Source organism: Streptomyces sp. NPDC093600, from assembly GCF_044764755.1.
GTDB lineage: Bacteria > Actinomycetota > Actinomycetes > Streptomycetales > Streptomycetaceae > Streptomyces.
The window spans coordinates 456,543-512,501 of the sequence record NZ_JBIWIU010000003.1; the positions used below are offsets into that span (position 1 = coordinate 456,543).

51 protein-coding genes (2 of these 51 running past the window's edge) are annotated in these 55,959 nt (G+C 72.4%); 30 read left to right on the forward strand and 21 right to left on the reverse strand.

All coding sequences use genetic code 11. The annotated features are described in order from the left end of the window. The 3 genes from ACIRB4_RS12010 to ACIRB4_RS12020 form a co-directional block, all read left to right on the forward strand. Window positions 1–569: the 3' portion of an ABC transporter ATP-binding protein gene (locus ACIRB4_RS12010; protein WP_403290464.1), read on the forward strand. Its footprint begins 334 nt before the window's first position; only the last 569 of its 903 coding nucleotides appear in the window; its start codon lies off the left edge, out of view; its stop codon occupies window positions 567–569. A 77-nt stretch (window positions 570–646) separates the two neighbouring features. Next, window positions 647–1,315 carry an ABC transporter ATP-binding protein gene (locus tag ACIRB4_RS12015; RefSeq protein WP_403290131.1) on the forward strand — a complete coding sequence of 223 codons (669 nt, stop codon included), beginning with the start codon at window positions 647–649 and terminating at the stop codon, window positions 1,313–1,315. Window positions 1,316–1,446: 131 nt separating this feature from the next. Continuing rightward, window positions 1,447–1,641, forward strand: coding sequence for a hypothetical protein (locus tag ACIRB4_RS12020; protein ID WP_403290133.1), 195 nt, complete (start codon window positions 1,447–1,449; stop codon window positions 1,639–1,641). 26 nt (window positions 1,642–1,667) lie between these two features. Here the strand turns inward: ACIRB4_RS12020 and ACIRB4_RS12025 are convergent, their stop codons facing one another. After that, window positions 1,668–2,465: a VOC family protein gene (locus tag ACIRB4_RS12025; protein ID WP_403290134.1), complete on the reverse strand. Its 798-nt coding sequence runs from the start codon at window positions 2,463–2,465 to the stop codon at window positions 1,668–1,670. Between the two features lie 213 nt (window positions 2,466–2,678). Here ACIRB4_RS12025 and ACIRB4_RS12030 point away from each other — a divergent pair, with 213 nt between their 5' ends. After that, window positions 2,679–3,761: a dihydrodipicolinate reductase gene (locus tag ACIRB4_RS12030; protein ID WP_403290136.1), complete on the forward strand. Its 1,083-nt coding sequence runs from the start codon at window positions 2,679–2,681 to the stop codon at window positions 3,759–3,761. Beyond that, window positions 3,758–4,237: a carboxymuconolactone decarboxylase family protein gene (locus ACIRB4_RS12035; protein WP_403290138.1), complete on the forward strand. Its 480-nt coding sequence runs from the start codon at window positions 3,758–3,760 to the stop codon at window positions 4,235–4,237. Before ACIRB4_RS12030 ends, ACIRB4_RS12035 begins: the two co-directional genes overlap by 4 nt. Before the next feature lie 18 nt (window positions 4,238–4,255). Here the strand turns inward: ACIRB4_RS12035 and ACIRB4_RS12040 are convergent, their stop codons facing one another. After that, a complete protein-coding gene (locus ACIRB4_RS12040; RefSeq protein WP_403290140.1) occupies window positions 4,256–5,854 on the reverse strand; it encodes a GMC oxidoreductase in 1,599 nt (532 codons plus the stop codon). Between the two features lie 189 nt (window positions 5,855–6,043). Between ACIRB4_RS12040 and ACIRB4_RS12045 the strand changes: the two genes are divergently transcribed. Further along, a complete protein-coding gene (locus ACIRB4_RS12045) occupies window positions 6,044–6,655 on the forward strand; it encodes a hypothetical protein (RefSeq protein WP_403290142.1) in 612 nt (203 codons plus the stop codon). On the opposite strand, the gene ACIRB4_RS12050 is transcribed toward ACIRB4_RS12045, so the two are convergent. From ACIRB4_RS12050 to ACIRB4_RS12060, 3 genes are all read right to left on the reverse strand, one after another. Beyond that, window positions 6,612–7,541: an oxygenase MpaB family protein gene (locus tag ACIRB4_RS12050; RefSeq protein WP_403290144.1), complete on the reverse strand. Its 930-nt coding sequence runs from the start codon at window positions 7,539–7,541 to the stop codon at window positions 6,612–6,614. The genes ACIRB4_RS12045 and ACIRB4_RS12050 overlap by 44 nt on opposite strands. A gap of 54 nt (window positions 7,542–7,595) precedes the next feature. Further along, the gene (locus tag ACIRB4_RS12055; RefSeq protein WP_403290146.1) at window positions 7,596–8,321 is read right to left on the reverse strand and encodes a VOC family protein; all 726 of its coding nucleotides are present in this window, start codon (window positions 8,319–8,321) and stop codon (window positions 7,596–7,598) included. Window positions 8,322–8,496: 175 nt separating this feature from the next. Next, a complete protein-coding gene (locus ACIRB4_RS12060) occupies window positions 8,497–8,934 on the reverse strand; it encodes a nitroreductase family deazaflavin-dependent oxidoreductase (protein WP_403290148.1) in 438 nt (145 codons plus the stop codon). Between the two features lie 274 nt (window positions 8,935–9,208). Here ACIRB4_RS12060 and ACIRB4_RS12065 point away from each other — a divergent pair, with 274 nt between their 5' ends. Next, the gene (locus ACIRB4_RS12065; protein WP_403290466.1) at window positions 9,209–10,384 is read left to right on the forward strand and encodes an aromatic acid exporter family protein; all 1,176 of its coding nucleotides are present in this window, start codon (window positions 9,209–9,211) and stop codon (window positions 10,382–10,384) included. A gap of 35 nt (window positions 10,385–10,419) precedes the next feature. Here ACIRB4_RS12065 and ACIRB4_RS12070 read toward each other — a convergent pair whose 3' ends face one another. After that, window positions 10,420–10,611 carry a hypothetical protein gene (locus ACIRB4_RS12070; RefSeq protein ID WP_403290150.1) on the reverse strand — a complete coding sequence of 64 codons (192 nt, stop codon included), beginning with the start codon at window positions 10,609–10,611 and terminating at the stop codon, window positions 10,420–10,422. A 220-nt stretch (window positions 10,612–10,831) separates the two neighbouring features. Between ACIRB4_RS12070 and ACIRB4_RS12075 the strand changes: the two genes are divergently transcribed. Together ACIRB4_RS12075 and ACIRB4_RS12080 are read left to right on the forward strand one after the other, a co-directional pair. Beyond that, window positions 10,832–11,110, forward strand: a complete 279-nt coding sequence (locus ACIRB4_RS12075; protein WP_403290151.1) for a hypothetical protein — start codon at window positions 10,832–10,834, stop codon at window positions 11,108–11,110. Window positions 11,111–11,425: 315 nt separating this feature from the next. Then, window positions 11,426–13,210, forward strand: a complete 1,785-nt coding sequence (locus tag ACIRB4_RS12080; RefSeq protein WP_403290152.1) for a S8 family serine peptidase — start codon at window positions 11,426–11,428, stop codon at window positions 13,208–13,210. 64 nt (window positions 13,211–13,274) lie between these two features. Here the strand turns inward: ACIRB4_RS12080 and ACIRB4_RS12085 are convergent, their stop codons facing one another. The 7 genes from ACIRB4_RS12085 to ACIRB4_RS12115 form a co-directional block, all read right to left on the reverse strand. Next, window positions 13,275–14,834, reverse strand: coding sequence for a GMC family oxidoreductase (locus ACIRB4_RS12085; protein ID WP_403290154.1), 1,560 nt, complete (start codon window positions 14,832–14,834; stop codon window positions 13,275–13,277). After that, complete coding sequence (locus ACIRB4_RS12090; protein ID WP_403290156.1) at window positions 14,831–16,384, reverse strand: APC family permease; 1,554 nt, start codon at window positions 16,382–16,384, stop codon at window positions 14,831–14,833. Before ACIRB4_RS12090 ends, ACIRB4_RS12085 begins: the two co-directional genes overlap by 4 nt. A gap of 29 nt (window positions 16,385–16,413) precedes the next feature. Continuing rightward, window positions 16,414–17,880, reverse strand: a complete 1,467-nt coding sequence (locus ACIRB4_RS12095; protein ID WP_403290158.1) for an aldehyde dehydrogenase family protein — start codon at window positions 17,878–17,880, stop codon at window positions 16,414–16,416. A gap of 104 nt (window positions 17,881–17,984) precedes the next feature. Continuing rightward, window positions 17,985–19,124: an aromatic ring-hydroxylating dioxygenase subunit alpha gene (locus ACIRB4_RS12100; RefSeq protein ID WP_403290159.1), complete on the reverse strand. Its 1,140-nt coding sequence runs from the start codon at window positions 19,122–19,124 to the stop codon at window positions 17,985–17,987. A 101-nt stretch (window positions 19,125–19,225) separates the two neighbouring features. Then, window positions 19,226–21,682 (reverse strand): FAD-dependent oxidoreductase, encoded by a 2,457-nt coding sequence (locus ACIRB4_RS12105; protein WP_403290160.1) that lies wholly within the window; start codon window positions 21,680–21,682, stop codon window positions 19,226–19,228. A 71-nt stretch (window positions 21,683–21,753) separates the two neighbouring features. After that, a complete protein-coding gene (locus ACIRB4_RS12110; protein WP_403290161.1) occupies window positions 21,754–22,839 on the reverse strand; it encodes an S-(hydroxymethyl)mycothiol dehydrogenase in 1,086 nt (361 codons plus the stop codon). A 265-nt stretch (window positions 22,840–23,104) separates the two neighbouring features. Continuing rightward, on the reverse strand, window positions 23,105–23,848 hold the full coding sequence (locus ACIRB4_RS12115; RefSeq protein WP_403290469.1) for an IclR family transcriptional regulator: 744 nt from the start codon (window positions 23,846–23,848) through the stop codon (window positions 23,105–23,107). A gap of 231 nt (window positions 23,849–24,079) precedes the next feature. Here ACIRB4_RS12115 and ACIRB4_RS12120 point away from each other — a divergent pair, with 231 nt between their 5' ends. Further along, complete coding sequence (locus ACIRB4_RS12120; RefSeq protein ID WP_403290162.1) at window positions 24,080–24,400, forward strand: bifunctional 3-phenylpropionate/cinnamic acid dioxygenase ferredoxin subunit; 321 nt, start codon at window positions 24,080–24,082, stop codon at window positions 24,398–24,400. Beyond that, entirely contained in the window at window positions 24,397–25,575 is a 1,179-nt protein-coding gene (locus ACIRB4_RS12125) for an NAD(P)/FAD-dependent oxidoreductase (protein ID WP_403290163.1), read from the forward strand. Before ACIRB4_RS12120 ends, ACIRB4_RS12125 begins: the two co-directional genes overlap by 4 nt. 28 nt (window positions 25,576–25,603) lie before the next feature. Here the strand turns inward: ACIRB4_RS12125 and ACIRB4_RS12130 are convergent, their stop codons facing one another. Continuing rightward, window positions 25,604–26,305: a class E sortase gene (locus tag ACIRB4_RS12130; protein ID WP_403290164.1), complete on the reverse strand. Its 702-nt coding sequence runs from the start codon at window positions 26,303–26,305 to the stop codon at window positions 25,604–25,606. Between the two features lie 250 nt (window positions 26,306–26,555). Between ACIRB4_RS12130 and ACIRB4_RS12135 the strand changes: the two genes are divergently transcribed. The 10 genes from ACIRB4_RS12135 (at window position 26,556) to ACIRB4_RS12180 (ending at window position 40,965) form a co-directional block, all read left to right on the forward strand. Beyond that, a complete protein-coding gene (locus tag ACIRB4_RS12135) occupies window positions 26,556–28,001 on the forward strand; it encodes a glyceraldehyde-3-phosphate dehydrogenase (RefSeq protein ID WP_403290165.1) in 1,446 nt (481 codons plus the stop codon). A gap of 329 nt (window positions 28,002–28,330) precedes the next feature. Further along, window positions 28,331–29,272, forward strand: coding sequence for a glycosyltransferase family 2 protein (locus ACIRB4_RS12140; RefSeq protein WP_403290166.1), 942 nt, complete (start codon window positions 28,331–28,333; stop codon window positions 29,270–29,272). Next, a complete protein-coding gene (locus tag ACIRB4_RS12145; RefSeq protein ID WP_403290168.1) occupies window positions 29,269–30,810 on the forward strand; it encodes an NAD(P)/FAD-dependent oxidoreductase in 1,542 nt (513 codons plus the stop codon). The genes ACIRB4_RS12140 and ACIRB4_RS12145 overlap by 4 nt, the downstream gene beginning before the upstream one ends. Beyond that, on the forward strand, window positions 30,803–32,221 hold the full coding sequence (locus ACIRB4_RS12150) for an aspartate aminotransferase family protein (protein WP_403290169.1): 1,419 nt from the start codon (window positions 30,803–30,805) through the stop codon (window positions 32,219–32,221). Before ACIRB4_RS12145 ends, ACIRB4_RS12150 begins: the two co-directional genes overlap by 8 nt. After that, window positions 32,218–32,616 (forward strand): hypothetical protein, encoded by a 399-nt coding sequence (locus tag ACIRB4_RS12155; protein ID WP_403290170.1) that lies wholly within the window; start codon window positions 32,218–32,220, stop codon window positions 32,614–32,616. Before ACIRB4_RS12150 ends, ACIRB4_RS12155 begins: the two co-directional genes overlap by 4 nt. Then, window positions 32,613–34,094 carry a GMC family oxidoreductase N-terminal domain-containing protein gene (locus tag ACIRB4_RS12160; RefSeq protein ID WP_403290171.1) on the forward strand — a complete coding sequence of 494 codons (1,482 nt, stop codon included), beginning with the start codon at window positions 32,613–32,615 and terminating at the stop codon, window positions 34,092–34,094. Before ACIRB4_RS12155 ends, ACIRB4_RS12160 begins: the two co-directional genes overlap by 4 nt. 92 nt (window positions 34,095–34,186) lie before the next feature. After that, a complete protein-coding gene (locus ACIRB4_RS12165; RefSeq protein ID WP_403290472.1) occupies window positions 34,187–35,392 on the forward strand; it encodes an MFS transporter in 1,206 nt (401 codons plus the stop codon). A gap of 14 nt (window positions 35,393–35,406) precedes the next feature. After that, window positions 35,407–37,179, forward strand: coding sequence for a beta-galactosidase (locus tag ACIRB4_RS12170; RefSeq protein ID WP_403290172.1), 1,773 nt, complete (start codon window positions 35,407–35,409; stop codon window positions 37,177–37,179). Beyond that, window positions 37,179–39,752 (forward strand): beta-galactosidase, encoded by a 2,574-nt coding sequence (locus ACIRB4_RS12175; protein WP_403290173.1) that lies wholly within the window; start codon window positions 37,179–37,181, stop codon window positions 39,750–39,752. The genes ACIRB4_RS12170 and ACIRB4_RS12175 overlap by 1 nt, the downstream gene beginning before the upstream one ends. Window positions 39,753–39,900: 148 nt before the next feature. Further along, a complete protein-coding gene (locus ACIRB4_RS12180; protein ID WP_403290174.1) occupies window positions 39,901–40,965 on the forward strand; it encodes a LacI family DNA-binding transcriptional regulator in 1,065 nt (354 codons plus the stop codon). Window positions 40,966–41,011: 46 nt separating this feature from the next. On the opposite strand, the gene ACIRB4_RS12185 is transcribed toward ACIRB4_RS12180, so the two are convergent. After that, window positions 41,012–41,704, reverse strand: coding sequence for an esterase/lipase family protein (locus ACIRB4_RS12185; protein WP_403290175.1), 693 nt, complete (start codon window positions 41,702–41,704; stop codon window positions 41,012–41,014). 748 nt (window positions 41,705–42,452) lie between these two features. After that, complete coding sequence (locus tag ACIRB4_RS12190) at window positions 42,453–43,130, reverse strand: type III effector protein (protein WP_403290176.1); 678 nt, start codon at window positions 43,128–43,130, stop codon at window positions 42,453–42,455. A gap of 184 nt (window positions 43,131–43,314) precedes the next feature. Between ACIRB4_RS12190 and ACIRB4_RS12195 the strand changes: the two genes are divergently transcribed. From ACIRB4_RS12195 to ACIRB4_RS12210, 4 genes are all read left to right on the forward strand, one after another. Continuing rightward, on the forward strand, window positions 43,315–43,749 hold the full coding sequence (locus ACIRB4_RS12195) for an Hsp20/alpha crystallin family protein (protein ID WP_403290177.1): 435 nt from the start codon (window positions 43,315–43,317) through the stop codon (window positions 43,747–43,749). 140 nt (window positions 43,750–43,889) lie between these two features. Next, the gene (locus tag ACIRB4_RS12200) at window positions 43,890–44,324 is read left to right on the forward strand and encodes a DUF2267 domain-containing protein (RefSeq protein ID WP_403290178.1); all 435 of its coding nucleotides are present in this window, start codon (window positions 43,890–43,892) and stop codon (window positions 44,322–44,324) included. Between the two features lie 233 nt (window positions 44,325–44,557). After that, entirely contained in the window at window positions 44,558–46,210 is a 1,653-nt protein-coding gene (locus tag ACIRB4_RS12205) for an SDR family oxidoreductase (protein WP_403290179.1), read from the forward strand. Next, complete coding sequence (locus ACIRB4_RS12210; protein WP_403290180.1) at window positions 46,207–47,580, forward strand: cryptochrome/photolyase family protein; 1,374 nt, start codon at window positions 46,207–46,209, stop codon at window positions 47,578–47,580. Before ACIRB4_RS12205 ends, ACIRB4_RS12210 begins: the two co-directional genes overlap by 4 nt. A gap of 44 nt (window positions 47,581–47,624) precedes the next feature. Here ACIRB4_RS12210 and ACIRB4_RS12215 read toward each other — a convergent pair whose 3' ends face one another. Continuing rightward, entirely contained in the window at window positions 47,625–48,233 is a 609-nt protein-coding gene (locus tag ACIRB4_RS12215) for a TetR family transcriptional regulator (RefSeq protein ID WP_403290181.1), read from the reverse strand. Between ACIRB4_RS12215 and ACIRB4_RS12220 the strand changes: the two genes are divergently transcribed. Beyond that, on the forward strand, window positions 48,232–48,621 hold the full coding sequence (locus ACIRB4_RS12220) for a VOC family protein (RefSeq protein WP_403290182.1): 390 nt from the start codon (window positions 48,232–48,234) through the stop codon (window positions 48,619–48,621). The two genes, ACIRB4_RS12215 and ACIRB4_RS12220, sit on opposite strands and share 2 nt — an antisense overlap. 48 nt (window positions 48,622–48,669) lie before the next feature. Here the strand turns inward: ACIRB4_RS12220 and ACIRB4_RS12225 are convergent, their stop codons facing one another. Together ACIRB4_RS12225 and ACIRB4_RS12230 are read right to left on the reverse strand one after the other, a co-directional pair. Continuing rightward, window positions 48,670–48,957: a DUF3817 domain-containing protein gene (locus ACIRB4_RS12225; protein ID WP_403290183.1), complete on the reverse strand. Its 288-nt coding sequence runs from the start codon at window positions 48,955–48,957 to the stop codon at window positions 48,670–48,672. Then, a complete protein-coding gene (locus ACIRB4_RS12230) occupies window positions 48,954–49,427 on the reverse strand; it encodes a hypothetical protein (RefSeq protein ID WP_403290184.1) in 474 nt (157 codons plus the stop codon). The genes ACIRB4_RS12225 and ACIRB4_RS12230 overlap by 4 nt, the downstream gene beginning before the upstream one ends. A gap of 80 nt (window positions 49,428–49,507) precedes the next feature. On the opposite strand from ACIRB4_RS12230, the gene ACIRB4_RS12235 reads away from it, so the two are divergent. Continuing rightward, window positions 49,508–49,849, forward strand: a complete 342-nt coding sequence (locus ACIRB4_RS12235) for a PadR family transcriptional regulator (protein WP_403290185.1) — start codon at window positions 49,508–49,510, stop codon at window positions 49,847–49,849. Then, a complete protein-coding gene (locus tag ACIRB4_RS12240) occupies window positions 49,846–50,562 on the forward strand; it encodes a permease prefix domain 1-containing protein (protein ID WP_403290186.1) in 717 nt (238 codons plus the stop codon). The genes ACIRB4_RS12235 and ACIRB4_RS12240 overlap by 4 nt, the downstream gene beginning before the upstream one ends. 187 nt (window positions 50,563–50,749) lie before the next feature. On the opposite strand, the gene ACIRB4_RS12245 is transcribed toward ACIRB4_RS12240, so the two are convergent. Continuing rightward, window positions 50,750–51,283, reverse strand: coding sequence for a hypothetical protein (locus ACIRB4_RS12245; RefSeq protein ID WP_403290187.1), 534 nt, complete (start codon window positions 51,281–51,283; stop codon window positions 50,750–50,752). 214 nt (window positions 51,284–51,497) lie between these two features. Further along, window positions 51,498–53,078, reverse strand: coding sequence for a CBM35 domain-containing protein (locus tag ACIRB4_RS12250; protein ID WP_403290188.1), 1,581 nt, complete (start codon window positions 53,076–53,078; stop codon window positions 51,498–51,500). Window positions 53,079–53,775: 697 nt separating this feature from the next. On the opposite strand from ACIRB4_RS12250, the gene ACIRB4_RS12255 reads away from it, so the two are divergent. Next, complete coding sequence (locus ACIRB4_RS12255) at window positions 53,776–55,140, forward strand: hypothetical protein (protein ID WP_403290189.1); 1,365 nt, start codon at window positions 53,776–53,778, stop codon at window positions 55,138–55,140. Between the two features lie 406 nt (window positions 55,141–55,546). Next, window positions 55,547–55,959: the 5' end (the start) of a LacI family DNA-binding transcriptional regulator gene (locus ACIRB4_RS12260; RefSeq protein ID WP_403290191.1), read on the forward strand. 640 nt of this gene lie beyond the right edge of the window; only the first 413 of its 1,053 coding nucleotides appear in the window; it begins with the start codon at window positions 55,547–55,549; the stop codon falls past the right edge of the window.

Genomic DNA, 55,959 nt, shown 5'->3' on the forward strand with positions numbered 1-55,959 from the left:
GCGAACGGCGCGCGGCGGCCGAGGCGGCCGCCGAACGGGCCGCCTTCCCGGCGGACCACCTCGACCGCTACCCCCACGAGCTCTCCGGGGGCCTCGCGCAGCGCGCGGCGACCGCCCTCGCCCTCATCGGCGACGCCCCGCTGCTCCTCGCCGACGAGCCGACCACGGGCCTCGACCGCGACCTGGTCGAGCGGACCGTCGACGAACTGCGCCGCCACGCCGACGACGGCCGGGCCCTGCTGCTGATCACCCACGATCTGGCGGCGGCACGGCGGATCGCCGACCGGGTGGCCGTGATGTACGCCGGCCGCATCGTCGAGACCACCCCGGCCCACCGCTTCTTCGGCGAACCCGGCCCCCGCCACCCGTACGCCCGCGGCCTTCTCGACGCCCTGCCGGAACGCGCCTTCACCCCGATCCCGGGCATGCCGCCCGAACTGACCGACCTGCCGCCGGGCTGCGCCTTCGCCCCGCGTTGCGAGCGCGCGACGGCGGTGTGCGGCACCCTGCCGGAGCCGCTGGCGGGCGTGGCCTGCCACCACCCCGTGGGCGGTGGATCCGATGCGTGACGCCACGGCCCCGCGTCCGGCGGGCGCGTGCGCGGTCCCCGGCCACGTCCCCGCTCCCGTCGCGCCCGGAGGATCCCGTGCTTGAACTCGACGCCGTCACCGCCGGGTACGACCGCCGCGCGCCCGTCTTCACCGGAGCGTCGCTGACGGTGGCGCCCGGCGAGTCCGTCGGCCTGCTCGGCCCCAGCGGCTGCGGCAAGTCCACGCTCGCCCGGGTGGCGGCCCTGCTCCACCGGCCCGAGACGGGGCGGGTCATCCTGGACGGGACGGAGATACGGGGCTGGCGGCACCGCGCGCCGCGCGCGCTGCGCACCTCCGTGGGCGTGGTCTTCCAGCAGCCCCGCATGTCCGCCGACCCCCGCCTGCGTCTCGCGGACCTGATCGCCGAGCCGCTGCGCGCCACCGGCCGGAGGGCCGACGCCGGTGCCCGTCTCGCCGAACTCGCCCCGGCCGTCGGCCTCACCGCCGACCTCCTGGCCCGCCGCCCGCACGAGGTCAGCGACGGCCAGCTGCAACGCGCCTGCCTGGCCCGTGCGTTGGTGCTGCGACCGCGCTGGCTGATCTGCGACGAGATGACGGCCATGCTCGACGCCTCGACCACGGCCGCCCTGGTCGCGGCGGTCGAGGCGTACCGCGCGGAGACCGGCGCCGGGCTGCTCGCCGTGGGCCACGACCGCGTCCTGCTGACGCGCTGGTGCGACCGCACGGTGGAGTGGCGGGACTGCCTGGAGCCGAGGACGGGCTGAGGCCCGCCGCCCGGCCGGCTGCCGAACGTCACCCGTTCGGCAGCCCTGCCGTGCGGCCGGACGCGGCCCGTGCTGCGCCACACTGGCCGCCGAACGCCGCGATCCGGCTGCGGCGCAAGGAGGGTGTGGCGATGGCCGTTTCCATTTCCGTGATGCTGCTTCTGCTGGTCCTTGCGGTGATCTTCCTGCGCGGCGGAGGGCTCAAGCTCTCCCACGCGCTGGTCTGCGTGCTGCTCGGCTTCTTCCTCGCCGGTACGAGCATGGCGCCCACCATCCACAACGGCGTCGCCGCCACCGCCGACGTGGTCAGCAGCCTCAAGCCCTGAGGGCTTGGTGAGCCACCTACCGCGGCTCAGACCATCTCGGGCATCTCGCCCACGGTGGTCTTCAGGTCGATGACGGCGAAGGCCGCGCCCTGCGGGTCGAGGATCGCCGCGAAGCGGCCGAACGGGCTGTCCATCGGGCCGAAGACCTTCTGGCCGCCCAGCTTCTCCGCCTTCTCGACCGCCTGGTCGCAGTTGTCGACGGCGAAGTAGATCTGGATGTACGGCCGGACCTCCTCGGGGAAGTCCTCGGGCGTCATGGTCATCCGGCCGAGGACCGGCTGCTCACCGCCCAGGTCGAAGACCTTGTAGTCGACGTTCTCCTCCCGCATCGTCTTGGCGTTGTAGCCGAAGACTGAGGTCAGGAAGGAGTCCGACCGCTCCGGATCCCGGGTGAAGAGCTCGGCCCAGGCGAAGGAGCCGGGCTCGCCCTCCAGCTCGAAGCCCTCGTGGGTGTCGGGCTGCCAGACGCCGAAGAGGATGCCCGTGGGGTCCTGGGCGAGGCACATCGAGCCGAAGTCCCCGACCTTCATCGGGTCCATGACGACGGTGCCACCGCTGCTGCCGATCTTCTCCGCCGTGGCGGCCACGTCGGGCGAGGAGAAGTACAGACACCAGGCCGACTGCGGGGTGTCCTGGCCGGGCATCGGCGGGACGACGGCCGCGACCGCCTTCCCGTTCCTGTAGGCGGTGGTGTAGTTGCCGAATTCCGCGGAGGACTCGCCGAAGGTCCAGCCCAGGACCTCGCCGTAGAACTTCTTGGCGCCCTCGACGTCGGTGAACATCGCGTCGGTCCAGATCGGCGTGCCTTCAGGTCGTGCGGCCATGATGGTGACTCTCTTCCGATCGATGGTGCTTTCCGTGGTGGTGCTCGATGGAGGTCCCCGAAGGCCACGCTAGCCACGCCGGGCCCGACCCGCTCGGTGACTCACTGTGACCGGACCGGCGCGGCCGGTCCCCGGCGCCCGGAACGGGACCGCCGTCGGATCGCGTACGTCACGGCCCTAGGAACTGACGGTCCGTCAGGCTACGCTCCGCGCATGATTCCCACCGTCGTCTGGGGTACCGGGAACGTCGGACGCGCGGCCATCCGCGCCGTCGACGCCCACCCGGCGCTGGAACTCGACGCCGTTCTCGTCCACACCCCCGCCAAGGCCGGCCGCGACGCGGGCGACCTCGCCGGTCTGGGCCGCACGCTCGGGGTCCCGGCGACCGACGACGTCGAGGCGGTGCTCGCGGGCCGCCCCCGGGCGGTGGTCTACGCCGCGTCCGGCGACCTCCGCCCCGACGATGCCCTCGCCGACGTCGTGGCGGCGATCCGCGCCGGAGCGGTGGTCGTCACTCCCGCGCTGTATCCGCTCTACGACGCGCTGGGCGCCCCGCCCGAGCTGAGGGAGCCGGTCCTCACCGCCGTCGCCGAGGGCGGCGGATCGCTCTTCGTCTCCGGCGTCGACCCGGGCTGGGGCAACGACGTCCTGCCCCTGCTCGTCAGCGGCCTGGGCACCACCGTCGACGCCATCCGCTGCCAGGAGGTCTTCGACTACTCCACGTACGAGCAGGAGGAATCGGTCCGGTACCTGGTCGGCATGGGGCAGCCGATGGAGTACGAGCCGCCGATGCTCGCACCCTCGGTCCCCACCCTGGTGTGGGGCGGGCAGATACGGCTCATGGCGCGCGCCCTGGGCGTGGAGCTCGACGGTATCGGCGAGACCCTGGAACGCCGCCCGCTCGACGCCGGCGTGACCACCAGGACGATGGGCTCCTTCGAGGCGGGCACCCAGGGCGCCGTGCGGTTCGAGGTACGGGGAACGGTCGGAGGCGAGCCCCGCCTGATCATCGAGCACATCACCCGGATCCACCCCTCCTGCGCCCCGGACTGGCCCACGCCGCCGGGCGGCGGCGCCGGAGCGCACCGGGTGGTCATCGAGGGCCGCCCGCGCATCGAGGTCACCGTCGAGGCCACCGACGAGGGCGAGAACCGCTCGGCCGGAGGAAACGCCACCGCGGTCGGCCGGCTGGTGAACGCCGTCGACTGGCTGGTGGCCGCGGAGCCCGGCCTCTACGACGCCCTCGACGTGCCCCTGCGGCCCGCGGTGGGCAGGCTCGGAAGGAGACGACCGTGATCATCGACATCCCCGAGGGACAGGAACCGATCGGGTACGTCTGGGGCGAGATGGTCCCCGGCATCGGCACGGCCGCCGCGAACTTCTCGCTGGCCGTGTACGAGCACACCACCCTCGGGCTGCGCGAGTTCGAGGCCGCGCGGCTGCGGATCGCGCAGATCAACGGCTGTGCCTTCTGCCTCGACTGGCGCACCGAACGGGACGGGCGGAAGGTCGAGGAGGGGTTCGCCGACGCGGTGACCCACTGGCGCACCACCGACGCCTTCGACGAGCGGACGCGGCTGGCGGCCGAGTACGCCGAGCGGTACGCCCTGGACCACCACGGTCTCGACGTGGAGTTCTGGTCGCGGATGACCGGACACTACAGCCAGGCCGAGATCGTGGAGCTGAGCATGAGCATCGGCTCCTGGCTGGCGTTCGGCCGGCTCAACCATGTGCTCGGGCTCGACAGCGTGTGCGCCCTGCCCGGAGGCTGAGCCGGCCCGCGGCCGCCGTCACAGGTCGGTGGCGATGATCTCCTCGATGTTCCGCTCGGCGAGCGCCGTGATCGTGACGAACGGGTTGACGCTGGTGTTGCCGGGGATCAGCGCGCCGTCGATGACGTACAGGCCGGGGTGGCCGTGCAGACGCCCGTAGTTGTCGGTGGCTCTGTTCAGCACCGCGCCACCGAGCGGGTGGTAGGTCAGATGGTCGCCCCAGATCCTGGAGGAGCCGAAGAGGTCGGTGCGGTAGATCGTCCCCTCCCTGGTGTTGATCCTGTCGAAGATGGTCTTCGCCATGTCGATGGACGGCTGCTTCCAGGCGGTCTGCCAGTTGAGCTCGACCTGCCCGGTCGCGGGGTCGCAGGAGAACCGGGCGCGGTGCGGGTTGGCGGTGATGGAGAGGTAGAACGAGGCGTAGGTCTCGATGCCGGTGGGCAGCGGCGCGACCTCGGCGAACGCGCCGCCCGCGGCCCAGTTGTCGATGCCGGCCGTGGGCATGGACGCCTGCAGCTTTCCGGTGGCGTCCCACATGTGGTTGGCCCGGCCGCACATGACGTTGCCGTTGTCGCCCCAGCCCTCGCCGATCTCGCCGTTCAGGCCGGGCAGTGCGCCGGTGGCCCTCAGCCTGGTCAGCAGCTTGCTCGTGCCGACGCTGCCGGCGGCGAAGAAGACTTTGTCCGCCGTGACCGTCTTGGTCGCCTGGGTGGCTCCCGTGGTGTCGAGCTCGTCGATGACGACCGTGTAGCCGCCGCCCGCCGGGGCGACCGACGTGACCTTGTGCAGGGGTGAGACGGTGACCCGGCCGGTGGCCTCGGCCCGGGCGAGGTAGGTCGTGCGCAGCGTCTTCTTGCCGTGGTTGTTGCCGTAGAGGACCTCGCCCTCCAGAGCCGACCGCGGGGCCGTCCCCGCGGCCTCCCGCTTCATGTACTCCCAGTCGTAGACGTTGGGCACGAAGACGAAGGGGAAGCCGGAGCGCTGGGCGTGCTTGCGGCCGACGCGCGCGTACTGGTAGCAGGCCGCGCTCTCCCACCATGCCGGGTCCACCGGGTGGACGCCGAGTCCGGCGTTGGCGCGCGGGTAGTGGACGGCGTACATCTCGTCGGCGTTCACGGACGGCAGGATGGCCGCGAAGTTCTCGCGCCGCGGGGTGACCGCCATGCCGCCGTTGACGAGAGAACCGCCTCCCACGCCACGGCCCTGGTAGACGGTGATGCCGCCGAACTCCTCTGCGTCCAGGATCCCGGTGTAGCGGGGGACGTCCTTGTCGAGCGGGAAGCCGAGGAAGTTGCCGAGGGGCTGCTTGGTCCTGGTCCGGAGCCAGAAGGAGCGGTGGTCCGGCCTGGTGGTGTTGGCGAAGACCTTTCCGTCCGGCCCGGGCGTTTTCCACTCCATGCCCATCTCGACCATGTGCACCGGCACGCCGGCCTGAGCGAGCCGCAGTGCGGCGACGGAACCGCCGTACCCGGTGCCGATCACCAGCACCGGAAGGCGCGTTCCGGCGGTGAGGCGGGCTCCGGCGGTGAGGCGGCCGGCGGCGACCGCCGTGCCGGGGACGGCGAGAGCGCCCAGAAGAGAACCTGTTCCAGCGATGAATCTTCGGCGTGATACCACGTCACGCTCCTCACTGTCGAGAGGGAGAGGAACGAGTTCTACTGCCGTACGCGTGGGAAGTCACGGTAAACCGATAGGTAACTTTTGGGTGGGTCACCCACCTTGTGGGCCGCTCTGACTCAAGCGATATCGGTGCAAAGCCGACATTCTGATGAGTGAGAGGCCGATCGACCCAGGAGTGCGCCCGCCATGCCGACCCTCGCCCCCGACCCCGTCCTCGACACCGTCGACCGCACCGCCGCCCGGCTCTACGACACCGAGGCATGGCAGGAGATCGTCCGCCGCTGGGACACCTCGGCCGTCCGCCGGCCCGAGGCGCCGGCCACCGAGCCGTGGCGCGCCCTGCTCTCGGTCCCCGTCGACCAGCTCGTCACCACCGCCCTGGAGGCCCTTCCCGCGCCCCCGCCCGCCGAACGGCCGCTCCCGGGCCGGCTCGGCGCGGTGCTGCCGGACCGGCTGCACGCCTGGCGCCGTATCGGCCAGCCCGACCTGCGCCCCTCCACCCACCTCGCCCACGCCCGCCGCGTCCTCGTGGAGTGGGGCTGGCAGAACCGGCCGTACCGACTTCGCGACGCCCGTGGCGCCCGCTGCCTGTGCGGCGCCCTGCTCACCGCGCACCGCCTCGGCTACGGCAGCGCCGACACCATGAACCGCTCCGCCGCCTGGCTCGTCACGGAGCTGCGCGCCCAGGGCTGGACCGGCTTGATCGGCCCCTGGAACCGCGCGCCCGGCCGCACCGCGAGCGAGGCGCTCGCGCTCATCGACGCGACGATCCACCGGGCCGCGCACGCGGGAGAGTGACCGCCCCGCTCTCGTCCCAGTTGCGCGGCGGGGGAGCCAGCGCCCACCGGATCGACCCCGTCACCAGCCGCCCGCCCGCCCGGGCCCCCGCCCAGGCCGGCCCGGGAAGACGCGGCAGCCCCAGCGACCGCCGCGCCCAGGGCGGCAACTGCGCCACCGCGGCCGCCGCGAGCAGCGCGTAGGGCGGCCGGGCCGGCCAGGGGAGCGGGGGACTCACCAGCAGGAACCTCGCCGCCTCCCGGCAGGCGGGCGTCGCCCGCAGCTCCGAGCGGTACGCGTCCATCCGCTCCGCCAGCTCGGCGACGGTACGCGGCGGGCCGTCCACGCCCAACTCCCGCGCGATCCGGGCGGTGTCCGCCACGTACCCGTCGTAACCGGCCCGGTCGAGCGGCCGCTCCCCGTAGGCGCGATGGGCGCGCAGGAAACTGTCGACCTCCGCCACATGGACCCACAGCAGCAGATGCGGATCGGAGGCGTGGTACGGGATCCCCTCCGGCGTCCGCCCACGGACCCGCTCGTGCACGGCCCGCACACGCTCCACCGCGCGCCGGGCGTCGTCGGCCGTGCCGAACGTCGTCACGGCGAGGAACGTACTGGTCCGCTGGAGCCTGCCCCAGGGGTCGCCCCTGAAGCCGGAGTGGGCGGCCACCGCGGCCATCGCCACCGGGTGGAGCGACTGCAGAAGCAGCGCCGTCAGACCCCCGACGAACATGGAGGCGTCGCCGTGGACGGCGCGGATGGGCCGGTCGGGACCGAACCAGCGGGGGCCGGGAGTGCCGTGGATACGGGCACGCGTCTCCTCACCCGAGGGACCGGCCACGCGGCGGAAGAGCGTGGCCCCGAGCCGTTCCCTCAGATCGTCGACGGTGGGACTGGGCCATCCCATGCGCCCAGTATGCGTCCGCGCGCCCGGCGACCGCCGGAACCGCAGGTCGTAGCCCTAGGCCGCGTCCGCGACCGTGAACAGACCGCCGTCCGGGTCGCGCAGGATGACCTCGCGCCCGCCGCCCGCCGCCACCACCTCGGAGGCCGTCCCGCCGCCGAGGCGCAAGGCCGTCTCCACCGTCTTCTCGACGTTGTCGACCCGGAAGTGGACGTGCCAGCGCGGCCGGATCTGCGGGTCCGGCGCCGCCTCCACCGCCCCGCCGGAGAGCCGGGCGAGCGTGACCCCGCCATGGCTGAGCACGACATGGTCGTCCTCGTACGCGACCTGGCAGCAGTCCGGAGCCTCGCCCGCCCAGTCGAGGACCTCGGCGTAGAAGATCGCCGCGTCGAAGGCGTTCCTCGTCCGCAGCTCCAGCCAGGCCGGGGCGCCGCCCCGGCCCACACTCCACTGGGGGATGACCTCGCCCTCCCAGATCCCGAAGACGGCGCCCTCGCGGTCGGCGGCCAGGGCCGCGCGGCCCGTTCCGAACCGAAGGGGGCCGACGGCCAGGGTGGCGCTGCGCTCCCGGATGCGGGCGGCCGTCAGATCGGCGTCGGCCACGGCGAAGTACGGAGTCCAGGCCACCGCCACCGCCAGACGCGGGGCCAGCGCCCCGATCCCGGCGACCGGCGCCCCGTCGCGCAGGGCGACCGAGAACTCCTCGCCCAGGCGCGTGGGCCGGAACTCCCAGCCGAACAGCGCACCGTAGAAACTCTCCGCGGCCCGCAGATCACGGGTCATGAGACTGACCCAGCAGGGAGCGCCGGGCACGGCGTGGCTCGAGGTCGACACAGCCTTCATCCATCCGTCGTGGGCGCCTGACAGCACCTCATCCCATCCCACCCCCGGCAAGATCGCCATTCCGGCCGCGCTCGGCCGGCGGGCGGCGAGCCGAGGCCGCTGCCGGCGCCCCCGGTCAGTCCAGCGGCTCCAGCACGAAGACGGGAATCTCGCGCTCGGTCCGCTGCTGGTAGTCGGCGTAGTCCGGGTAGGCGGCGACCGCCCGCTCCCACCAGACCCGCCGCTCCTCCCCGGTCACCAGCCGGGCCCGCATGTCCTCCGTCTTCGGCCCGTCCCGCAGCTCGACCACCGGCGAGGCGACGAGATTGTGGTACCAGACCGGATGCTTCACCGCTCCGCCGTTCGAGGCCACCAGGGCGTACACGCCCTCGTGCTCCACCCGCATCAGCGGCGTCTTGCGCAGCTTCCCGCTCCGGGCTCCGACATTCGTCACCAGGACCACGGGCAGGCCCCGGATGGTGGTGCCCTTCGTACCCCCGGAGGACTCGTACAACTCGACCTGGTCCCGCACCCACTTCGTCGGGCTGGGCTCGTACTCCCCTTCGAGCGGCATGGTGTCGTCCCGTCCCCTTCGTCCTCGGTCACCGGTCTTCGGCTTCGGCCTCGGCGTCCTGGCGTACCGGCGCAGCCGACGCGGTCCGCCGTCGCGACGCTATCCGACCTCGCGCCCACGCGCACCCGCCCACGCGCACGCACGCACGCGTGCCCCGCACGGCGTGCGAAGCGGCCCCGGTTGCGAAAACCTGGGGGAGTCAGGAGACCGCAGCGCACACACGGAAGGACCGGGGAAACACGTGGCGGAAGTCCGCACCGCGCTACGACAACCGATGGCCGGGCTGCTCGCGCGACGCAAGGAGCCGGCCGTCGTCCAGACGCTCCGATCGACCGCGGCGGCGACCATCGCGTACGTCGTCGCACTCCAGCTCAGCAGTGAACCCGCACCCCTGACGGCACCGCTCACCGCGCTGCTCGTCGTGCAGGTCACCCTCTACTCCACGCTCACCACCGGAATCCGCCGGGTCAACTCGGTGGTCGTCGGCGTGCTCATCGCCATCGCCTTCAGCGTCCTGGTCGGGCTGACCTGGTGGAGCCTCGGCCTGGTCATCCTCGCGGCGCTGGTGGTCGGCAGATTCGTACGCGTCGACGAGTTCGTGCCCGAGGTGGCCATCAGCGCGATGCTCGTCCTCGGCGTCACCCAGGTTGCGAACACCGCCTGGGACCGGGTCCTGGAGACGCTGATCGGCGCGGTGGTGGGCCTGCTGTTCAACGTGCTGCTCGTTCCCCCGGTGTGGGTGGAGACGGCGGGCGAGTCCATCGAGGACCTCGCCCGGCGCATGCGGCAGCTGCTGCTCGGCATCGGCGAGGAGCTCACCTCGCCCATCCCCGTCGCACGGGCCGCCGCCCGCCTCCACGAGGCGCGCCGGCTCGACAACGACATCGCCGACGTCGACGCGGCCCTGCGCCAGGCGGAGGACAGCCTGCGCCTCAACCCGAGGGTCAAGGAGGGCCTGCTGCACCGCATCGTGCTGCGGACCGGCCTGGACACCCTGGAGATCTGCGCCGTCGTGCTGCGCGTCCTGGCGCGCACGCTGACCGACCTCGCCAAGGAGCGGGAGGACGAGGACCTCTTCCCGCAGGAGGTCGGGCCCGCCCTGGAGGAGCTGCTCGCGCACGTCGCCGACACCATCGTCAGTTTCGGCGTCCTCGTCACCACGCGGGTGAGCGAGAGCGCGGACGCCGCCGAGGAACGGCTCACCAATGAACTCCTCGCGGCGCGTGCCGTCCGGGACAACGCGGCGGAGCTGCTGCTGCGGGTCGTCCAGCACGAGCCGCGGCAGTGGCAGCTCTACGGCGCGCTGCTCGCGGAGGTCGACCGCATCCTGGACGAACTCGACCTCGACCACCGGTCGCGCCGTCTGATGGAGGAGCTGGACCGCCACTCGCGCGAACGCAGAGAGAAGCGGCCGCGGCTCTCGGCGCTCCGGGAGAAGCTGGGAGTCTGAGCCGGTCGGACGGTCCACGCCGGGGACGTTCATGATCAGTTCCGGTCGTTCATCAGCTCCTGGAACGAGTGCATGCAGGACGCACAGTGGCGGTCGGTCCGGTCGCGCTCTTCGGTGGGCACCCCGTGGAGGGACTGGCCGCACAGGGCGGTCGGGTTTCCCACGGGGGCGACGTGCCAGACGAAGACCCCGTCCGGGGTCGTGATGCCGACGTGCATTTCGTACATGGTCGTCTCCATGCTCGGTCGGGCGGCTTGTCCCTCCAGTGCACCGGAGACAGGGCCGGTTGCACGCCCGGAGCGCCGCTGTTCGGGTGACGGGCGGAGGGCCGCACCGACGGTGACCTGGGCGGATACGGGCCCGCATCCGACAGGCCGCCCACCGGCCCGCGGGTGGCTACGCTGGATGCGGGGGCCGCTGAGGACGAGGCCCGGTGGGAGACGACCCATGAGACGACGCCACCACTTCCACATCGACCACGCGGGGCACTCGGTCAGCGCGACCGTGCAGACCGGACACACCGCGGTGGTGGAGGTTCTCGTCGACGGCAAGGAAGTGGGGTACGCGAAGACGTCCGGCGACCGGCCGGTGCCGGTGGCCGTCGAGCTCCCGACCGAGCCGCCGACACCCGTCACGGTCCGCGCCACACCGGGCCCCGGCATCCCACGCTGCGTCCTCGAAGTGCCCGGCACCGAGCCGCAGATGATGTCCCCGCGCCTCTACTGAGGCCCGGGACCGCTTCCCCCACGTTCCCCGGCGGGCACTGCCCGCCGGGGAACGTTTTTCTGCGCTGCCGCCACCGCCCCGCGCCGGAACGAAGTGGTGCAACCCGGTGGAAGACCGCCCCGATCGCCGCTTCCCCAGGTCAACACTCTGTAACGCCATCGGGCTTGTCGGACAGAAGACTTCCTTCCGCCCGCCTCGTCTGGGATCTTGCGTCCACCCCACACATCACACGGCCCGGCCGACGCCACCAGCGCCACCGGGCCATCGGAGGACGCATTGTTTTCCCACATATCCAGCCGGTTGAGACACTCCGCCATGGCGGCGGCCGCCCTCGGCGCGACCGTGGCCCTCGCGGCGCCCGCCGGGCTCGCGTACGCGGCGCCGACCGCCGTCCCGGAGCCCTCGTCGCCGTCGGCGCGCACGGCGGCGCCGACCACCACGACGACGGCGAAGACCTCTTCGGCCTGGGCGGCCGGCACCCGCGCCTATCTGGTGATCACCGCCCCCGCTGACACCTCGGCCGCGCGCACCGCCGTCGCGAACAACGGCGGTTCCGTCTACGCGTCCTACGACGCGATCGGCGTGATCGTGGCGCACTCGACGTCGGCGTCCTTCGCCTCCGCGATGCGCGCCGTGAGCGGGGTCCAGCAGGTCGGCGCGACCCGTACCTCCGACGTCCCGGCCGACGCCTACAACCCGGCGCTCCCGGCCAACCCGTCGCAGTCCACGACGACGCTGACCGAGACCAACCGCTGGGACATGACCCAGATCAAGGCCGACCAGGCCTGGGCGGTGACCACCGGCTCCGCCGCCGTCAAGGTCGGCATCCTCGACACCGGCGTGGACGACCAGCACCAGGACATCGCGCCCAACTTCAACGCAGCCGACTCGGTCTCCTGCGCCTACGGCAAGCCGGACACCCGCTTCGGCGCCTGGCGGGACATCGACACCCACGGCACGCACGTCGCCGGCACCGTCGCCGCCGCGAAGAACGGCAAGGGCGTCATCGGTGTCGCACCGGGCGTGAAGATCTCCTCGGTCCGCATCGCCGAGCAGCCGAGCGGCCTGTTCTTCGCGGAGAACACCATCTGCGGCTTCATGTGGGCCGGTGACCGCGGCTTCAAGGTCACCAACAACAGCTACTACACCGACCCGTGGCAGTTCAACTGCCCCGACGACGCCGACCAGGCCGCCATCATCGAGGGTGTGCGCAGGGCGCAGGCGTACGCGGAGGGCAAGGGCTCCCTCCAGGTCGCCGCCGCCGGCAACTCCAACTACGACCTGGCCAACAAGACGACCGACAGCGAGAGCCCCAACGACTCCACGCCGGTCACCCGCACCATCACCAACGCCTGTATCGACATCCCGACCGAACTGCCCGGTGTCGTGACGGTCGCCGCCATGGGCAAGGGCAACGTCAAGGCGTCGTACTCCAACTTCGGCAACGGCGTCATCGACATCGCGGCCCCCGGCGGCGACGGCACCTCCGGTGTCTACTCCACCCTGCCGGGCGGCAAGTACGGCAACAAGAACGGCACGTCGATGGCTTCCCCGCACGTGGCGGGCGTCGCCGCGCTCATGGCGAGCGTCGACCCGACGCTCACCCCGGCGGAGATCCGCGACCGGCTGGCCGCGCAGGCGGGCGACATCGCCTGCCCGTCCGACAGCCGCTGCACGGGTACGACCGCGAAGAACGGCTTCTTCGGCGAGGGCCAGACCGACGCGCTCAAGGCCGTCGGCGGCGCCACCCCGCCGCCCGGGAAGTACTTCGAGAACCTCACCGACGTCGCGATCGGCGACAACACCACCGTCGAGAGCCCCCTCACCGTGAGCGGGGTGAGCGGCAACGCGCCGGCCACCCTCAAGGTGGGAGTCGACATCAAGCACACCTACATCGGTGACCTCAAGGTCGACCTGGTGGCCCCGGACGGCACCGTCTACACCGTCCACAACCGCTCAGGCGGCGGTACGGACAACATCGCCCAGACCTTCACCGTCAACGCCTCCGCGGAGGTGGCCAACGGTGTCTGGAAACTGCGCGTGAACGACAACGCCAACCAGGACACCGGGCGGATCGACGCCTGGAACCTGACCTTCTAGCACCCACCGTCGAGCACGGCACCCGCCCGCCCCGGCCCGTAAGGAAGGGGCGGGCGGGCGCGTGTCAGGCGTCCTCGCGCAGCAGGTCCGCGCACTTCTCGCCGATCATCATCGTCGTGATGCACGGATTGACGGTGACGAGATCCGGCATGACCGAGCCGTCCGCCACCCGCAGGCCCTCCACGCCCTTCACCCGCAGGCGGGCGTCGAGCGGAGCCGTCGGATCGTCGTCCGCGCCCATCTTCACCGTGCACGCCGGGTGGTAGACGGTGTTGTGCGTCTTGTGGATGTAGTCGAGCAGCTCGTCGTCCGTCTGGACGGACGGCCCCGGGGCGAGTTCGGCGCCCGCCCACCCGGACAGCGCGGGCTGTCCGGCGATACGGCGGGCGAGCCTGAGGCCGTACGTCATCACCCGCACGTCGTGCTCGTGCGTGAAGTACCGGGGGTCGACCTTCGGCTTGTCGCGGTAGTCGCGGGTCCGCAGCCGCACCGTGCCGCGCGACTTGGCGCGCGTGACGTTCGGCGTCAGACAGAAGGCGTTCTCCGACGTCGGATAGCCGTACCGGGCGGTGTTCATGTCGAACGGCACCGAACCGTAGTGGAACATCAGGTCGGGGCGGTCCAGGCCCGGCTCGGTGTCGTAGAAGATGCCCGCCTCCCACCACTGGCTCGACACCGTGGGCATCGGCTGCTTCGCCTCCCACATGATGACGCCCTCGGGATGGTCCTGGAGGTTCTCGCCGACCCCGGCGGAGTCCACCACCACGTCCACACCGACCTCCCGCAGATGCGCCGCGGGGCCGATACCGGACAGCATCAGCAGCTTCGGGGTGTCGATGGAACCGCAGGAGACGACGACCTCACGGCGGGCCCGGACCGTACGGGTGTGGATCAGGTCCGGATCCAGGTACTCGGCGCCCACACAGCGGCGCCCGTCCAGGACCAGCTTCTTCGCCCGTACGCCCGTACGGATCTCCAGGTTGGGGCGCTTGCCCATCACCGGATGCAGATACGCCACCGAGGAGGACTGCCGGATGTTGTTCTCGTCGGAGTTGATCTGGAACCAGTTCGCGCCGCGCACCACGGTCGTACCGGTGTTGAAGGCGGTCGTAGGGATGCCGGCCTGGTCGCACGCCTTCAGCAGCGCCTCACCGCACGGGTCCCCGCCCTTGAGCGTACGGAGCTTGACGGGCCCGCTCCTGCCGTGGTGGTCGCCCGGCGCGTCGTTGTTCTCCAGGCGGCGGTAGAGCGGGAAGAGGTCCGCCGCGCTCCACCCCGTACAGCCGGCCGCCGCCCAGTCGTCCAGGTCCTCCGCCGGCGCCCAGAAGGCGATGCAGGAGTTGTGCGAGGAACAGCCGCCGAGCACCTTGGCGCGGGCGTGCCGCATGAAGCTGTTGCCGCTCGCCTGCGGCTCGACCGGATAGTCCCAGTCGTAGCCGGAGTCGAGCAGACCCATCCAGCGGTCCAGCTTCAGGACGTTGTCGTCCCCGACGTCGCTGGGCCCCGCCTCCAGGACGCACACCGTGACGGTCGGGTCCTCGCTGAGCCGCGCCGCGACGACGTTGCCCGCGGTACCGCCGCCGACCACGACGTAGTCGAAGACATCATCGAACTCTTCGGTCATGAGGGGGTGACCTCCTTCAGTGCGACAGGCTCAGGAGCCGCCGAGGCGGCGTGTTCGGCGAGAACGCCCGTACGGTGCCGCTGGACGAACCAGTAGTAGGTGAAGCCGCCGAGCGCGATCGCGCCGACGAACAGGACCGCGCCCCAGCGCAGGTACCAGTGGAACGGCGCGGCGGCGTTGTACACGGCCGCGCGCGGCCAGATCAGGTTGAGCGTCATGGCCCCGCCCCACAGCACGGCGAGGATGTTGACGGGAAGGCCCCAGCGGCCCAGCGAGAACCTGCCCTCGACGGGCTTCCACCGGCCGCGCAGCCGCGCGACCAGCATCGGCCCGGTGACCAGCAGATAGGCGACGTAGATCATCACGATGCCGATGCTGGTGACCACGGTGAAGATCTGCGGCTGGCGGATGTTGACCAGCAGGATCGCCAGCGCCAGGACTCCGATGATCACGGTCGGCAGGATCGGGGTGCCGAACCGCGGGCTGACCTTCGCGAGCCGCGAGGACGCCGGCAGGTTGTTGTCCCTCGCCATCGCGAAGGCGAGCCGGACCGCCGCCGTGTGCACCGCGAGCGCGCAGACGGTGACCGCGATCAGCACGCACCACAGCATCGCCTTGCCGGCCGTCGGGCCGAGGACGTCGAGGACGACGTACTGCAGTCCGTCGGAGGACAGCCGCTCGCCCCGCAGATCGGAGACGCTCATCAGGGCGAGGATCAGGATGAGGCCGCCGAGGACGAACGAGGCGACGATCGCCCGGATGATGGCGCGCGGCGCGTTGCGCGAGGGATCGAGCGACTCCTCACCGAGGGAGGCCGCGGTGTCGAAGCCGTACATCACATAGGCCGAGGCGAGGGAGGCGATCAGGAACGCCCCGAGGTAGCCGAAGGACTGGCCCGAGCCGGTGCCGGCCGTGTCGGTGACCACCTGCGGGCCCCGGACGACGTTCACCGCGAGCAGCACGATGAGGACGACCGTGGCGATGAGTTCGAGGAAGACACCGGCCGTGTTGATCCGGGCCATCAGCTTCACGCCGAAGGCGTTGACGACCGTGGTGAAGAGGATCAGACCGGCGGCCAGGATCACCGCGTTGGTCGCCACGTCGTACGTACCCGTCCCGTCCCCCACGAACTGGAAGACGGACGATATCTGGGGAAGCGTCAGCTGATAGGCGAGGGCGACCGCGGCGATCGAGACGACCGAGGCGATGAGCATCATCCAGCCGGCGAGCCAGCCGACGTGCCCGTTGCCCACCTTCTTCGCCCAGTTGTAGATGGAGCCCGCCACCGGATAGCGGGCGGCCAGCTCGGCGAAGCAGAGCGCCACCATGAACTGCCCGGCGAAGACCATCGGCCACGACCACCAGTAGGCCGGGCCGCCGCTGGCGAAGCCGAAGTAGAAGAGCTGGAAGGTGCCGGTGAGGATCGAGATGTACGAGATGCCCGCCGCGAACGTGTGGAAGTTGCCGAGCGTCCGCTTGAGCTCCGGGCGGTAGCCGAACTCGGTGAGCTCCGCGTCATCACCCGGCGGAGAGAGTGGTTCGGTTGGCATGGGTCGACTCCTGGACAGTAGAGAGGATTTCAGGCGAACCAGCCCTGCGGCTCCGGCGCGGTGTTGCGCCAGATGTGCTTCGTCTCGCGGTACTCCGCGAGACCGGCCGGTCCGAGCTCACGTCCCGTGCCGGACTGCTTGAACCCTCCCCACTCGGCCTGCGGCAGGTAGGGGTGGTAGTCGTTGATCCACACCGTGCCCAGGCGCAGCCGGCCCGCCATGCGCCGCGCCCTGCCCTCGTCGCTCGTCCAGACCGCGCCCGCCAGGCCGTAGATCGTGTCGTTCGCGAGCCGCACGGCCTCGTCCTCGTCGCGGAACCGCTCCACCGTCAGGACCGGTCCGAACGACTCGTCCCGCACCACCGACATCCGCGCCTCGCACTCGTCGAGAACGGTCGGCAGGTAGTAGAACCCGCCCTCGTACGCGGCCCCTTCGGGCCGGGCGCCGCCGCAGCGCAGCACCGCGCCCTCGGCGAGCCCCCGCTCCACGTACGCCTCGACCTTCTCGCGGTGGGCCGCCGAGATCAGCGGCCCGGTCTGCGCCCGCTCGTCGAACGGCCCGCCCAGCCGGATCTCCCCGGCCCGGCGCACGACCTCGTCCACGAACCGGTCGTGCAGCGAGTCCTCCACGAGCAGCCGCGCACCGGCCGAGCAGACCTGCCCCGAGTGCAGGAACACCGCCGTCAGCGCCATGTCGACGGCCGTCTCGAAGTCGGCGTCCGCGAAGACGATGTTGGGGTTCTTGCCGCCCAGTTCGAGCGCGACCTTCTTCACCGTCCCCGCGGCCGCCGCCATCAGCCGCCGGCCGGTCTGCAGACCACCGGTGAAGGAGAGCAGATCGACATCCGGGTGGTCGGCGAGGGGCGCGCCCGCCTCCGGCCCGGCGCCCAGCACGAGGTTGGCGACACCGTCCGGCAGCCCCGCCTCGGCCAGCAGCCGCATCAGATGGATCGCGGTGTGCGGGGTGAGCTCGCTCGGCTTCAGGACGAAGGTGTTGCCCGCGGCGAGCGCCGGCGCCACCTTCCACGCCGTCTGCAGCAGCGGATAGTTCCACGGTGTGATCAGCCCGCACACGCCCACCGGCTCGTACACGACCTGGCTGTCGGCCGCCGTCGTGCCGGTCTCGATCACGCGTCCCGTCTCGGCGGCGGCGAGCCGCCCGAAGTAGCGGAAGCAGTTCACGATGTCGTCGATGTCGTAGGCGCTCTCCACCAGGCGCTTGCCGGTGTCGAGCGACTCGGCGCGCGCCAGCGCGTCCTTGTCGCGTACGAGAAGGTCCGCCACCCGCAGCAGCAGGTCACCGCGGGCCGCGGCCGGGGTGGTGGGCCAGGGGCCCTCGTCGAAGGCGCGGCGCGCGGCCGCGATCGCCTCGACCGTGTCCTTGCCGCCGGCCTCGTCCACGACCGCGACCAGGGCGCCGTCGGCGGGGCACCTGATCTCCCGGGTCCGCTCGTCGAGCGCGGATCGCCAGGCTCCGCCGATGAAGAGTTCGGGCATGATTCTCGTTCCTCCTGGTCAGCGCCTTCTCGGGGCGCCCTTGAGCCTGAGTGCCTAACCCGACGGCGGCCTTCTAATCCGAATGTGACGGTTGACACGCCTGGTCAGCGGGCCGGTCCCCCCAGCTCTCGCCGCAGCCACTCGTGGAACAGCCCGATGTGGTGCTCGGTCGGGACCAGCACACCGCCCGTCCGGTAGGCGCGGGAGGCCATCGCGGGCTGGGTACGCTCGCACGCCTCGAAGTCCTGGACGTTGACCCGGTGGAACAGCTCCACCGACTTCGACACGTCCGCGCCGGACTCGACCACCTCCGGCGCGTACAGCCAGTCGCACTCCACCACCGTGCGGTCCTCGGCGAGCGGGAACATCCGGTGGAGGATCACATGGTCCGGCACGAGGTTGACGAAGACCGTCGGCTTGACGGTGATCGCGTAGTAGCGGCGGTCCTGCTCCTCGGCGACCTCGGGCAGCCGGGTGAAGCCCTCGCTGCCGTCCACGGTGAAGCCCTTCACCTCGTCGCCGAACTCGGCCCCGTGTCCCACGTAGTACTGCGCGGCATAGCCGTCCGCGAACTCCGGGAGGACATCGGTGAGTTCGGGGTGGATCGTGGCGCAGTGGTAGCACTCCATGAAGTTCTCGACGATCAGCTTCCAGTTCGCCTTCACGTCGTAGGTGATCCGCCGGCCGAGCGCGAGCCGTTCCGTGCCGTACCGCTCGATGGACGCACTGTCACCGAGCCGCTCCACGGCTGCGCCGATCACGGTCTCCTCGAAGGACGGCGGCTCGTCCGCCAGACACACCCAGGCGTACCCCAGCCACTCGCGCAGCGCGACCGTGACCAGGCCGTAGGCGGCGCGGTCGACGTCGGGCATCTTCACCAGGTTGGGGGCGGCGATCAGCCTGCCGTCGAGGTCGTACGTCCACGCGTGGTACGGGCACTGCAGGGAGCGCCGGACCTCGCCGGACTCCTCCGTGCACAGCCGGGCGCCGCGGTGGCGGCAGATGTTGAGGAAGGCGCGCAGCTCACCGGCGCGGTTACGGCTGACGATGACGCTCTCCCGGCCGACCTGGACGGTACGGAACGCGCCGGGCCTGTCCAGGTCGGCGCTGCGCACGGCGCAGAACCACATCGACTCGAAGAGCCGCTCCTGCTCCTGCCGGAAGATCTCCGGGTCGGTGTAGAAGTGGCCGGGGAGCGTGGCGATCAGGCTCGGGGGCAGGGAGGTGATCGGGCTGGTCGTCATGGCGGACTCCTCCAGGCGGGCGCGGCGGCCGGCCGGCGCGGGTCGAAGAGAGGGAGGGTCGAGGGGAGGGAGGGCTGTGCGCGGCAGGTCCTCGCGGCGGATCAGCGGCGCAGACGGCTCATGCCGGGGTCGAACAGCGGCTCGTCGGCGACGGTCGCCGGCACCTTCTCGCCGAAGTACTCGATGTGCACCGCCGTCCCGGAGGCCAGCGGCGGCAGCCAGGCGTACGCGATACACCGCCCGAGCGTGTAGCCGTAGGACGCGCTCGTGACGTACCCGGCCGGCCGTCCGCCGACGTGCACGGGCTCCTTGCCGAGGACGACGGACGCGGGGTCGTCGAGGAGCAGCGCGGTGAGCCGGCGGCGCGGCTCGCCCGCCTTCTCCAGGGCGGCCCTTCCGACGAAGTCGCCCTTGTCCATCCGTACGGCGAAACCGACACCGGCCTCGTACGGGGTGTCCTCGGCGGTCATGTCGTGGCCCCAGGAGCGGTAGCCCTTCTCCAGCCGCAGGCTGTTGAAGGCGGACCTCCCGGCGGCGATCACCCCGTGCTCGCGGCCCGCCTCCCAGAGCGTGTCCCAGAGCCGCAGCCCCAGATCGGCGCTGGTGTACAGCTCCCAGCCGAGCTCACCGACGTAACTCAGCCGCATCGCCGTCACCGGCACATGCCCGAGGTGGGTCTCCTTCGCCCGGAAGTAGCCGAAGCCCTGGTGGGAGAAGTCGTCGCGGGTGAGCGGCCGCACCAGATCGCGGGCGAGCGGGCCCCACACGCCGATGCAGCAGGTGCCGGAGGTGATGTCGCGGATGTGGACGTCGCCGGGCGCGTGCCGCAGCAGCCAGTCCTCGTCGGCGGGGCTGTTGGCCCCGATCTGGAACCGGTCGGGCCCGAGCCGCGCCACCGTCAGGTCCGAGCGGATCCCGCCGGTCTCGTCGAGGAGCAGGGTGTAGGTCACCGCCCCCGGCTTCTTGGCGAGGTTGTTGCTGGTCATGCGCTGGAGGAAGGCCAGGGCGCCGGGCCCGGTGACCTCCAGCCTGCGCAGCGGTGTCATGTCGTACAGCGCGACCCTCTCGCGGGTCGCGCGCGCCTCGGTGGCGGCGATCGGCGACCAGTAACGGGCCGACCAGGCGTCCCGTTCCGGCAGGTCGAGGCCCTCGGCGAGCGGGGCGTTCGCCTCGTACCAGTGCGGCCGCTCCCAGCCGCCGCCCTCCAGGAAGAACGCGCCGAGCTGCTGCTGCCGGGCGTGGAAGGGGCTCACCCGCAGGGGGCGCGGCCGTTCCATGGGCTGCGAGGGGTGAAGGATGTCGTACACCTCGACGAACTGCTGGGCGCCGCGCTCGTGGACGTACGCGGGGGAGCGCTGGGCGTCCTCGAAGCGGGTCAGGTCGCACTCGTGGACGTCGATCGAGGGACGCCCCTCGACCATCCACTCGGCGACGGCCCTGGCGACACCCGCCGAGTGCGTCACCCAGACCGCCTCGGCGAGCCAGAAGCCGCGCAGCGAGCGGACCTCGCCCAGCAGGGGCATGCCGTCGGGGGTGAAGGAGAAGACTCCGTTGAAGCCCTCCTCGATCTCCGTGCCCGCGAGCGCGGGCAGCAGGCCCTGGCACTCCTCCCAGCTGGGCGCGAAGTCCTCGGGGGTGAAGGGGTACGCCGAAGGCATGCGGGTGGGCGTCGCCCCCGCGTCGTCGTAGGCGGGGACGGCGAACGGGTCGACTGGCAGGGGCCGGTGGGCGTAGCTGCCGATGCCGATGCGGTCGGTGTGCTCGCGGAAGTACAGATCGCGGTCCTGGAACCGCAGGATGGGCCGGGACGCCTCCGTACGGGGATCGTTGACGCCGGCCAGCTCCGGCAGGGGCCGGGTCTTCGCGTACTGGTGGGCGAGCGGCAGCAGCGGCACGTCCACCCCCGCCATCCGGCCGACGACCGGGCCCCAGAAGCCGGCGGCGGACACCACATGGTCGGCGGGGAAGGTGCCCCGGTCGGTGACGACACCCGTCACCCGGCCGTCCTCGCGCTCGATGCCGGTGACGGTGTGCCGCTCCAGGAAGCGGGCGCCACGGCGCTCGGCGCGCTCCATCTGGGCCCGACAGGCGAGGACGGCCCGGGCGAGCCCGTCGTCGGGGGTGTGGAAGCCGCCGAGGACCTTGCTCGCGTCGAGCAGCGGCCACAGCTCCTCGCACCGCTCGGGAGAGACGAGCTCGCCCCGGATGCCCCAGGAGGCGGCGTGCCCGGCCCTGCGGTGAAGGTCGGTCCAGCGCTCCTCGGTGGTGGCGAGCTCCAGGCCGCCCACCGGGTTGAAGCAGGGGAGGCCGTCGACCTCCAGGGCGCTGAACTTCTCGACGGTGTACATGGCGAACGCGCTGAGCGTCCTGGACGGGCTGGTGCGGAAGACGAGCCCGGGGGCGTGGGAGGTGGAGCCGCCGGGGGCGGGCAGGGGGCCCTGTTCGAGGACCGTGACATCGGTCCAGCCGCGGGCGGTCAGTTCGTCCGCGAGCGAGCAGCCGACGATGCCGGCGCCGATGACCACGACACGGGGACTGGGTGCGGGCGCGGGGGACATGCCCCTCCTTGAGTCGGGGGGATGAGTGGCTTCTACCGGGCGGCGGCCGGCGGCGCCGACCCCGCCTGCCGTCACAGGACCACCACCGAGCGCAGCACCTCGCCCCGGTGCATCTTCTCGAAGGCCGCCTCGACCTCGTCCAGGGAGATCGTCTCGGAGACGAAGGCGGTGAGGTCGAGGAGGCCGTAGAGGTACTGGTCGATGAGGAACGGGAAGTCGCGGCTGGGCAGGCAGTCGCCGTACCAGGAGGACTTCAGCGCGCCGCCGCGCGAGAACAGGTCGATCAGCGGCAGGTCGATCCTCATCTCCGGGTCGGGGACGCCGACTTGGACGAGGACGCCGGCGTGGTCGCGCATGTAGAACGCCTGCCGGTACGTCTCCGGCCGGCCGACCGCGTCGATGGCGATGTCCACCCCGAATCCGTCGGTGAGCGCGCGCACGGCCTCGACGGGGTCCGTGCCACGGGAGTTGACCGTGTGCGTGGCGCCGAACCTCTCGGCCTGGTTCAGCTTCCGGTCGTCGATGTCGACGGCGATGACCTTGCGGGCGCCGTTCAGACAGGCTCCGGCGATCGCGGCGTTCCCGACGCCGCCGCAGCCGATGACGGCGACGGTGTCGCCGCGCCCGACACCTCCGGTGTTCACCGCCGCGCCGTAACCGGCCATCACTCCGCAGCCGATGAGTCCGGCGGCCTCGGGGCGGGCGGCCGGATCGACCTTCACGGCCTGGCCGGCGGCGACCAGCGTCTTCTCGGCGAAGGCGCCGATGCCGAGCGCGGGGGAGAGGGGCGTGCCGTCCGGCAGGGTCATCGGCTGGGTGGCGTTGCGGGAGTCGAAGCAGTACCAGGGGCGGCCGCGGCGACAGGAGCGGCAGCTGCCGCAGGGGGCGCGCCAGGCCAGGACGACATAGTCGCCGGGTGCCAGGTCGGTGACTCCCTCGCCGACGGACTCGACGGTGCCGGCCGCCTCGTGGCCGAGCAGGAACGGGAAGCCGTCGTTGATCGCGCCCTCCCGGTAGTGCAGATCCGTGTGGCAGACGCCGCAGGCCTGCACGCGGACGAGTACCTCCCCGGGGCCGGGGTCGGGCACGACGATCGTCCGAACCTCGACGGGCGCACCCTTCTTGACGGCAACGACGGCACGGATCTCATGGGGCACGAGGATCTCCTCTGCTGTTGCGCATTGCACGTTGGGTTGCGCGATGGGGAACATAGTGGGAACGGTGGCAACGGCCCGTCAAGAGGCCGGTGTTAACGGCTCGCAAAACCCGGCCACGAGGGGAGACACGCCTGGCACACGACGACGCGGGGCCGGGTTTTCCCGGCCCCGCGTCGGAGGGAGGTCCGCGCGATCGACGGCTCTGGTGGATCGCGGTTCTCGTCGGGTCGCGGCTCTCGTCGGGCCGCGGCTCTGGGCGTTCGGGTCAGAAGCCGTGCCCCATGCGCCGGGACAGCTCGTCGGCCGCCACGACGGTACGGGCGGCGAGCTCCGGGAGCCGGTCCCGCTCCAGCCGGTAGGCGGGCCCCGACACGCTGAGCGCGCCGATGACCTTGCCGTCGTGCGCCCGCACCGGCGCGGCCACCGCGTTCAGGCCCAGCTCCAGCTCCTCGGCGGCGATGGCGAACCCCTGCGCGTACGCCGAGTCCAACTCGGCGCGCAGGATGCCCGCGCTGGTCACCGTGTGCTCGGTGAAGCGCGGCAGCGCCCGGGCGAGCAGCCCCTCCCGCAGGGTGACCGGCAGATGGGCCAGGAGCACCTTGCCGCTGGACGTGGCGTGCAGCGGCGTGCGCCTGCCGAGCCAGTTCTGCGCGGTGACCGAGGCCGGGCCGCGCGCCTGCATGATGTTGACCGCCGCGTCGTCGTCGAGGACCGCGATGTTGACCGTCTCGCCCAGCTCGTCGGCGAGTTCCCGGCAGACCGGGGCACCCTCCTGCGAGATGTCCAGGCGCACGGCCGCCGCCCCCGCCAGGCGCAGGATGCCCGCCCCCAGGAAGTACTTGCCCCGGTCCTGCGCCTGCGCCACCAGGCCCCGGGCCTCCAGGGCGCCCAACAGGCGGAACGCTGTGGACTTGTGCACCTCCAGCTCGTCGGCGATGTCCGTGACGCCGGCCTCCCCGTGTCTCGCCAGGATCTCCAGCACGCTCACGGCGCGGTCCACGGACTGGATCGCGCCCGCGCCTCCCCGGGTCGCGCGCTCCGCCGTCTCGTCGGTCTGATCAGCCACTGTGTGCTCGCGGGTCATAGCTCAACTCTCAACCATCGCGCGGTCGTCGGGCGCGCATCTTCGGGAAGCCCTTGACGCGGCGGGCACCCCGACCGGATTCTGTTGCGCATAGCGCTCCCTCATGCGCCATACGCAACGCCATGTTACCGAAGAGTCCTGGATCGAGGGGGGCCCGTGATTCCCGTCTGCCGCCTTGAAGACCTCCCCGCGGGCGAATCCGTCCGTATCGACACCACACCGCCGATCGCGGTGTTCCACACCGAGGGCGAGCTGTACGCCATCGACGACACGTGCACCCACCAGGACGCCTCCCTCTCCGAGGGCTGGCTCGAAGGCTGCCTGGTCGAATGCCCGCTGCACGCCGCCTCATTCGATCTCCGCACCGGCCGGCCGACCTGCCTGCCCGCTCGCCGTCCCGTCCGCACGCACCAGGTCGTCGTGGTCGACGGCGTCATCCATGTCCGCCCGGCCGCGCAGGAGGACTCCGCAGCATGAGAACAGTGACCGTCGTCGGTGCCTCGCTCGCGGGCCTGTACGCCGCCCGCGAGCTGCGCGCCCAGGGCTTCGACGGGCGGCTGGTGATCGTGGGGGAGGAGCGCCACCGCCCCTACGACCGACCGCCGCTCTCCAAGGACTTCCTGGCCGGACGCACGGACGAGGACCGACTCGCCCTCTGCGATGCCGAGGAGGAGACCGAACTCGCCGCGGAGTGGCTGCTCGGCACCCGCGCCAGCGGGCTCGACGCACATGGCCGCACCCTCCTCCTTGAGAACGGGCGGACCGTCGTCACCGACGGGGTCGTCATCGCCACCGGCGCCCGCGCCCGCCCGCTGCCGGGCGCCTCCGGACTCGCCGGGGTCCACACCCTCCGTACGCTCGACGACGCCCGGGCCCTGCGCGCCGCGCTGAGCGGCGGCGGCCGGCGGGTCGTCGTGATCGGCGGCGGTTTCATCGGCGCCGAGACCGCCTCCACCTGCGCCGGGCTCGGCCACGACGTCACCGTGGTGGAAGCCGCCCCCCTCCCGCTGGTCCCCCAACTGGGCCCCGAGATGGCCGCCGTCTGCGCCGCGCTGCACCGGCGCGGCGGGACCGAGCTCCTCACCGGCGCGGGAGTCGCCCGGCTGCACGCGCACGGCGGTGCCTCCGCAGTCACCGCGGTGGAACTGACCGACGGCCGGGTGCTCCCCGCCGACGTGGTCGTCGTCGGCATCGGAGCCGTACCCAACACGGACTGGCTCGCCGGCTCCACGCTCCTGGTGAACGACGGTGTCCTCTGCGACGACGGCTGCGCCACCGCGCTGCCGCGGGTCGTGGCGGTGGGGGACGTGGCGCGGGTCGGCGGGCGGCGCGCCGAACACTGGACCAGCGCGACCGAACAGCCCGCCGTCGCCGTACGCAACCTGCTGGCCGGCCGCACCGTCGACAGCACCCGCCCGCTGCCCTACTTCTGGTCGGACCAGTACGGCGCCCGCATCCAGTTCGCCGGGCGGCGGCGGGAGGGGGACACCGTTCGGGTCGTCGAGGGCTCGACGGACGAGGGAAGCTTCCTCTGCCTGTACGAGCGCGACGGCCGTACGACGGCTGTCCTCGCCGTCGACCGGCCCCGGCCCTTCCTGCGTGTACGCCGTGACCTCGCCCGCGAGGCCGCCCGGCACGCCCCCGCCGTCTGACCGGCCCTCAGAGATGTCCGACGCTCGCCTAGGCCGCCGGCCGGGACGCCGTCAGTACGCCGATCTTGTCGATGCGGTGCTCGGGGTTGTTGTTCTCGTCGCGCCAGTAGTTCCCGGCCGCGTTGTCCTCCGGCGTGGCGCAGGTGGAGATCGTGATCATGGCCTTGGTCGGCTTCTCGCCCGGCGCGCCCGGGACCGCGGCGCGCTGCTCGGCGAGGGAGCGCTCGGACCGGAAGGACGTCTTACGGGTCTGGACGATCTCGTACTCGTGCACCGTGCCGTCCGCCGCCCGGACGAAGACGGAGTCGCCGATGTCGACGGCCGGCAGATCGCGCAGCGGTGCTCCGGCGGAGAGCCGGTGGGCGGTCACCAGGAAGTTGCCGATCTCGCCCGGCCCGACACCGCCCCGGTCGCCCTGGGGGCTCGCCGCGACACCCCGGTCCTGGATCCGGGTGCCCGGCGTGTCGTCGGTCGTCCCCTCGTACGGCACTACACGCAGGTCCTTCACGCCGATGGACGGTATGGAGAGCCGGGAGGGCTGATCCTTCCTGTCCGGCTCCGGGGTCGGCGCGACGGCGACGGTGGTGGCGGCCGTGGCGGCGACGGCGGAGGCGGACGTTCCCGCCGGCCCGGGGGAGGAGGCGGTCGGTTGATCACCGAGCGAGGTGCAGCCGACGAGCGCGGCGAGAGCCGCGGCGGCAAGGGCGAGGGGGACGGTGGGTCGGATCATGGTGCTTCCCGAGGGGGCCGGGGATCTGCGTGGCCGTTCAGCCGCATAACGGCCGGAACCGGTCCCGTATTCCTGCGAAAGCACCTTGGCCGGTCGCGGTGAGCGTTCCGACCGGGCGGGACGGATCGGTACGGAGCACCGCAAGCCGCACCCCCCACGGGCCGCCGGTCCCGCTCATCCGGCACCCCCTGAATGATCAGAAGAGGGGCGGGTTAGCATATGAGCGCCGCCTAGCTCGAAAGATAAGCCTGTGACTGTCAATGACGACTCGTTCACCAATTGGAAGAACCGCGAGGAGATCGCGGAGTCGATGATCCCGATCATCGGGAAGCTGCACCGGGAGCGGGACGTCACCGTCCTTCTGCACAGCCGCTCCTTGGTGAACAAGTCGGTGGTCAGCATTCTCAAGACCCACCGATTCGCCCGGCAGATCGCTGGTGAGGAGCTCTCGGTCACCGAGACGCTGCCCTTCCTCCAGGCCCTCACCACGCTCGACCTCGGCCCTTCCCAGATCGACATCGGCATGCTCGCCGCGACGTACAAGAGCGACGACCGCGACCTGTCCGTGGAGGAGTTCACGGCCGAGGCCGTGGCCGGTGCCACCGGCGCCAACAAGATCGAGCGCCGTGAGGCCCGCGATGTCGTCCTCTACGGCTTCGGCCGCATCGGCCGCCTCGTCGCCCGCCTGCTCATCGAGAAGGCCGGCTCCGGCAACGGCCTGCGTCTGCGCGCGATCGTCGTCCGCCGCGGCGGCGAGCAGGACATCGTCAAGCGCGCCTCGCTGCTGCGCCGTGACTCCATCCACGGCCAGTTCCAGGGCACGATCACCGTCGACGAGGCCACCAGCACGATCATCGCCAACGGCAACGAGATCAAGGTGATCTACGCCGGCGACCCGTCCGAGGTCGACTACACGGCGTACGGCATCAAGAACGCCATCCTCATCGACAACACCGGCAAGTGGCGTGACCGTGAGGGTCTGTCGAAGCACCTGCGCCCCGGCGTCGACAAGGTCGTCCTGACGGCCCCGGGCAAGGGCGACGTTCCCAACATCGTCCACGGCGTCAACCACGACACGATCAAGCCGGACGAGCAGATCCTGTCCTGCGCGTCCTGCACCACCAACGCGATCGTCCCGCCGCTGAAGGCGATGGCGGACGAGTACGGCGTGCTCCGCGGCCACGTGGAGACGGTCCACTCGTTCACCAACGACCAGAACCTGCTGGACAATTACCACAAGGCCGACCGTCGCGGCCGCTCGGCGCCGCTCAACATGGTCATCACCGAGACCGGTGCCGCCTCCGCCGTCGCCAAGGCGCTGCCCGACCTCAAGGCGCCGATCACCGGCAGCTCGATCCGCGTTCCGGTCCCGGACGTCTCGATCGCGATCCTGAGCCTGCGCCTGGGCCGCGAGACCACCCGCGAAGAGGTCCTCGACTACCTCCGCAACGTGTCGCTGACCTCGCCGCTCAAGCGCCAGATCGACTTCACCACGGCCCCCGACGCGGTCTCCAACGACTTCATCGGCTCGCGCCACGCCTCCATCGTCGACGCCGGCGCCACCAAGGTCGACGGCGACAGCGCGATCCTCTACCTCTGGTACGACAACGAGTTCGGCTACTCCTGCCAGGTCATCCGCGTCGTCCAGCACGTCTCGGGCGTCGAGTACCCGACGTACCCGGCTCCGGCGGTCTGACTCCGCCGCACGGCCTGATCCGCCGCCCCGTCCGACGGGGTGGCGGTGGGGGCGGCCGGATCCTCTCCAGGATCCGGCCGCCCCCTTTGTCGTCCCCGCCTCCGTCCCTGACTCCGCTTGCCCGGGCGCCCTTGACGCCGACGATGTTACCGGTAACATCTCCGTTCGTCGTAGCGCCGCCGGCACCCGCCGGCCCCGGTCGTTCCCCGTCGTCCGACCGGTCCCGCGCTCCGAGAACCGCGTACCACCCGTCCCATCTCCCTCCGTGTTCCATACGCGAAAGGTGTGCTGTGCCACGGGAAATACGTTCTTTCGACACCAGGCGACCGGTGCTCAGCGTCGTCGTCCCCTGCTACAACGAGGTGGAGGTCCTCGCGCACACCCACGCCCGGCTGTCGCGGGTCCTCGCCGCGCTCGCCGGTTTCGAGTGCGAGCAGATCTATGTCGACGACGGCAGTTCCGACGGCACCTGGGAGGCCATCAACTCCCTCGCACGTACGAGTGGTTCGGTGCGGGCCGTGCGGCTGAGCCGCAACTTCGGCCATCAGGCCGCCTGCCTGGCCGGGCTGCGCGAGTCCGCCGGTGACGCGGTCGTCGTCATCGACGCGGACCTCCAGGACCCCCCGGAGCTGATCCCTGACATGGCCGCCCTGTGGCGCGAGGGCTGGTCCGTCGTGTCGGCGCGGCGCCGCGCCCGCGACGGCGAGACGTGGTTCAAGAAAGCCAGCGCCTATGCCTTCTACCGCTTACTGAACACCCTCTCCGACCATGCCCTCGCCCTCGACACCGGCGACTTCCGGCTCCTGGACCGGGAGTTGGTCGACCTCCTCGCCTCCACGCCGGACAAGAACCTCTATCTGCGCGGCGCGGTCAGCTGGTTCGGCCTGCCCGAGACCAGCGTGACGTACGACAGGGACCCACGCCACGCCGGTGAGTCCAAGTACACCCTGCGCAAGATGCTCGCCCTCTCCCGGCGAGGTCTGCTGGCCGGTTCGGTGGCGCCGCTGCGCCTGTCGACCTACCTCGGAACGGCCGTCCTCGCCGGAGGTCTCGCCGCCGCCACCGTCCGGCGCGACCCGCGACTGCTGGCCGCGCCGGGCGCCTTCGGGGCCCACGCGCTGGCCCTCGGGATCGTCGGCGAGTACCTCCACGCGGTCTTCCGCCAGGTGCAGGGCCGCCCCGACTACGTCATCGCGGACCGCGCCGGCGCCCCGGGCGCCCTCACGCCCGCATCGCACACCCTCGCCGAGAAGGAGCGTGTCGCCCTGTGAGTACCGAAGCCACCCCGCGTACGGAAGCCACCACGGGTACGGAAGCCACCACGGGTACGGAAGCCGCCCCGGGTACGGAGGCCACCCCCGCAGGCGGCCCTGCCGCCGCGCCCGTGGACGTCGTCATCGTCGGCGCGGGATTCACCGGCCTCGCCGCGGCGCTCGAACTGGCCGCGCAGGGCCGCAGCGTGCGGATCGTCGAGCGTGAGGAGCAGATCGGCGGGCTGGCCGCGAGCTTCGACATCGGGGACGGCAAACGCCTCGAACGCTTCTACCACCACTGGTTCTCCTCCGACGAGGAGATGATCCGGCTCTGCGAGAGCCTGGGCATCTCCCATCTCCTCGAAGCGCACGAGACCCGCACCGGCGTCTATTACGCCAACTCCGTCTACCGCCTGTCCGCGCCCCTGGACGTGCTGCGCTTCGCGCCGCTCCCGCTGCGCGACCGCTTCCGACTCGGACTGCTCGCCCTGCGGGCCCGCCGGGTCAAGCACTGGCGGGAACTGGAGTCGCGGACCGCGCGCGAATGGCTGGTCTCCCTCGGCGGACGGCGCGTGTACGACGTGGTCTGGCGGCCGCTCCTCGAGGGCAAGTTCGGCGCGTACGCGGACCAGGTGGGCGCCACCTGGATGTGGACCAAGCTGCATCTGCGGGGCGGCAGCCGTACCCGCTCCGGCAAGGAGACGCTGTACTACATCAAGGGCGGCTGCGAGGCGCTGCTCGCCGCGCTGCGCGGGCGGCTGGAGTCGCTCGGCGTCGACATCCGCACCGGCGTGCCCGTGGAGGCGGTGCACACCGACGGCGCCGGGGTGAGCGGCGTGACGGCGGGCGGCACCTTCCACCCGGCCCGCCAGGTCCTGATCACCGCCGCGCCGCGACTGGCCGCCCGGCTCCTCGACCACGACGGGGCCGACCACCCGGCCGTGCCGGAGCTGCGCCGCCGCTGGTCGGCCGTCGACTACCTGGGCAACGTCTGCCTGGTCCTGGAGAACAACCGCCGGCTCTCGGACACGTACTGGCTCAACGTCAACGACCCGGACTTCCCCTACGTCGGGGTCATCGAGCACACCAACCTCGACCGGCCGGAACGGTACGACGGCACCCATGTCGTCTACCTCTCGAAGTACCTGCCGACGGACGCGGACCTCTACCGGATGTCCGACGAGGAGGTCTTCGAGTACAGCCTGCCGCACATCCGGCGCATGTTCCCCGGCTTCGACCGCGACTGGGTGGAGCGCTACCACGTCTGGCGCGCCGCGCACGCGCAGCCCGTGATCACTCCGCACTACACCCGCGTGATGCCGTCGGTGGAGTCCCGCGTGAAGGGTCTGTATCTCGCCGGCATGGCGCAGGTCTTCCCCGAGGACCGGGGCACCAACTACGCCGTGCGGGACGGCCGCAGGGCCGGACGCCTCATCGCCGACCGTCTCACCACGGCCGGCGCGGCCACCGACGGCACGACCGCGCCCCGCGCCACCGACGACCATCCCACCGAGGACCGCCTCACCGCATCCGCCACCGGGAGCCACGATGCCTGACCTCATCACCCTGGACGAGGCCGAGGCGATGACCACCGAGCAGGTCCACGACCTGTACCGGCGGTTCGTCAGCCGCAGCCAGGTCTCCCTCATCGGCTCCTTCGGCTTCGGACGCGACCTGGTCGACCACGCCGAGGGAGCGTGGATCCACCTCCGCGACGGCCGCCGCGTCCTCGACTTCACCGGAGGCGTCGGAGTCCTCAGCCACGGGCACAACCACCCCCGCATCCTCGCCGCCCGACGCCGCTTCCAGGAATCGCGCCGCATGGAGGTGCACAAGAACTACCTCTCGCCCTACGTGGCGGCGCTCAGCCACAACCTCGCGGCCCTGCTGCCCGGCGACCTGAACATCAGCTACTTCCCCAACTCGGGGGCGGAAGCGGTCGAAGGAGCCGTGAAGCTCGCCTACAAGTACCACAGGGGCCGCCGCGGCACGGTCCTGCACACGGACATCGCGTTCCACGGCAAACTCCTCGGCGCCGGAAGCCTCACCGCCTCGCCCGAGATCCACTTCCCCTACCCGCAGATTCCCGGCACCGACACCTTCGCCTACGACGACCTGGACTCCTTCCTCCTCGCCCTGGACCGGCACACCTGGTCGTCCGGCGAGAGCGACGTGTACGCCGTCGTCGTCGAGCCCTTCAGCGCCTCCAGCCTGCGCGCCTGCTCGGCCGACTTCCTAAGGTCGCTCCGCCGGATCTGCGCCGAACGCGACATCGTGCTGATCTTCGACGAGGTGTACACGGGCTGGGGCAAGACCGGAGCGCTCTTCCACTTCATGCACCACCCGGGGCTCGTACCCGACATCGTGACGACCTCCAAGTCCTTCGGCGGCGGCAAGGCGTCGATCTCCGGCTACATCGCACGGGAGCCGGTCTTCCGCGCCGCGTACGACAACCTCTCCGACGCGACCCTGCACAGCACCACGTACTACGGCTTCGGCGAGGAGACCGCGACCGCCCTCGAAGCGGTGGCGATCGCCGTCGACGAGGACTTCCCCGGCCGCGCCCGCGAGCTGGGCGAGCGCCTGCGCACCGGTCTCGCGGAGGTCGCCGCGCGCCACCCCCGCCTGGTCAGGCGGGTGGAGGGAGAGGGCGCCCTGCACGGCGTGTTCCTCACCCCGGGCCCCCACATCCCCGCCACACTGCGCGAGATGCTGCCCACCTCGGTCGCCAAGGACCCGCAGGCCGTCTCGAAACTGCTGACCGGGGCCGTGGTCGCCGCCCTCTACCGCGACCACGGAATCCTCACCTTCTTCGGCTCCAACCGCGCCATCGCCCTGATCGTCTCCCCGCCCCTGGTGGCCAGGACCGACGAGGTGGACCTGTTCGTGAAGGCGCTCGACGAGGTGCTCGGCCAGGGGGCCGCCCGGCTGCTGGCCGGCCTGGTGCGGGAGAAGGTGACCGGGTGAGGGCGCGCCGTACGGCCACCGCTCGGATCACCGACCGCGACCTGTACGACTCGGGGCTGCCGCACTGCTGGGCCGGTGCCTACGCGGCGCTGAGCCCGGCACCGGCCCTGGGCCGGGCGGTCCACCACACCGCCGAGAGCCTGAACCGGATGCCCGCCGCGTACCGGTGGGGGACCGCCGCGGCCCTGCGTCTCTTCCCGGTCGCCTTCCGCGCGGTCACGCGCCGGAGCCCGGCCGCCGCCACTCCCGAGGAGATCCACCGCGGCCTGGCCCGGCTGCGCGCGCTGCCCGGCTTCGCCGAACTGCTCCGCCTCACCACGGCTCTCGCCCTGTACGGCGCCCTCGACGGCGCCGCCGTCCGACCGCCGAACCACCGGAAGGAGGCCCTGCGATGAGGTGGCCGGGCGGGACGACCCGTCCCACCGAGATCGTGTGCGACGCCCTGGTCGTCGGCTCCGGCGCGGGCGGCAGCGTCGCCGCGCTCGAACTGGCCCGCGCCGGACGGTCCGTGACCGTTCTGGAGGAAGGTCCCCGCGTCACCACCGAGGACCTCGCCGCCACCGACCCCGCGGAGTCGATGCGGCGCCTCTACCGCAACGCCGGCGCGACCGCCGTCCTCGGCACCCCCACCATCGCCTACGGCGAGGCCCACGCCGTCGGAGGCACCACCGTCGTCAACGGCGGCCTGCTCTGGGAGCCCTCCCCGGCCGTCCTCGATCGCTGGGCCCTCTGGTCCGGGTACGGGAGCTACCGCTCCCCGGTCGTCGCCGCCCGCTTCGCCGACGTCCAGCGACGCCTCGGCATGATCACGCAGGAGCACGGCGACGGCAACGAGGACTCCCGGCTGCTGGCACGCGCGGCCGAGTCCCTGGGCTGGCGCTGGCAGCACCCGCAGCGCGTGGTGCGCGGCTGCCGGCACCTCAACCGCTGCGCCACCGGCTGCCCGAGCGGCGCCAAGCAGTCCATGGCCGTCACCTATCTCCCGCAGGCGGAGGCGCTCGGCGCGCGCGTCCTGGACGGCGTGCGCGTGGAGCGGATCACCCACCGGCAGGGCGTGGTGCGGGGCGTGGAGGCGACCGACTCCGCCGGCCGCCCGCTGCGCTACCGCCCGCGTACCCTCTTCGTCGCCGCCGGGCCCGTCGGCACACCCGTACTGCTGCGCCGCAGCGGCATCCACCGTCGCACGGCCGGGCGCCGGCTCGCGCTCCATCTCAACCTGAGGACCGTGGCCCGCTTCCCCCGGATCGTCGACGCCGTACGCGGCACCATGTTCACCGCCCAGGTCCAGGAGCACTCGGCGCTCGGCATGCTCGTCATGCCGTCCAACCTGACGCCCGGCGGCCTCGGGGCCGCGCTCGCCGGACGCGACCCGAGGCAGGTCGACGAACTCCTGGCCTCCCTGCCGCACCTGGGCATGTTCACCACACAGGTACGCATGCAGGGAACGGCCGGGATCGTCGGAACCCTCGGCGGCACACCGGTGCTGCGCCACGGCATGACCAGGGCCGATCACCACGCTCTGACCCTGGCGTTCCGCAGAACCGCACGGCTGCTGTTCGCCGCCGGCGCCGTGGAGCTGGTGCCCCCGACGTCCGCCGCCGGCCCGCTGCGCACCGAGGCGGACGTGGAGGAGTACTGCGCCCGCGTCCGGCCCGCCGACTGGGAGCTGGTGTCGGTGCACGCCATGGCCAGTTGCCCCATGGCGCTGCCGGAGCGGGGCGGGGTGTGCGACGAACTCGGCAGGCCGCACGGCTTCACCAACCTGCATCTGTGCGACGCCTCCGTGCTGCCCGGAGCTCCCGGGATCAGCCCGCAGGGAACGATCATGTCCTTCGCCCACGAGCTCGTGGGCCGCCATCTGGAGACCGTGTGAGCGAGCGAACGACCGACCGATCGAGCGGCCGATCGAGTGGCCGATCGAGCGGGCGACGTCCGGAGGAGACCCGCGGAGCCCCGCCCGCCCCGCTGTTCAGCCCCGCCGCCGTGGTCGCGTCCTGCGTGGGCTTCGTCCTCATCGGCGCCCTCCAGGCCCTGTACGGTCCCGCGATCCCGGCGCTCCGCAAGGAGTTCGGGCTCTCCCCGTCGGCCGCCGGCCTCGGCCTGAGCGCCCACTTCATCGGCGGAGTCGCCGGAGTGCTGCTCTTCGACCGGCTCTTCGGGCGCCTCGGCAACCGGCAGATCCTGGCGAGCTCGTACGTGCTGATGGCCGTCGGCGCGGCGGGCTTCGCGCTGGCGCCGAACTGGCCCGTGGCCCTGGCCATGGCCCTCCTGGCGGGACTCGGCTTCGGCGGCATCGACTACGGCCTCAACCAGCTGTTCGCGATCGGTTTCGGCCACCGCTCCACGGCGATGCTGAACATCCTCAACGCGCACTTCGGCGTGGGAGCGATCCTCGGCCCGGCGCTCATCGGCGCCCTCGGCGCCGCGCACTATCCCGCGATCTTCCTCGGCTTCGCGCTCGCCAACCTGCCGCTGCTGCTGTGCCTGAAGGGCGTACGCGACCGGGTGCCCGACCCGGCCGGCGCGGCGGCCGGAGAGCCCGCCGGCGGCCAGGTGCTCGGCCGGAGCCTGGGCTCGGTGCTCGCGGTCTTCGTCACCCTGTACGTGCTGCACGTGGGCATCGAGGCGGGAGTCGGCGGCTGGGAGCCCACCCATCTGGAGACCGTCGGCTACGGTGCGGGAATCGCCGCCACCGCCACCTCCGTCTACTGGCTGATGATGACCGTCGGACGGTTCCTCGTCGCACCGATCGCACTGCGCTTCTCGGCCCAGGCCATCATCACGGTCTCCTGCGCGGGCATGACGGTCTGCCTGCTCCTCGCCGCCGTGCCGGCGTTGGCACCGTACGCGTACGCCGGTGTCGGCCTCTTCATCGCGCCGATCTTCCCCACCGGCCTTCCCTGGCTCCAGCGGGCCGCGCCCCGGGCCCGCAGGGCCGGAGCGGTGGTGATCGCCGCGTCGATGATCGGCGGTGTCGCGGCGGGGCCGGTGCTGGGCAAGGCCATCGAGTGGTCCGGTGTCCGCGCGGTGCCGCTCCTGCTGTGCGGCATCTCGGCGCTCTGTTTGGCCGCCACACTCTGGCTGATCCGCGCCACCCGGACCACCCCCCGAACCGCCACCGGAAGCACCACCGGAACCGCCACTCGAACAACCCCCGGAACCGGGGCCTAGAAGGGAGCCTCCCCATGCCCGCTCTGACGACGACGTCCGACGGATTCCTGCTCCATGGCGAGCCGTTCCGGATCATCTCCGGTGCGATGCACTACTTCCGCGTCCATCCCGGGCAGTGGGCCGACCGGCTCCGCAAGGCCCGCCTCATGGGCCTCAACACCGTCGAGACGTACGTCCCCTGGAACCTGCACCAGCCCGAACCCGACGGCGAACTCGTCCTCGACGGGATCCTCGACCTGCCGCGCTACCTGGAACTCGCCCACGCCGAAGGGCTACGGGTCCTGCTGCGCCCCGGCCCGTACATCTGCGCCGAGTGGGACGGCGGCGGTCTGCCCACCTGGCTCACCGCCGACCCGGACGTGCGGCTGCGCAGCGCCGACCCGAGGTTCACCGGGGCCGTCGACCGCTATCTCGACCAGCTGGTGCCGCCCCTGCTGCCCTACATGGCCGCCTTCGGCGGGCCCGTGATCGCCGTCCAGGTGGAGAACGAGTACGGCGCCTACGGCGACGACTCCGAGTACCTCGACCACCTCGCCCGCTCCCTGCGCACCCGAGGTGTCGAGGAACTGCTCTTCACCTGCGACCAGCCCGACCCCGGACACCTGAAGCGCGGCAGCCTGCCCGGTGTCCTCGCGACCGGCACCTTCGGCAGCAGGATCACCGACCAGTTGGCGCGGCTGCGCGAGCACCGGAGCGAAGGCCCGCTGATGTGCACGGAGTTCTGGATCGGCTGGTTCGACCACTGGGGCGAACCGCACCACGTACGGGACGCGGCCGACGCCGCCGCCGACCTCGACCGGCTCCTCGCGGCCGGCGCCTCCGTCAACATCTACATGTTCCACGGCGGCACCAACTTCGGCTTCACGAACGGAGCCAACCACGACCACACGTACGCCCCGACCGTCACGTCGTACGACTACGACGCCCCGCTCACCGAGGGGGGCGATCCCGGACCCAAGTACCACGCCTTCCGGGAGGTGATCGCCCGCCACGCGCCCGTCCCCGACGAGGCGGCCCCCGCGCCCGCCGTCACACTCCCGCCCCTCACCGTCCACCTGGACCGCCGGGCCCCGCTGCTCTCCCAGGCGGCCGCCCTGGCCGAGCCCGTCCGCACCGACGACCCGGCCACCATGGCGGAACTGGGGCAGCGCAACGGCTACGTCCTCTACCGCACCACCGTGCCCGTCGCCGGCGACGGTCTGCTGCACTTCCCGGACGGCGTCGGCGACCGCGCCCAGGTCTTCGTGGACGGCGCCCCCGTCGGCGTACTCGAACGCGAACGGCACGACGAGGCGCTGACCGTCCGGGTCCCGCACGCCGGAGCCACCCTGGACGTGCTCGTGGAGAACATGGGCGGCGTCAACTACGGTCCCCGCATCGGCACGCCCAAGGGCCTGCTCGGACCGGCCACCTTCGACGGCACCCGGCTGCGGGGCTGGGACTGCCACCCCCTGCCCCTGGACGATCCCGGCGTCCTCGACCGGCTGCCCTTCACCGAGTCCGGCACCGCCGCGGAGCTCGGGCCCGTCTTCCACCGCGGGACCTTCGAGGTCGGCACCCCGGCCGACACGTTCCTGAAGCTGCCCGGCTGGACCAAGGGCCAGGCGTGGATCAACGGCTTCCACCTCGGCCGCTACTGGAACCGCGGTCCGCAACGCACCCTGTACGTCCCCGCGCCCGTACTGCGCCCCGGCGCCAACGACCTGGTCCTGCTGGAACTGCACGCCACCGCCCGCCCCCTCGCCCAGCTCACCGACGCACCCGACCTCGGACCGGAGAAGCCTTGATGACGCACCACCGGCTGCACCTCCCCGCGCCCGCCGCGGCCCCGCTGACCGGCCACCTCCCCTTCGCCGACGCCCCCTCGGCCACCGATCCGATCGCGGTGACCAGCCGCTTCCTCACCCGCGGCGGCCGCCCCTGGTTCCCTGTCTCCGGCGAGTTCCACTACACCCGCTGCCCCGCCCGGCACTGGGAGGAGGAGCTCCTGAAGATGAAGGCCGGCGGTGTCACGGCCGTCGCCAGTTACGTCATCTGGATCCACCACGAGGAGATCGAAGGCCGCGTCCGCTTCGACGGCGACCGCGACCTGCGCCGCTTCGCCGAACTCTGCGCCCGCCACGGTCTCGACCTCATCCCCCGGATCGGCCCTTGGTCCCACGCCGAGGTGCGCAACGGCGGACTGCCCGACTGGCTCCTCGCCCGCGACTGCACCCCCCGCACCGACGACCCCGCCTACCTCGAAGCCGTACGCCCCTGGTTCGCGGCGATCGCCGGACAACTGCGCGGCCTCGACCGCGCGCACGGCGGCCCGATCGTCGCCCTCCAGATCGAGAACGAGCTGTACGACCAGCCCGGCCACCTCCTTACGCTCAAGACGATGGCGCAGGAGGCCGGTCTCGACGCCCCGTTGTGGACCTCGACGGCCTGGGGAGGGGTGCGGCTGCCGCCCGACGAGCTGCTGCCGCTCTACGGCGGCTACCCGGAGACGTTCTGGACCGAATGGGACGGCGGCTGGCCCGACACCTGCCGCAAGCACTTCTTCTTCACCCACCAGCGCGACGACGAGGGCATCGGCGCCGACCTGCGCCCCGCCACCGTACGCGGAGGTGCGCCGGCCACAGACGACGCCCGCTTCCCCTGGGCCACCTGCGAGCTCGGCGGCGGCATGGCGGTGGCCTACCACCGGCGGCCGCGCGTGGAACCCGAGGACGTCGGCGCGCTCGGCCTCACCAAGATCGGCTGCGGCTCGGTCTGGCAGGGCTACTACATGTTCCACGGCGGTACGAACCCCCGCGGCGAGCTGACCACCCTCCAGGAGTCGCACGCCACCCACTACCCCAACGACCTCCCCCTGCTCACCTACGACTTCCAGGCGCCGCTCGGCGAGTACGGCCAGTACCGGCCCTCGTACCACGAACTCCGGCTCCAGCACCTCATGCTGGCCGACCTCGGCCATCTGATCGCGCCCATGGAGTCCGTGCTGCCCGAGCGGCAGCCGACCGGGCAGCACGACCGGGACACCCTCCGCTGGGCCGTCCGCGGCGACGGCGGCTCCGGCTTCCTCTTCGTCAACAACCACCAGCCCCACGAGCCGCTGCCGAGCCATCCGGACACCTCCTTCACGGTCGACTTCGCCGACGGCCCCGCCCTGTCGCTGCCCAGCACACCCGTGACCGTCCCCTCCGGCGCGTACTTCTGCTGGCCGCTCCGTCTGGACGTCGCCGGACTCCGTCTCGACTGGGCCACCGCCCAGCCGGTCTGCCGCGTCGACGACCACGGCCGCACCGTCCTGGTGCTCGCCGCCACCGACGGCATCACGCCCGAACTCGCCCTCGATCCCCGCACGGTGGAGTCCGTCACCACACCCACCGGAACCGTGACCCGCGCCGACGACCGGATCCTGATCACCGGAGTGCGGCCCGGCACGGACGCCCTCGTGGAGGTGGCCACGGCGAACGGCGGACGGGTCGGCCTGCTGGTCCTCGGCGCGGTGACGGCGCGCACCGCGTACCGAGGCTTCGCCTGGGGAGCCGAGCGGCTCGTCCTCTCCCGCGACGGTGTCGTCTTCGACGGTGACGAGGTCCGTCTGCACGCCACCGGCACCTCGCCGTCCTTCGCCGTCCTGCCCGCCCCCGAACGGCCGCCGCTGGCGGCCGGGGCGAGCGTGCGCACGGAGGAGGACGGCGTCCTCACCCGCTACACCCTGCTGCCGGACGACCGGACCGACGACCGGACCGACGACCGGACCGACGACCGGACCGACGACCGGACCGACGACCTTCCCGACGACCGGACCGACGGCTGGGCCGACGACCGGACCGACGGCCGGGGCCATGGCCTCCCCGGCGACCGGGCCCACCGCCTTCCGGCCGACGCGGGCCATGGCGTCCGCGACGGCCTGCCCGCCCGCCCGGACAGGGCCCTGCCCTTCACCCTGCTCCGGCCGGCGGGCGCGGCCCCCGAGACCGTGAGCGGCACACTGGGCCGCGCGAGCGCCCCCGCCGACAAGCACTACGACACCACCGCGGCCGAGTACCGCGTCGACGTACCCGGTCACCTCCTGGACGACGCGGCCACCGCGCTCCTGCGCGTCCACTGGACCGGCGACGTGGGGCGCGCGTACGTCGGTGACACCCTGGTCGCCGACCAGTTCCACGCGGGCGGCGTCTGGGAGATCGGCCTCGACCGGCTGCCCGCCGACCTCCTGCGCAGGGAGGGCCTGCTCCTGAAACTGCTGCCGCTGCCCGACGGCGCCCCCGTCCACCTGCCCGCCCAGGTGGCGGACGCGGGGCGGGAAGCCGCGGTACGGCACGTCGAGTGGGCCACCGTCCGCACTTGGACGACCCGGGCCGGCTGACCCGGCCCATGGGCACGGGCCGCCCTTCGCCCCGGGCACCCGCCCGGCAGGGAGGGGCGGCGCCCGTACGGCTCGTCCCGCTCCGCCTATCCTGTGGGCCCGACACGCGGGACAGACCGCCGAGACGACGCCGAAGGACACCTCCGCCATGCCCCCTCACGCCACGGACGGCCCGGCTCCCAAGGGGCGCAGCCGCCGCAACTTCGCCGGAACGCGCCCGGTGATGGAGGACGTGGCACGGCTCGCCGGTGTCTCCAAGCAGACCGTCTCCCGCGTCCTCAACGACAACCCGGCCGTCCGCCCCGAGACCCGTACGGCCGTCCTGGACGCCATGTCCGCACTCGGCTACCGCCCCAGCCGCAGCGCCCGCTCCCTGGCCAGCGGCCGGACCCGCATGCTCGGCGTCATCTCCTTCGACGCGGCGCGCTACGGCCCGGCCTCGATCCTGACCGCGATCAACAAGGCGGCCCAGGAGCGCGGTTACCTCGTGAGCGCCATCGCCCTCGACACAGCCGACCCCGCCACGGTGGTGCGGGCCGTGGACCGGCTGTCGGCGGAGGGCGCTGACGGCGTGATCGCCATCGCCCCGCAGGACGGGGTGCGCCAGGCCCTGCTGGAGGCCCGCATCGACGGCCCCCTCGTCGTCCTGGAGAACGACCTCGGCGACGGCACCCCCCTGATCACCGCCGACTCCCATGCCGGAGCCCGTGCGGCCACCGAGCACCTCCTCCGCCTCGGCCACACCACCGTCTGGCACATCGCGGGCCCTCGCGGCTGGACCTCCGCCGACCGGCGGGCGGCGAGCTGGCGCACCACCCTGGAGACGGCGGGCGCGGAAGTCCCCGAACTCCACGTCGGCGACTGGAGCGCCGACTCGGGTTACGACCTCGGCCGCAGACTCGCGGAACGCCCGGACGTCACCGCGGTCTTCGCCTCCAACGACCAGATGGCCCTCGGCGCCCTGCGCGCCTTCCACGAGGCAGGCCGCCGCGTTCCCGACGACGTCAGCGTCGTCGGCTACGACGACATCCCCGAGGCCGCCCATCTGCTCCCGCCGCTCACCACCGTACGCACGGACTTCACCGAGATCGGCACCCGCTCCCTGCGCCTTCTCCTGGCGCACATCGACGGCCTCACCGAACCGGGCGTGGAACCGGTCGTCCCGGTCCAACTCATCGTCCGCCGCAGCACCGGACCGGCCCCCCGACGCTGACCAGGGCCACGGCGATCCGGGAACCGGCCCGCGCGCTCGGCGGTCCTCAGCTGTTGATCATGTCGCGGGTCTGGGCGTAGACCTTGGCGTCGGTGAGCAGCCCGTTGTGGCTCAGGCAGGCCGTCCGCGTGTTGAGGGCCCCGGAGAGGGCGACGCTGCTGTCGGGGTTGATGACCGTGTCGCACGGCGACCACCACGTCGCATAGCGGGGGAGTCCCGGTGTCTCGTCGCCGGAGTTGAGCGCGGTCAGGAAGTCCGATCCGATGCGCATCTCGTGGCACGAGGTGTCGAAGCAACTGTTGGCGGTGTCCGTTCCGTGGTTGGGCCCGCCGAGCGATACCCATGCCTCGGTCTTCGAGTCGCCGCCGAGGTTCTTGGCGTAGTGGCGCGAGGAGAGGCCGCCCATGGAGTGGGTGACGACATCGACCTTCGAGGCTCCCGTGGCGGCGAGCAGCCGGTCCACCTCCAGGGCGAGCTGCTCGGCGGTGGTGGCGTTGGACTGCCGGGAGTCGTAGCTCCACCGATCGAGGTGCGAGGCGGGCCAGCCGTCGTTCTTGAACCGGCTCACCATGGTGTCCCAGTTCGACGCGCTGCCGTTGTAGCCGTGTACGAACAGGATCGGGTTGCTGGAGGGGCCGAACGTCGACGTGTCGGTCGCGGCGGCGGCCGGAGTCATGGCGGCCGGCAGGGCGAGCAGAAGAGCGGCGGCCGCAGCGGCCACGATGACGTGCTTTCTCACACTGACCTCACGGAGATTCCAAGGCGAGCGGGGACAGCGCGTGTGGGGCGCGCGGGGGAAGCGGTGAAGAGAGCTGTCGTCCCGGGTCGCGGAAAGACCGAACACACCAGTGCCGTACGAGGGTGCCGAAAGGTTACTGCCGGGTATGCGGTAGATGGCAAGACGCGTGCGCGAAATGCTTCCCGGTCTTCCCCGAGGGCGGCCGGCGTCCTTCCGGTGTTCTGCCTCGTCGAGGTACGAGCACGACCCGCGTCCCCTGGTTCGACGCCGACGACCCTGATCACGCGGAGTGGCTCGTCAAGGGAAGACGACCATCGCGAGCGCGCCGCAGACGTCGACGACGCAGCACCACTCCGACCACGCCCGGGGGACGACCCTCCCCGTCCGGTGGTGCGAAGTCCCAGACACCGCGCACCAGCCATCCGGCGGCCAGGATGAAGAGGCCGCCGCCCCTCCGGACCACGACCGGGGTACGCCGGCGCCGGCCGAGGCCGTCTCACCCGGGCCCGTACCGAAGCGGCCGCGCGCCTGACCCTGACGAGCGTGGCGGCTCCTCGCGGATTCGGCACGGCCGAGTCGCTGCGGCAGGCCTTCACCGGCCGGTACGGGACCTCTCCCGCCCGCTACCGGGAGACGCGGAGGCGGCAGCCGCCCCGGTGACGCGCGCGCCACGCCCCGCCCGCTCGCGAGCCGGAGCGCGAGCCGGCGGGGTGGCGCGCCGGTGGGCCTCGCCGTGTGGCCCGGCCGGTCAGCTGTCCGTGGAAGGGTCCTGACGGCTGGTGTTCCGGCGCAGGCGGTCGGTCTGGCGGGTGATGGTGTCCACCCGGGCGGCGAGATCGGGGTGCTCGGCCTCCAGGTGCTCATGGGTCTCGATGAGGGGGCGGACGAGGGCCGCGGCGTCGTCGTCGCCGAGGGCTTCGGTGAGCCGCGCGACGGGTGCGTGCGACGCGGCCGGAAGGTTCCCGAGGGTGGTGATCTGCCCGGCGAGCTGGCGCAGGTCCGCCGCGTTGCCGCGGGCCCAGGCGGTGACGGAGCGATCGGCGGCGCGGCGGTCGCGGGTGGCCTGTACGCGCTGCTCGCCGGTGGTGCCCTCGGCGCCGGGGCGTACCCGCAGATAGCGGCGCTCGGCCGCCTGGCGGCTGGCGACGCCGAGCGGATGGGCGAGCTCGGCCCAGCTGGCGCCCGCCTCGCGGGCCGCCTCGATCAGCGCCGGTTCCCATCCGGCGAGCTGTTCCCGAAGCTCCCGCAGCAGCAGGAGCGCGGCCAGCGCCTGCTCGGAGCTGACCGGGCGGGCTTCCGGATCCTCCTCGGTCCGAGGGGCCTGGGCCGTGCGGACCGCCTCGTCGATCGCGGACAGCGCCGCCGAGGCGGCGAGGAAGGACGTGGCGGCGGGGCCGGCCCGTCGGGGCTGGTCGGCTGCGGTCATGGGCTCCGGCTCCCCTTTCGTCAGTCGTTCTTCAGTCGTTCGTCGGTCGGCTCGTCAGCCGGCTCGCAGTCGGTGTCACCCTTACGACGACATCGTGGTTGTCATCGTTTAGATGACATGTTACAACGGTGCCAGGTGAAGCGCATTGGCAGTTCTTGCCCGAACCGACTGGAGGTGTTTCGCGATGTTGATGCGCACCGACCCGTTCCGCGAACTCGACCGGCTCACCCAGCAGCTCCTGGGCACCACCGGCACCTGGTCCAAGCCGTCCCCGATGCCCATGGACGCGTACCGCGAGGGCGACGAGTACGTGATCGCCTTCGACCTGCCGGGAGTGACGAGCGACGCGATCGACATCGACGTCGAACGGAACATGCTGACCGTCAAGGCCGAACGCAGGCCGGCCACGAAGGCCGACGACGTGCAGATGGAGCTCTCCGAACGGCCGCTGGGCGTCTTCTCGCGCCAGCTGATGCTGGCCGACACCCTGGACACGGAGCACATCACGGCCGACTACGAATCGGGTGTGCTGACCCTGCGGATCCCGATCGCCGAGCGCGCCAAGACGCGCAAGATCACGATCGGCGGCGGATCCGGCCGCAAGGAGATCAGCGGCTGAACCGGCACGCCCGCCGGCGCCGCGCGGAGGACGGGATCCTCCGCCGCGCGGAGGACGGGATCCTCTCCTCCCCTCCCGTCCTCCGCCCGCCGGGCCGCACCGAAGCGAACACCACGACCAGAGAAAGGCAGCCCTCCTCCATGCCCGTCCTGTCGGAACAGGCCCTGGCCACGCCTGCCATGACGTACGACCAGATGCTGGAACGAGTCCGCTACGAAGGCGCCTACCCCACCCGCGAACGAGCCGAGGACACGGTGCGGGCGGTGCTGGCCGCCCTCGGCCGCCAGATCACCGGCGACGAACGCGTCGACCTCGCCGCGTGCCTTCCGCTCGAAGCCGCCCGCGCGTTCACCTGCCAGATCCCCGCGACCGAGCAGCTCACCGGCTGGGGCTTCGTCAAGGATCTCGCCGGCCGCATCGGCGGCACTCCCGCCACCGCCCGCTGGGACACGGGAGCCGTCCTCAACGTCGTCGCCCAGCTCGCCGGCCGCGACCTCCTCGACCGCGTACTCGCCCAGCTCCCGCCGGGCTACAGCCTGCTCTTCGGCCGCGCCGAACTCACGCGGGCCGCCTGACCGAGCGCCATGTGACGCCGACGGGAGCGAGCCGACAGGCCCCGGGCGCTCCGGGCAGGTGGTGTCGGGGACGCCGCCTGCCCGGGGCCGCCCGAGAGGACCACCCGTTCGGCCCAGCGAAGCCGCCTTCCGCGTCCGCGGCGGCCACGACCGGAGAAGAATCACGGTAGTGCCCCGCACGACGCACGGGCGGCATCCGTCGCGACCGTGCCCCCACGGCCGAACGGAGCCCCATGGCGACGCACCCACAGCCCGGGGACGCGCACGCACAGCCCGGACCTCCGCAGGCCCAGCCCGGGGACGCGCACCCACAGCCGCCGTACCCCCGGCCCGACTCCCCGCGCTGCCTGGTCACCGGAGCCGGCGGGTACATCGGCGGCCGGCTCGTCCCCGAACTGCTCGACGCCGGCCATCGCGTCCGCTGCCTCGCCCGTACACCCGCGAACCTCCGCGACCACCCCTGGGCCGACCGGGCCGAGGTGGTGCGCGGCGATGTCACCGACGCCGGCAGCCTGCGCCCCGCCCTGCGCGACATCGACGTGGCGTACTACCTGGTGCACTCCATGGGCGCGGGACGGGACTTCGAGGAGACCGACCGCCGCGCGGCACACACCTTCGCCGAGGCCGCCCGCGCCGCCGGCGTGCGCCGCATCGTCTACCTCGGCGGCCTCACCCCGCGGGACATCCCCGAGGAGCGGCTCTCCCCCCATCTGCGCTCGCGGGCCGAGGTCGGCCGGATCCTGCTCGACTCCGGCGTCCCCACCACCGTGCTCCGCGCCGCCGTCGTCATCGGCTCCGGCTCGGCCTCCTTCGAGATGCTCCGCTACCTCACCGAGCGGCTCCCCGTCATGGTGACCCCGAGCTGGGTCGCCACCCGCGTCCAGCCCATCGCCGTACGGGACGTGCTGCGCTACCTCGTCGGCAGCGCCCGGATGCCGGACGACGTCAACCGTGCCTTCGACATCGGCGGCCCCGACATCCTCACGTACCGGGACATGATGATCCGTTACGCGGCCGTCGCCGGGCTGCCCCGGCGGCTCATCCTCCCCGTCCCGGTGCTCACCCCGCGCCTGTCGAGCCAGTGGATCGGGCTCGTCACGCCCGTGCCGGCCGCCCTCGCCCGCCCGCTCGCGGAGTCGCTCCGGTACGAGGTCGTCTGTGCCGAACACGACATCGCCACCCACGTCCCGGACCCGCCCGGGACGCCCGTGCCCTTCGACCGCGCGCTCTCCCTCGCCCTCCAGCGCGTCCGGGACGCCCAGGTCACCACCCGCTGGTCCTCCGCGTCCCTCCCCGGCGCCCCGAGCGACCCGCTCCCCACCGACCCCGACTGGGCGGGCGGCAGCCTGTACACCGACGAGCGCGAGCGGACCGTCGCCGCGAGCCCCCGGGCGCTCTGGCGGGTCATCGAGGGGATCGGCGGCGAGAACGGCTGGTACTCCTTCCCCCTCGCCTGGGCCGTGCGCGGCTGGTTCGACCGGCTCCTCGGCGGAGTCGGCCTCCGCCGGGGCCGACGGGACGCGGAGCGGCTCAGGGTCGGTGACGCGCTGGACTTCTGGCGGGTCGAGGAGATCGAACGGGGCAGACTGCTCCGGCTGCGCGCGGAGATGCGGCTCCCCGGACTCGCCTGGCTGGAGATGTACGCCGAGACGGACGACGCGGGCCGGACCCGCTACCGGCAGCGCGCCCTCTTCCACCCCCGTGGCCTCGCCGGACAGCTGTACTGGTGGAGCGTGGCACCGTTCCACGCCGTCGTGTTCGGCGGCATGGCGCGCACCATCGCGCGCACCGCCGAGAGGACAGCCGAGAGGACAGCCGGGACCGGTGGGCCCGCGGCGGACCCCACCACCGAGGCCGAGTCCATCCCCAGGAAGGGCGGCGCATGAACGTCTCCGTCGTCCTGTTCACCTCCGACCTCCGCCTCCACGACCACCCGCCCCTGCGTGCCGCGGTGGAGTCGGCGCCCGAGGTCGTTCCGCTGTTCGTCAGGGACCCCGCCGTGGACCGGGCCGGATTCGCCGCCCCCAACCGGCTCGCCTTCCTCGCGGACTGCCTGACCGACCTCGACGCCGGGCTGCGGGACCGGGGCGGCCGGCTCGTCGTGCGGTGCGGTGACACCGTCTCCGAGGTCCTGGCCGTGGCACGGCTGACCGGCGCGGGCGAGGTGCACATGGCGGCCGGGTGCAGCGCCTTCGCCCATGTCCGGGAGGACCGGCTCCGGCACGCACTGGAGTCCGACGGGCGCCGCCTCCGCGTCCACGACGGGGTGACCACCGCCCTGCCGGCCGGTGCGGTGACCCCGCACGGCTCGGACCACTTCGCCGTCTTCACCCCGTACTTCAGGCGCTGGCAGGCGGAGCGGCTCCGTGCTCCGCTCGCGCCACCCCGCACGGTCCGCGTGCCGCCCGCCGTACGGTCCGAGCCCGTGCCCGCCCGGCCCCCGGTCGCGGCCGTGTCGGCGGGCCTGGCCACCGGCGGCGAACGGGAGGGCCGCAGAAGGCTGACCGCCTGGCTGTCCCGGCACGCCGACGCGTACGAGGCGCGCCACGACGACCTGGCAGGCGACGCCACCTCGCGCCTCTCCCCGTACCTGCACTTCGGCGCGGTGTCGGCGGCCGAGGCGGTGCACCGGGCGCGGGCCAGAGGCGGCGCGGGCGCCGAGGCGTTCGTACGCCAGTTGTGCTGGCGAGACTTCCACCATCAGGTGCTGGCGGCCCGTCCGCGGGCGGCGAAGGAGGACTACCGGACCCGGCACGACCGCTGGCGCCGGGGCGAGGACGCCGAGGCGGACCTGCGGGCGTGGCGGGAAGGACGCACCGGCTATCCCGTGGTGGACGCCGCCATGCGCCAACTGGCCCATGAGGGCTGGATGCACAACAGGGGCCGACTGCTCGCCGCCTCCTTCCTCACCAAGACGCTCTACATCGACTGGAGGGTGGGCGCGCGGCACTTCCTCGACCTTCTCGTCGACGGTGATGTCGCCGACAACCAGCTCAACTGGCAGTGGGTCGCGGGGACCGGCACGGACACGCGGCCCAACCGGGTCCTCAACCCCGTACTGCAGGGCAAGAAGTACGACCCCGAGGGCGCCTACGTGCGCCGCTGGGTCCCTGAACTCGCCGGCGTACCGGCCCGGTCGATCCACGAGCCGTGGAAGCTCGCCGGCCTCGGGCGGGAGGCCGGAGGCTACCCCGAGCCGCTCGTGTCGCTCGCGGAGGGACTCGCCCGCTTCCGGCACGCTCGCGGCCTGGACTGAAACCCGAGGAGACCGTCGGCGAAGGCCGCGGATTCGGGTGAGGGTCAGGCCACGGCGTAGTCGGTGGGGGCCGGCTCGACGAGGTCGAAGGCGAGGGTGGTCTCCTCGGCGAGGTTCGCGGCGATCTCGGCGTTCTCGTGTCCCGCGAGGGTGAGTTCCTGGATGCGGGTGAACAGGACGCGGTGCACTCCACCGAGCAGGGCGGCGGCTGTCCGGGGCGCGATGTCGCCCGCGTCGGTGCCGGTGGCCTCCGCCAGGGCGCCGGCCGGCGCGGCCTCGCGCCGGTCGTGCAGGCCACGCAGGCAGGCCGAGAGGGTGGGACTCTCGGCGACCATGCGGGAGAACTCCTGCCCGGCGAAACCGGCGACGGGGTCCTGCGCCGCGACGGCGGCCCGGAAGGCCCGGCGAAGGGCCGCGACCACGGACTCGCCCGGCTCACGGGCGGCGACGGTACGCGCCAGGCTCGCGGCGAACTCCTCCTGGTGGTCCAGCGCCATGCCCTCCTTGCGCGGGAAGTAGTTCGTCACCGTCTTCTTGACCACGCGCGCGGCGGCGGCGATCTCCGCGATCGTCGTCCGTTCGAATGGACCTGAGTTCACGTCCGTAGCAAGATCATGGCGTCCCGTTGCGCCGCGTTCGGCAAGGAGCCCCATGCAGATCTCCACCACCACCGTCTCCCTCACCGTCGACGACGTCGCCGCGTCGCAGGCGTTCTTCACCAAGCACCTCGGTTACACGGAGGCCGCGGCCGCCGACGGCTTCGCCTCGCTCACCCGCGAGGACGCCGCGGCCGACATCGTCCTGCTCAGCCGCGGTACGGAGGTTCTGCCGGCCGACCAGCGCGACCAGCGTGCTTCCGGGCTGATCCTCGCCTTCACCGTCACGGGTCTCGAGGACGAGGAGAAGCGGCTCCGGGCGGAGGGTGTCGAGATCACGATGCCGCTGCGCGAAGAGCCGTGGGGAGAGCGCCTCTTCCAGGTCACCGACCCCAACGGCGTCGTCGTTCAGTTCGTCGAATGGGCGGCCCGGGCCGACGCCTGAGCCGGTCGGCAGCCTTCCTCCGCTGGGTCCTGCCCCGCGAACCGGCGCCTACATCGCGCCGGTTCGCGGGTCCCCGCCCGCTCGGGACCGGTCCGCGATCCGCCGCAGCGCGAGCAGGCCGCCGACCCCCGGGACCGCGGCGCGCCACCGGGTGCCCGGCGGGGCGGCCGGGATCATCGCGGCGGCCGCGATCACGACGAGGTAGGCCGTACCGTGCAGCGGTCCGATCAGCGCCGAGACGGACTGCGTGTGCGTGGTGACCAGGTTTCCCAGCAGAACGGCGAGGGAGACGGCCTCGGCGCCGGCGGCGATCCGCAGCGTACGCACGGTGGTCACGCTCCCGTCGTCGAGCCGGGGCGGACGATCATCAGGATGACCACGATCGCCCAGAGCACGTTGAAGACGCCGGTGAGCATGGTCAGCCGGGCCGCCGCGCGACGCGGTCCGTCCGGCGCCGCCGGGTCCGGCTCCGATGTCAGCAGCCGCCGCTGACCGGGCAGGATGGCGGCGGCGAGAAGCGCCGCGGCGATCAGGGTCAGCAGGAGCGAGGCGATCAGCCAGGCGTCGGTGAGGACGCCGAGGGAGGCGCCGGTGGCGATCCCGAAGACCGGCACGGCGAGACCGGCGACCGCGTAGCCGCGGCAGATCCGGTGCAGGAGGGCGGCGACCCCGGCGGCCCGGCCGTCGGCCTCCTTCGCCCCGACCGCCTGGAGCGCGTAGCGCGGGAACATCGAGGCGGCCACGGTGATCGACCCCACCGCCAGGATCGCCACGAGGACATGGACGGACAACAGCACCTTGGTCACGAGGGCCTCCGAGCCGGAGTGAATGTGTTGGCTGCCAATACATACACTGCCTACGGTGGCTTTGTGTAGGCTGCCTACTCATGAGGGCAGACGCGGTGCGAGGGCACCTGGACGGACTGCTGCTGGCCGTGCTCGAACCCGGCCCGCTGCACGGGTATGCGATCATCGCCGCGGTCCAGCAGCGCAGCGGCGGCGCGCTGGAGCTGCGCACGGGGACGATCTACCCGGCGCTGAACCGGCTGGAGCGGCTCGGGCTGCTCAGCAGCAGCTGGGAATCCGTCGGCGAGCGGCGACGGCGGTGCTACGAACTCACCGACGCGGGGCGGCACACCCTGGCCGGTGAGCGCACGGCCTGGAGCGAGTTCACCGCGGCGATCGGCTCGGTCCTGAACCCGGCCACGCCGCCCGGACTCACCACATGAACGCCACCGGCCGGCGAGCCGGCCCCGTCGAGGAGTACGTGGCGGTCCTGACGGCCGCCCTGCACGGACCGGCCCGGGCCAAGGCCCGGATGATCCAGGAGATTCGCGACGGCCTCGACGACACGGTGGCGGCGTACACCGGCGAGGGGGCGACCGCCCAGGAGGCGGCTCGCCGGGCCGTGCGCGAGTTCGGGGCCGCCGAGGAGCTCGTCCCCAGCTGCCAAAGGGAACTGACGGTCGCTCAGGCCCGGCACACCGCCCGGGCCGTCGTCCTGACCGCCCCCTTCCTCATCGCCTGCTGGTACCTGGCCGCGACCGCCGGTCACGAGCAGAGCTGGCAGTCGTCGCAGACCTGGCAACTGCCGCGCGTGGCTCAGCTGCTGGCCGCCCATCTGGCCGGAGTGGCCACGCTCGCCGCCCTGCTCGCCGCGGTGACGCTGGCCGCCACGGGCACGCTCGCACGCCGACTGCCCACGCCCCACCGGCTGCCCCTGACGGTCGCATGGGCCGGTACCACCGCCAGCGTGGCGATGGCGGTCGCCGTGCTCGCGCTCCTCACCGCCGCCGTCCTGGCCACGAACTGGCCCCTGCTCGCCTTCGCCGGCCTGCTCGCCGCCGCGTCGCACGCCTCCATGGCGGCCTCCGCCCGCGCCTGCCGCCGCTGCGCACGCCTCCCCACAGCGAACCCCGCTGTCCACGGGTCGCCTGCCTGACGCGCCCTCAGGTCAGAACGGCGGGGGAGGCGGTCCGGTCAGGAACAGGGCCCGGAGGAGAGGCCGACCACAGCACCTTCCAAGACGCGGCCCACGGCCGGGTCGGCCCAGCCCGGATCGAGCGGCGCGGGGCGGACATCCCGCGCATCGGAGCCAAGACCGCCGCGGGCCCGTGGACCTTCGTCCGTCACCGGACTTCTCCGCTCATCACATCGTCGCCCCAGGCCGTCAGCCGCTTCGCGAGTTCGCCCTCGCCGCTCAGCACATGCCTGCTGAAGGCGTTCCGCTCGTGCGCCAGCACCGCTGCCTCCCACACACAGGGGGCGAGACCCTGCCGTCCCGGCCGCATCTGACCGGTGGCACCGGCCGGGCCGGTGAAGATCGCCAGATCGGACATGTATCCCTCGATCCAGGTATGCACGAGGACGTAGTCGCCGTCACCGCCCGCGTGCACCAGCAGGACGGCGAGCCCGAGGGAACCGCGGGCACCCCCCGTCGCCAGGTGGTCCGCGGCGAGTCTCAGCGCCGCGGACCTCTGCTGCGCGGCCACCTCGCGTCCGGGAGCCTCGATCGCGTACACCTTCACGAGGTGACCCGACGCTTCGTGTGTGCCCAGCGGATGCACGGTACGGGCGTGATGGTTCGCAGCAAGTGCAAGCAGCTCACCGGTGGTTACGGGCGCGGGCAGTCGGCCCGGCGACAGCGGAACGAGATCAGTCATACGAGCATTCTGGCGGACATGACGTGCGTTCCCTGATGGATTCCACGACCCGCCGGACGAGTCCTCGTGTGCGCTCGGACCACCTCCCCGATGACAGCCGCATGCGCGGGATCGACTTCCCTGGCGCCGGCCGTGTGCTCACACTCCTAGCCGATCCCGCCGATCCCACCGGGCCGCGGCGAGATCGGCGAGACACCCCCGGGTCCGCTTCCGGTCAGCTCACCGGATTGCCCCCGAAGGTCACGGCGAGGCGGCCGTCCGAGGCGAAGGACCAGGCCATGGCGCCGGCGTACGAGGAGCAGCGGGAGCCGTTCGAGCCCAGCCAGAACTGGTTGGAGCCGTCGACGTCACCCACGGTCTTGTCGTTCGTGCCGCTGCCGGCGCGGCAGGAGACGTTGTTCCGGAACACCGAAGTCCCGGCGTCGAACGAGAAGTTGCGCTGCGCGTTGTCGACGCTGATGTTGTCCGACACCGACATCGTGCCCGGGTTCCTGTTGTAGGTGAACCCGTGCTTGCCGTTGCGGTAGGCGATGCTGCGCCGGATCACGTGGTCGACGCCGATGTCCTCGCCGCCCAGCTTGTAGCCGTTGCGGTCGCCGTTGGCGTTCACGGTGCCGTCGGAGAGCGTGCCGTTCGCGTAGGCGAGGGAGTCCTCGATGGTCACCGGGCCGATGGGGCCGGTGTCGGTCTTGGTGTAGAGGTCCCAGCCGTCGTCGATGTTGTTGTGCGCCACGGCGTAGCGGAAGACGTTCCCCGGGCCGACGGTGAGCTTCGCCGCGAAGCCGTCGGCGTCCTCGCCGTCCGAGTCGGCGTTGTCGTGCGACTCCGCGCTCAGGACGAGGTTGTGGGACGGCCACTGGTCGCGCGGGGTGGTGGAGGCCATCCGGGAGAGCTGCAGCCCCGAATCCCGGTTGAAGCGCGTCACCGTACGCTCGAAGACGTTGTGACTGCCGCCGACGAAGATCCCGTTGTCACCGGCGCGTTCGACGACGATGCCCTTGACGTGCCAGTACGAACCGTTGACCGCGAGCCCCCGGTTGGCCGGAGCCTCGGTCATGGCCGAGAAGTCGAGCACCGGGGTCTCGCCGGGGTAGGCGGACAACGTGGTGCGGGCGCTCGACGTGCCGTTCTTGCCCGCCGGGACGGTGACGGTCTGGGAGTAGCGGTAGGTCCCGCCGCGCAGGTAGATCGTTCCGCCCGGAGCGACACGGCTGATCGCCGACGTGAGCGTCGTCGGGGCCGATTGCGTACCGGCCGCGCCGTCGCTGCCGTTCGGCGCCACGTACAGCGCGCCGCTCGACGGCGGGGTGGTGCCCCCGCTCACCTCCACGTCGAGGGCGTCGACATTGGGCAGGCCGGTCGCGGCGGTGGGGCTGAGGCGGATCGTGTTGCCGCCCGCCCTCACCGGCACCGTCAGCGTCTGCGACGCCCACGTGTTCCAGGCGCCCGTGCTCGCGAACGACGTGGACGCGGCCGCCGAGCCGTTCACCGTGACGCTCGCCGGCCGTGCGGTGGTGGTCCCGTTGGCGAACCGGACCCTCAGCGTCGCCGTACCGGCCTGCGCCGCGTCGACGGTGAACTGGACCGCCGCGCCCACGGCGTTCCTTCCGTTGCAGAATCCGCTGCCGGAGTAGCCGGTCCAGTCGGAGTCGATGGTGCCGTCGCACGTGGCCGGCGCCCGCTCGGCCTCGTAGCGGACCGGCGCGGCCGCCGCCGTGGCGGTGGGGAGCGCCACGAAGGTGCCGACCGCCAAGGCGGAGCATGCCAGTAAGGACAGCGGTGATCTCGAGTTCATGGGGGTCTCGCCCTTCTCCGTGTGGTCGCCTGCGGAGCAGGCGTGGGGGGTGCGGCTCTCGACACGAGAGATAGAAAGCGCTTCCTAGAAAGCGCTTGCCACGTTAGGAGTCCGCCATGGGCACGTCAATAGACGTGCGGGCGTGAACCGCGAGCACGCAGCGCGAGGTGGAGAAGGTGGTCGGCGGTTCCGCGTCCGCCTGGAAGCCCGTGTGCGGAGCGCTGTCCGGAAGAGCGTCTCCAGTCGCCTGCTGACGAGCCGTCGAGGCCGGGCGCCGCCGAACGGTTCCGGGCCGGCCGGGGCCCCGTTCCGTACGGTGCGATGCGGGCGGGGCGCCGGGCCGACCGGAGGTCCTTTTCGCTCCGTCGGCCCAGCGGGGCCGTCCTCGGATGGCACAGTCCGGCGAAGTACGCACTAGTTGTCATCAAGTGTGCGCTTCTCTGGCGTATCACGAGACAGCCACGGTGGACGCCTACCGGATGTTCCACGAACGGAGCCCGCGATGACCCCCGACCCCTTCCACACCCATCCGGCGGAAGACGACACAGATCGGACCGCCGGGCCCGCTAGCGCGCCGGATCCCGGGTTCGCCGTCCCCCCGCACCCGGCTCCCCACACCCCGTACACCCCGGCCATGCCGAGCACGCCCCCCGCTGTGCCGCCTGCCGCACCTCCGGCTCCCCCCAGTGTCCCCGTCGTGGCGGCGGCACCGGTGGGCCCGGAGTACCCCGAGGAGCCCGGGGGATCGACGGCGACAGCCGTACCGGCCCGCCCGGAGCACGCCCCCGAGGCCCCACGGGCGGCGCCGGAGGGATACGAGCCGCCGGTGGAACCGGTCACCGCCGTGCAGCCGCCCGCCGAGCCCCCGGTCGAAACTCAGGCGGAGCCCCCGACGCGGACCGCCTCCGAGCCCCGGACCCAGAGCGCGCCCGAGCCGCTGACCGAGCGTCGGGCCGAGACCGCGTCCGCGCCCGCGCCCGGGACCGAGCCGCGCGCCGAGACCGCGCCCGAGCCTCAGAGCGGGACGCAGCCGCAGGCCGCGGCGGAGCCCCAGAGCGAGCCGCTGCCTCAGGCCGCGGCCCAGCCCCGGACCGCGCCCGAACCCCCGACCGTGGCCGGGATCCAGACGGCGGCCGGGACCGAGGGTGGGTTCCCGTTCGAGCCCGACTCCGAGACCGGTGACGAAGCGATACACACCCTCCTGTGGACGGCGGCGACCGAGCGCCCGGTCGACGAGGTCGCCTCGCTGGTCGCGCGGCTCAAGCAGACCGGCGCGCTGTCCAGCCCCGCCGACGTGGCGCTCCGCGCGGCCGCCGTCTCCCGTCCCCTGGACGAGGTACGGCAGCTGCTCGCGCTGCTCAACGCGTCGGGGTACGACATGCATCAGGCCGAGACCACGCTCCGCGCCGCGGCCGTGGGCCGACCCATCGAGGATGTCGTGCAGCTCGTGAGCATCCTCGGCACCGACAGCAGCGACTGGCGCAGCCTCGGCGGCGGGGATGCCGAGGAGCGGAAGGCCGGGACCGCCCAGGCCGACGGCGTGAAGGCCGGCAGGGAAGCCGTCCCGGTCGTGACCGCCGCCGCCAAGCCGCCGCGAGGGTCCGCGAAGTGGCCGGCCACCCTGGACGGCGCGCTGGCGTCCGGTCCGGGGAGCCACGCCCCCTCTCCGGCGGTGCGGTCGGCGCTCCGCTGGCCCGCGGCCCTCGCGCTGTTCGCCTGCGGCCTCATCCATCTGCCCACGGACATGGTGGGTCTGCGGACGGGCGGGCCGGCGGAGACGCTGACCGTGGCGGTCACGATCCTCTGCCTCCTGTGCGGGATCTGGCTCGTGGTGCGGGACACCCTGATGGTCTGGGCCGCCGCCGCGGGGCTCGCCGTCGGAGTCATCGCGCTCCATGTCCTCGCCAGCGCCCGCACGGTGGATCTGCTGCACAGCAGTCTGGGCTCCACGTTCGCCTGGGCGAAGGCCACAGCGGTGCTGAGCGCCGCGGCCGTCATCGCCCTGGCGGGCTCGGCCCTGATGCGCCACACCAGAACCACCAGCGCGGCGGACAGCGCCTGACACCGCCGACCGCAACCCGGCCTGACGGCCGGCTCCGCCCGGGCAGCCCGTCGCTGCCCGGGCGGACGTGTGTCGTCGACACCGGAGCGGGACAACGGGCAACGCGGCCCGGCCGGCTGTCGGACCGCCCGCCCTGCTCAGCCCGCCCGGGGGCGGCGTGCAGCGACGCGGCCGGGCCGTCTGTCGGCCCGCCCTCGTCGGCCCCGCCCTGCTCGGCTCCGCCGGGGGTCGGCGTGCCGCGACGCGGCACGGTCGGCCGTTGGGCGGGCGGACCCTCTCACCCCCGCCCAGGTCGACGTGCCGCGACGCCGCCCGGCCGGCCGTCGGACCCGCCCTCCTCGGCCTCGCCCCGGGTCGGCGAAGATGGTGGCGTCACCTGTTCCGAGCGCGTGAGGAGCGACGGCAGATGCCCACTTCCGGGTCCGGGTCCGGGTCGAGACCGCCGACGATCGCCGACGTCGCCAGCGCCGCCGGGGTGTCGCGTACGACGGTCTCCCACGCGCTCAACGGGCTCGGAAAGGTCGACCCCCGGACCCGAGAGCGCGTCAAGCGGGTCGCCACCGAGCTGGGTTACCGCCCCAACCTGCGGGCCCAGCGGCTGCGGCGTGGTCAGGCCAAGGCCATCGCGCTCGCCTCGTCCATGCCGTTCGCGGTGGCCGCGGGGCCTTCCCGGCTCGGCTTCTACATGGAGATCGCCGCCGCTGCCGCCGAGAGCGCGCTGCTGCACGGCTACGCGCTCGTGCTCGTACCGCCCGTGGAGTCGGGTTCGGGGCTCCACTCCGTCGACATCGACGGAGCCATCGTCGTCGAGCCGGATGA

What these genes read in the sequence shown, in the direction of transcription:
- ACIRB4_RS12045 (WP_403290142.1), top strand. Translation starts at nt 6,044, where the DNA reads ATGCCGACCCTCGCCCCCGACCCCGTCCTCGACACCGTCGACCGCACC.
- ACIRB4_RS12220 (WP_403290182.1), top strand. Translation starts at nt 48,232, where the DNA reads ATGCAGATCTCCACCACCACCGTCTCCCTCACCGTCGACGACGTCGCC.
- ACIRB4_RS12130 (WP_403290164.1), bottom strand. Translation starts at nt 26,305, where the DNA reads ATGATCCGACCCACCGTCCCCCTCGCCCTTGCCGCCGCGGCTCTCGCC.
- ACIRB4_RS12095 (WP_403290158.1), bottom strand. Translation starts at nt 17,880, where the DNA reads ATGCCCGAACTCTTCATCGGCGGAGCCTGGCGATCCGCGCTCGACGAG.
- ACIRB4_RS12250 (WP_403290188.1), bottom strand. Translation starts at nt 53,078, where the DNA reads ATGAACTCGAGATCACCGCTGTCCTTACTGGCATGCTCCGCCTTGGCG.
- ACIRB4_RS12070 (WP_403290150.1), bottom strand. Translation starts at nt 10,611, where the DNA reads ATGTACGAAATGCACGTCGGCATCACGACCCCGGACGGGGTCTTCGTC.
- ACIRB4_RS12235 (WP_403290185.1), top strand. Translation starts at nt 49,508, where the DNA reads ATGAGGGCAGACGCGGTGCGAGGGCACCTGGACGGACTGCTGCTGGCC.
- ACIRB4_RS12170 (WP_403290172.1), top strand. Translation starts at nt 35,407, where the DNA reads ATGCCCGCTCTGACGACGACGTCCGACGGATTCCTGCTCCATGGCGAG.
- ACIRB4_RS12150 (WP_403290169.1), top strand. Translation starts at nt 30,803, where the DNA reads ATGCCTGACCTCATCACCCTGGACGAGGCCGAGGCGATGACCACCGAG.
- ACIRB4_RS12020 (WP_403290133.1), top strand. Translation starts at nt 1,447, where the DNA reads ATGGCCGTTTCCATTTCCGTGATGCTGCTTCTGCTGGTCCTTGCGGTG.
- ACIRB4_RS12160 (WP_403290171.1), top strand. Translation starts at nt 32,613, where the DNA reads ATGAGGTGGCCGGGCGGGACGACCCGTCCCACCGAGATCGTGTGCGAC.
- ACIRB4_RS12190 (WP_403290176.1), bottom strand. Translation starts at nt 43,130, where the DNA reads ATGACCGCAGCCGACCAGCCCCGACGGGCCGGCCCCGCCGCCACGTCC.
- ACIRB4_RS12090 (WP_403290156.1), bottom strand. Translation starts at nt 16,384, where the DNA reads ATGCCAACCGAACCACTCTCTCCGCCGGGTGATGACGCGGAGCTCACC.
- ACIRB4_RS12025 (WP_403290134.1), bottom strand. Translation starts at nt 2,465, where the DNA reads ATGGCCGCACGACCTGAAGGCACGCCGATCTGGACCGACGCGATGTTC.
- ACIRB4_RS12060 (WP_403290148.1), bottom strand. Translation starts at nt 8,934, where the DNA reads ATGCCGCTCGAAGGGGAGTACGAGCCCAGCCCGACGAAGTGGGTGCGG.
- ACIRB4_RS12200 (WP_403290178.1), top strand. Translation starts at nt 43,890, where the DNA reads ATGCCCGTCCTGTCGGAACAGGCCCTGGCCACGCCTGCCATGACGTAC.
- ACIRB4_RS12240 (WP_403290186.1), top strand. Translation starts at nt 49,846, where the DNA reads ATGAACGCCACCGGCCGGCGAGCCGGCCCCGTCGAGGAGTACGTGGCG.
- ACIRB4_RS12195 (WP_403290177.1), top strand. Translation starts at nt 43,315, where the DNA reads ATGTTGATGCGCACCGACCCGTTCCGCGAACTCGACCGGCTCACCCAG.
- ACIRB4_RS12050 (WP_403290144.1), bottom strand. Translation starts at nt 7,541, where the DNA reads ATGGGATGGCCCAGTCCCACCGTCGACGATCTGAGGGAACGGCTCGGG.
- ACIRB4_RS12245 (WP_403290187.1), bottom strand. Translation starts at nt 51,283, where the DNA reads ATGACTGATCTCGTTCCGCTGTCGCCGGGCCGACTGCCCGCGCCCGTA.
- ACIRB4_RS12180 (WP_403290174.1), top strand. Translation starts at nt 39,901, where the DNA reads ATGCCCCCTCACGCCACGGACGGCCCGGCTCCCAAGGGGCGCAGCCGC.
- ACIRB4_RS12205 (WP_403290179.1), top strand. Translation starts at nt 44,558, where the DNA reads ATGGCGACGCACCCACAGCCCGGGGACGCGCACGCACAGCCCGGACCT.
- ACIRB4_RS12075 (WP_403290151.1), top strand. Translation starts at nt 10,832, where the DNA reads ATGAGACGACGCCACCACTTCCACATCGACCACGCGGGGCACTCGGTC.
- ACIRB4_RS12105 (WP_403290160.1), bottom strand. Translation starts at nt 21,682, where the DNA reads ATGTCCCCCGCGCCCGCACCCAGTCCCCGTGTCGTGGTCATCGGCGCC.
- ACIRB4_RS12065 (WP_403290466.1), top strand. Translation starts at nt 9,209, where the DNA reads ATGGCCGGGCTGCTCGCGCGACGCAAGGAGCCGGCCGTCGTCCAGACG.
- ACIRB4_RS12030 (WP_403290136.1), top strand. Translation starts at nt 2,679, where the DNA reads ATGATTCCCACCGTCGTCTGGGGTACCGGGAACGTCGGACGCGCGGCC.
- ACIRB4_RS12100 (WP_403290159.1), bottom strand. Translation starts at nt 19,124, where the DNA reads ATGACGACCAGCCCGATCACCTCCCTGCCCCCGAGCCTGATCGCCACG.
- ACIRB4_RS12085 (WP_403290154.1), bottom strand. Translation starts at nt 14,834, where the DNA reads ATGACCGAAGAGTTCGATGATGTCTTCGACTACGTCGTGGTCGGCGGC.
- ACIRB4_RS12175 (WP_403290173.1), top strand. Translation starts at nt 37,179, where the DNA reads ATGACGCACCACCGGCTGCACCTCCCCGCGCCCGCCGCGGCCCCGCTG.
- ACIRB4_RS12080 (WP_403290152.1), top strand. Translation starts at nt 11,426, where the DNA reads ATGGCGGCGGCCGCCCTCGGCGCGACCGTGGCCCTCGCGGCGCCCGCC.
- ACIRB4_RS12215 (WP_403290181.1), bottom strand. Translation starts at nt 48,233, where the DNA reads ATGGGGCTCCTTGCCGAACGCGGCGCAACGGGACGCCATGATCTTGCT.
- ACIRB4_RS12055 (WP_403290146.1), bottom strand. Translation starts at nt 8,321, where the DNA reads ATGACCCGTGATCTGCGGGCCGCGGAGAGTTTCTACGGTGCGCTGTTC.
- ACIRB4_RS12210 (WP_403290180.1), top strand. Translation starts at nt 46,207, where the DNA reads ATGAACGTCTCCGTCGTCCTGTTCACCTCCGACCTCCGCCTCCACGAC.
- ACIRB4_RS12125 (WP_403290163.1), top strand. Translation starts at nt 24,397, where the DNA reads ATGAGAACAGTGACCGTCGTCGGTGCCTCGCTCGCGGGCCTGTACGCC.